Source organism: Pseudomonas sp. zfem001 (assembly GCF_032621725.1).
GTDB lineage: Bacteria > Pseudomonadota > Gammaproteobacteria > Pseudomonadales > Pseudomonadaceae > Aquipseudomonas > Aquipseudomonas sediminis.
Genome location: NZ_JAVYJI010000001.1, coordinates 1,120,884 through 1,178,346, shown reverse-complemented (window position 1 = coordinate 1,178,346; position 57,463 = coordinate 1,120,884). Strand labels below are relative to the sequence as shown.

The 57,463-nt window shown below is 62.7% G+C and carries 48 protein-coding genes, 1 pseudogene and 1 riboswitch (2 of these 50 only partly in view); of the genes and pseudogenes, 28 read left to right on the top strand and 21 right to left on the bottom strand.

What is annotated here, in order from left to right; translation table 11 throughout:
* Positions 1-1,161, bottom strand: partial view of an O-antigen ligase family protein gene (locus RTH74_RS05550; RefSeq protein WP_316914022.1) — the 5' portion only. 21 nt of this gene lie to the left of the window's left edge; only the first 1,161 of its 1,182 coding nucleotides appear in the window; its start codon is at positions 1,159-1,161; its stop codon lies off the left edge, out of view.
* Positions 1,162-1,287: 126 nt separating this feature from the next.
* Here RTH74_RS05550 and msbA point away from each other — a divergent pair, with 126 nt between their 5' ends.
* The 6 genes from msbA (at position 1,288) to RTH74_RS05520 (ending at position 9,553) form a co-directional block, all read left to right on the top strand.
* Positions 1,288-3,129, top strand: a complete 1,842-nt coding sequence (gene msbA / locus RTH74_RS05545) for a lipid A export permease/ATP-binding protein MsbA (protein ID WP_316914021.1) — start codon at positions 1,288-1,290, stop codon at positions 3,127-3,129.
* Positions 3,129-4,025, top strand: coding sequence for a GNAT family N-acetyltransferase (locus RTH74_RS05540; RefSeq protein WP_316914020.1), 897 nt, complete (start codon positions 3,129-3,131; stop codon positions 4,023-4,025). The genes msbA and RTH74_RS05540 overlap by 1 nt, the downstream gene beginning before the upstream one ends.
* A 4-nt stretch (positions 4,026-4,029) precedes the next feature.
* The gene (locus RTH74_RS05535) at positions 4,030-5,412 is read left to right on the top strand and encodes a PIG-L family deacetylase (RefSeq protein ID WP_316914019.1); all 1,383 of its coding nucleotides are present in this window, start codon (positions 4,030-4,032) and stop codon (positions 5,410-5,412) included.
* A gap of 61 nt (positions 5,413-5,473) precedes the next feature.
* Positions 5,474-6,895 (top strand): bifunctional D-glycero-beta-D-manno-heptose-7-phosphate kinase/D-glycero-beta-D-manno-heptose 1-phosphate adenylyltransferase HldE, encoded by a 1,422-nt coding sequence (gene hldE, locus RTH74_RS05530; protein ID WP_316914018.1) that lies wholly within the window; start codon positions 5,474-5,476, stop codon positions 6,893-6,895.
* Between the two features lie 151 nt (positions 6,896-7,046).
* Positions 7,047-8,327 (top strand): acyl-CoA dehydrogenase family protein, encoded by a 1,281-nt coding sequence (locus RTH74_RS05525; RefSeq protein ID WP_316914017.1) that lies wholly within the window; start codon positions 7,047-7,049, stop codon positions 8,325-8,327.
* Positions 8,328-8,341: 14 nt separating this feature from the next.
* A complete protein-coding gene (locus RTH74_RS05520) occupies positions 8,342-9,553 on the top strand; it encodes an acyl-CoA dehydrogenase family protein (RefSeq protein ID WP_316914016.1) in 1,212 nt (403 codons plus the stop codon).
* Positions 9,554-9,604: 51 nt separating this feature from the next.
* Here RTH74_RS05520 and RTH74_RS05515 read toward each other — a convergent pair whose 3' ends face one another.
* The 10 genes from RTH74_RS05515 to thiC form a co-directional block, all read right to left on the bottom strand.
* Positions 9,605-10,327, bottom strand: coding sequence for an ABC-type transport auxiliary lipoprotein family protein (locus RTH74_RS05515; protein ID WP_316914015.1), 723 nt, complete (start codon positions 10,325-10,327; stop codon positions 9,605-9,607).
* Between the two features lie 171 nt (positions 10,328-10,498).
* Positions 10,499-12,748, bottom strand: coding sequence for a DNA topoisomerase IV subunit A (parC, locus tag RTH74_RS05510; protein ID WP_296233884.1), 2,250 nt, complete (start codon positions 12,746-12,748; stop codon positions 10,499-10,501).
* A gap of 7 nt (positions 12,749-12,755) precedes the next feature.
* Complete coding sequence (locus RTH74_RS05505; RefSeq protein ID WP_420713139.1) at positions 12,756-13,241, bottom strand: retropepsin-like aspartic protease family protein; 486 nt, start codon at positions 13,239-13,241, stop codon at positions 12,756-12,758.
* Between the two features lie 35 nt (positions 13,242-13,276).
* The gene (locus RTH74_RS05500; RefSeq protein WP_316914013.1) at positions 13,277-14,260 is read right to left on the bottom strand and encodes an esterase-like activity of phytase family protein; all 984 of its coding nucleotides are present in this window, start codon (positions 14,258-14,260) and stop codon (positions 13,277-13,279) included.
* Positions 14,260-16,158: a DNA topoisomerase IV subunit B gene (parE, locus tag RTH74_RS05495; RefSeq protein WP_316914012.1), complete on the bottom strand. Its 1,899-nt coding sequence runs from the start codon at positions 16,156-16,158 to the stop codon at positions 14,260-14,262. The genes RTH74_RS05500 and parE overlap by 1 nt, the downstream gene beginning before the upstream one ends.
* 15 nt (positions 16,159-16,173) lie before the next feature.
* Positions 16,174-16,785 carry a YqiA/YcfP family alpha/beta fold hydrolase gene (locus tag RTH74_RS05490; RefSeq protein WP_316914011.1) on the bottom strand — a complete coding sequence of 204 codons (612 nt, stop codon included), beginning with the start codon at positions 16,783-16,785 and terminating at the stop codon, positions 16,174-16,176.
* A 61-nt stretch (positions 16,786-16,846) separates the two neighbouring features.
* Positions 16,847-17,668 (bottom strand): 3',5'-cyclic-AMP phosphodiesterase, encoded by an 822-nt coding sequence (cpdA, locus tag RTH74_RS05485; RefSeq protein WP_316914010.1) that lies wholly within the window; start codon positions 17,666-17,668, stop codon positions 16,847-16,849.
* Positions 17,669-17,860: 192 nt separating this feature from the next.
* The gene (locus RTH74_RS05480) at positions 17,861-18,313 is read right to left on the bottom strand and encodes a DUF1249 domain-containing protein (RefSeq protein ID WP_316914009.1); all 453 of its coding nucleotides are present in this window, start codon (positions 18,311-18,313) and stop codon (positions 17,861-17,863) included.
* Positions 18,304-18,903, bottom strand: coding sequence for an NUDIX domain-containing protein (locus RTH74_RS05475; RefSeq protein WP_316914008.1), 600 nt, complete (start codon positions 18,901-18,903; stop codon positions 18,304-18,306). The genes RTH74_RS05480 and RTH74_RS05475 overlap by 10 nt, the downstream gene beginning before the upstream one ends.
* Before the next feature lie 96 nt (positions 18,904-18,999).
* Entirely contained in the window at positions 19,000-20,883 is a 1,884-nt protein-coding gene (gene thiC / locus RTH74_RS05470) for a phosphomethylpyrimidine synthase ThiC (RefSeq protein WP_316914007.1), read from the bottom strand.
* 97 nt (positions 20,884-20,980) lie between these two features.
* A riboswitch (TPP riboswitch) is annotated at positions 20,981-21,087 on the bottom strand.
* Between the two features lie 223 nt (positions 21,088-21,310).
* Between thiC and RTH74_RS05465 the strand changes: the two genes are divergently transcribed.
* Positions 21,311-22,753, top strand: a complete 1,443-nt coding sequence (locus tag RTH74_RS05465; protein WP_279920869.1) for a TolC family outer membrane protein — start codon at positions 21,311-21,313, stop codon at positions 22,751-22,753.
* A gap of 196 nt (positions 22,754-22,949) precedes the next feature.
* On the opposite strand, the gene waaA is transcribed toward RTH74_RS05465, so the two are convergent.
* Together waaA and RTH74_RS05455 are read right to left on the bottom strand one after the other, a co-directional pair.
* Positions 22,950-24,215 (bottom strand): lipid IV(A) 3-deoxy-D-manno-octulosonic acid transferase, encoded by a 1,266-nt coding sequence (gene waaA, locus RTH74_RS05460; RefSeq protein WP_316914006.1) that lies wholly within the window; start codon positions 24,213-24,215, stop codon positions 22,950-22,952.
* Between the two features lie 204 nt (positions 24,216-24,419).
* The gene (locus RTH74_RS05455) at positions 24,420-25,307 is read right to left on the bottom strand and encodes a LysR family transcriptional regulator (protein WP_316914005.1); all 888 of its coding nucleotides are present in this window, start codon (positions 25,305-25,307) and stop codon (positions 24,420-24,422) included.
* 89 nt (positions 25,308-25,396) lie between these two features.
* On the opposite strand from RTH74_RS05455, the gene RTH74_RS05450 reads away from it, so the two are divergent.
* The 4 genes from RTH74_RS05450 to RTH74_RS05435 all read left to right on the top strand — a co-directional run bounded on the left by RTH74_RS05450 (position 25,397) and on the right by RTH74_RS05435 (position 28,829).
* Positions 25,397-25,729: a DMT family transporter gene (locus RTH74_RS05450; RefSeq protein ID WP_013713833.1), complete on the top strand. Its 333-nt coding sequence runs from the start codon at positions 25,397-25,399 to the stop codon at positions 25,727-25,729.
* Between the two features lie 63 nt (positions 25,730-25,792).
* Positions 25,793-26,968 (top strand): FAD-dependent oxidoreductase, encoded by a 1,176-nt coding sequence (locus RTH74_RS05445; RefSeq protein ID WP_316914004.1) that lies wholly within the window; start codon positions 25,793-25,795, stop codon positions 26,966-26,968.
* Positions 26,965-27,774, top strand: a complete 810-nt coding sequence (locus RTH74_RS05440; RefSeq protein ID WP_420713124.1) for an aldo/keto reductase — start codon at positions 26,965-26,967, stop codon at positions 27,772-27,774. The genes RTH74_RS05445 and RTH74_RS05440 overlap by 4 nt, the downstream gene beginning before the upstream one ends.
* 146 nt (positions 27,775-27,920) lie before the next feature.
* On the top strand, positions 27,921-28,829 hold the full coding sequence (locus RTH74_RS05435; protein WP_316914002.1) for a metal ABC transporter ATPase: 909 nt from the start codon (positions 27,921-27,923) through the stop codon (positions 28,827-28,829).
* 13 nt (positions 28,830-28,842) lie between these two features.
* On the opposite strand, the gene RTH74_RS05430 is transcribed toward RTH74_RS05435, so the two are convergent.
* Positions 28,843-30,375, bottom strand: coding sequence for an AhpA/YtjB family protein (locus RTH74_RS05430; RefSeq protein WP_316914001.1), 1,533 nt, complete (start codon positions 30,373-30,375; stop codon positions 28,843-28,845).
* A 174-nt stretch (positions 30,376-30,549) separates the two neighbouring features.
* On the opposite strand from RTH74_RS05430, the gene serB reads away from it, so the two are divergent.
* Positions 30,550-31,764, top strand: coding sequence for a phosphoserine phosphatase SerB (gene serB, locus RTH74_RS05425; RefSeq protein ID WP_316914000.1), 1,215 nt, complete (start codon positions 30,550-30,552; stop codon positions 31,762-31,764).
* Between the two features lie 63 nt (positions 31,765-31,827).
* Here the strand turns inward: serB and RTH74_RS05420 are convergent, their stop codons facing one another.
* The 5 genes from RTH74_RS05420 to RTH74_RS05400 form a co-directional block, all read right to left on the bottom strand.
* On the bottom strand, positions 31,828-33,897 hold the full coding sequence (locus tag RTH74_RS05420; protein WP_316913999.1) for an EAL domain-containing protein: 2,070 nt from the start codon (positions 33,895-33,897) through the stop codon (positions 31,828-31,830).
* 62 nt (positions 33,898-33,959) lie between these two features.
* Positions 33,960-35,762 (bottom strand): molecular chaperone, encoded by a 1,803-nt coding sequence (locus RTH74_RS05415; protein ID WP_316913998.1) that lies wholly within the window; start codon positions 35,760-35,762, stop codon positions 33,960-33,962.
* Between the two features lie 167 nt (positions 35,763-35,929).
* On the bottom strand, positions 35,930-36,790 hold the full coding sequence (asd, locus tag RTH74_RS05410) for an archaetidylserine decarboxylase (protein ID WP_316913997.1): 861 nt from the start codon (positions 36,788-36,790) through the stop codon (positions 35,930-35,932).
* A 69-nt stretch (positions 36,791-36,859) separates the two neighbouring features.
* Positions 36,860-37,675 carry a rhodanese-like domain-containing protein gene (locus RTH74_RS05405; protein WP_316913996.1) on the bottom strand — a complete coding sequence of 272 codons (816 nt, stop codon included), beginning with the start codon at positions 37,673-37,675 and terminating at the stop codon, positions 36,860-36,862.
* A 50-nt stretch (positions 37,676-37,725) separates the two neighbouring features.
* Positions 37,726-39,249, bottom strand: a complete 1,524-nt coding sequence (locus RTH74_RS05400; RefSeq protein ID WP_316913995.1) for an HDOD domain-containing protein — start codon at positions 39,247-39,249, stop codon at positions 37,726-37,728.
* A 120-nt stretch (positions 39,250-39,369) separates the two neighbouring features.
* Here RTH74_RS05400 and motA point away from each other — a divergent pair, with 120 nt between their 5' ends.
* Positions 39,370-40,221, top strand: a complete 852-nt coding sequence (gene motA, locus RTH74_RS05395; protein WP_099522721.1) for a flagellar motor stator protein MotA — start codon at positions 39,370-39,372, stop codon at positions 40,219-40,221.
* A gap of 3 nt (positions 40,222-40,224) precedes the next feature.
* Entirely contained in the window at positions 40,225-41,229 is a 1,005-nt protein-coding gene (gene motB / locus RTH74_RS05390) for a flagellar motor protein MotB (protein WP_316913994.1), read from the top strand.
* Here motB and rsgA read toward each other — a convergent pair.
* On the bottom strand, positions 41,223-42,254 hold the full coding sequence (gene rsgA / locus RTH74_RS05385) for a small ribosomal subunit biogenesis GTPase RsgA (protein ID WP_316913993.1): 1,032 nt from the start codon (positions 42,252-42,254) through the stop codon (positions 41,223-41,225). The two genes, motB and rsgA, sit on opposite strands and share 7 nt — an antisense overlap.
* 87 nt (positions 42,255-42,341) lie before the next feature.
* On the opposite strand from rsgA, the gene RTH74_RS05380 reads away from it, so the two are divergent.
* Both RTH74_RS05380 and orn read left to right on the top strand, forming a co-directional pair.
* Positions 42,342-43,136: a class I SAM-dependent methyltransferase gene (locus tag RTH74_RS05380; protein ID WP_316913992.1), complete on the top strand. Its 795-nt coding sequence runs from the start codon at positions 42,342-42,344 to the stop codon at positions 43,134-43,136.
* A gap of 29 nt (positions 43,137-43,165) precedes the next feature.
* Positions 43,166-43,708: an oligoribonuclease gene (orn, locus tag RTH74_RS05375; protein ID WP_099522717.1), complete on the top strand. Its 543-nt coding sequence runs from the start codon at positions 43,166-43,168 to the stop codon at positions 43,706-43,708.
* Between the two features lie 100 nt (positions 43,709-43,808).
* Here orn and queG read toward each other — a convergent pair whose 3' ends face one another.
* The gene (queG, locus tag RTH74_RS05370) at positions 43,809-44,873 is read right to left on the bottom strand and encodes a tRNA epoxyqueuosine(34) reductase QueG (protein WP_316913991.1); all 1,065 of its coding nucleotides are present in this window, start codon (positions 44,871-44,873) and stop codon (positions 43,809-43,811) included.
* Between the two features lie 60 nt (positions 44,874-44,933).
* Between queG and RTH74_RS05365 the strand changes: the two genes are divergently transcribed.
* The 12 genes and pseudogenes from RTH74_RS05365 to RTH74_RS05310 form a co-directional block, all read left to right on the top strand.
* Positions 44,934-46,430: an NAD(P)H-hydrate dehydratase gene (locus tag RTH74_RS05365; protein WP_316913990.1), complete on the top strand. Its 1,497-nt coding sequence runs from the start codon at positions 44,934-44,936 to the stop codon at positions 46,428-46,430.
* The gene (gene tsaE / locus RTH74_RS05360; protein WP_179545909.1) at positions 46,418-46,885 is read left to right on the top strand and encodes a tRNA (adenosine(37)-N6)-threonylcarbamoyltransferase complex ATPase subunit type 1 TsaE; all 468 of its coding nucleotides are present in this window, start codon (positions 46,418-46,420) and stop codon (positions 46,883-46,885) included. Before RTH74_RS05365 ends, tsaE begins: the two co-directional genes overlap by 13 nt.
* A gap of 10 nt (positions 46,886-46,895) precedes the next feature.
* On the top strand, positions 46,896-48,323 hold the full coding sequence (locus tag RTH74_RS05355) for an N-acetylmuramoyl-L-alanine amidase (protein WP_218238942.1): 1,428 nt from the start codon (positions 46,896-46,898) through the stop codon (positions 48,321-48,323).
* Positions 48,323-50,203, top strand: a complete 1,881-nt coding sequence (gene mutL, locus RTH74_RS05350; protein ID WP_316913989.1) for a DNA mismatch repair endonuclease MutL — start codon at positions 48,323-48,325, stop codon at positions 50,201-50,203. The genes RTH74_RS05355 and mutL overlap by 1 nt, the downstream gene beginning before the upstream one ends.
* 53 nt (positions 50,204-50,256) lie before the next feature.
* A complete protein-coding gene (miaA, locus tag RTH74_RS05345) occupies positions 50,257-51,228 on the top strand; it encodes a tRNA (adenosine(37)-N6)-dimethylallyltransferase MiaA (RefSeq protein WP_316913988.1) in 972 nt (323 codons plus the stop codon).
* 100 nt (positions 51,229-51,328) lie between these two features.
* Positions 51,329-51,589, top strand: a complete 261-nt coding sequence (gene hfq / locus RTH74_RS05340; protein ID WP_024306757.1) for an RNA chaperone Hfq — start codon at positions 51,329-51,331, stop codon at positions 51,587-51,589.
* A gap of 12 nt (positions 51,590-51,601) precedes the next feature.
* A complete protein-coding gene (gene hflX / locus RTH74_RS05335) occupies positions 51,602-52,903 on the top strand; it encodes a ribosome rescue GTPase HflX (protein WP_316913987.1) in 1,302 nt (433 codons plus the stop codon).
* 97 nt (positions 52,904-53,000) lie between these two features.
* Complete coding sequence (gene hflK / locus RTH74_RS05330; RefSeq protein ID WP_099522710.1) at positions 53,001-54,170, top strand: FtsH protease activity modulator HflK; 1,170 nt, start codon at positions 53,001-53,003, stop codon at positions 54,168-54,170.
* Entirely contained in the window at positions 54,170-55,039 is an 870-nt protein-coding gene (gene hflC, locus RTH74_RS05325) for a protease modulator HflC (protein ID WP_106732515.1), read from the top strand. Before hflK ends, hflC begins: the two co-directional genes overlap by 1 nt.
* A 105-nt stretch (positions 55,040-55,144) precedes the next feature.
* Positions 55,145-55,318, top strand: a pseudogene (locus tag RTH74_RS05320) (DUF2065 domain-containing protein); the annotation flags it as partial.
* 47 nt (positions 55,319-55,365) lie between these two features.
* A complete protein-coding gene (locus RTH74_RS05315; protein WP_316913986.1) occupies positions 55,366-56,553 on the top strand; it encodes an ATP phosphoribosyltransferase regulatory subunit in 1,188 nt (395 codons plus the stop codon).
* Positions 56,554-56,609: 56 nt separating this feature from the next.
* Positions 56,610-57,463, top strand: partial view of an adenylosuccinate synthase gene (locus RTH74_RS05310; protein ID WP_316913985.1) — the 5' portion only. The gene runs 442 nt beyond the window's last position; only the first 854 of its 1,296 coding nucleotides appear in the window; its start codon is at positions 56,610-56,612; its stop codon lies beyond the right edge, outside the window.

Below are 57,463 nucleotides of genomic sequence, written 5' to 3'. Positions count from 1 at the left end.
GCGGCCGATATTCAAGGCTGCCACCAGAGCCAGTGGAATCCAGGTCAGGAACCAATGCTCCTTGGGTCGTGAAAGAATGCCACCGCCTTCAGCCAGACCGGCCCCCAGCCCGTAAACGACCAAGGCGCCGGCGATAATGAAATACAGGTCACTACGTCGCTGCCAGCAGGTCCAGAGTGCTGCTCCATGCATAAGTAGCCACAAGAAGGCACCGATGATCCCCGTGTAATAGAGCACGCCGAGGAAGAAACTATGTGGTTCTCTGAATGTGTAGTTGGTTCCGGGGATGCTAATCGCAAGATGGGCATCGAAGCCATGCCCGATCCATGGCTGGAGGCGAATTTGCTCAAGTGCCAACTGCCATATTTCTAAACGATAGGATGTGCCTCGGTTCAGCAAACTCTCCGGGTAGATCAGCAGCAAGGCTAGTACGCCAGAGGCGCCAAGGACAGCCAGTACAAGGGCGCGCCTATTCCAGCAGCAGATCATCAACCAGCTCGAGGCGAGCGCTAGAGCGAGAATCGGAGTGCGCGAGCCTGTTGCCAGCAGGGTTATTGAGAGCACTACGAGTGGTATAAGTGCCAACTGGCTCTGTCTGCTGGAGGCTGTCATCCCCCAGCCAAGCCAGGCCACGCAAAACAGGCCGAATACATGCGAGCTAAGCAGTGGGTTGTCCAGAGCGCCGCTACCCACTAGGCGATCTTCAGGTTTGTAATGGAGAGCAAAGTCGATCAATGCATAAGCGGCTATTGGGATGATCACAAGTGAGGCCAGGCACACTACCTCAAGAAGTCGAGAGCAGTTGCGTTGCGCCATGAATGCGCAGGCCATGAACAGCATGAGGATATACAGCGGCCTCTTGGTTAGCGTTGCTACAGACTCGTCGGTGCCCGACCAGGAGATGCTCAGCAGTGCCCATGCAGAGAAGGCAATGAATGCAAGCGTGATGGGGTCGCGAAGCGGCGAGACAAGCTGTTTAGGTTGCATCACCATCGCAATGAGTGCCGGTGCTGCAATTAGCGCGTAGAAGAGCTTGTGATACTGGCTGCGATCATCTAGCCAAGTGAGGCCGGTCAACAAGCAAAAATAGCCGATCGGCAAAATCCATTGGCCAATGAAATCTGATGTGTTGCGCGGCCATGCGCCCAAGGCAAGCGACATTGATCCTGTACCCCTGATCCTGATTCGAGGCGCGATTCTACGGGATACCAGCGGATATTTCGCGCATCCATGGCGCAAGGGACGCTGTGATAGTATTCGCCCCTGTTCTGGCTGCGGCATATTTCCATGACCGATACCTCTGCGGACCTTCAATCCAGCTCTAGTTTGAAGATCTATTTTCGCTTGTTACGTTACGTCAGGCCTTACATCGGTTTGTTCCTGCTCAGCCTGGCTGGCTTTCTGATCTTTGCGTCCACCCAGCCGATGCTGGGTTATATCCTCAAGTACTTCGTCGACGGCCTGTCCAATCCCGATGCGAGTCTGTTCGCCGGCGTGCCCTGGTTGTTGGAGCATGCACCATGGCTTGCGCATCTGAAGCTGCTGCAGGCAGTGCCTTTGCTGATCGTGCTGATCGCATTGTGGCAGGGTATTGGTTCGTTCCTCGGCAATTACTACTTGGCCAAGGTATCGATGGGGCTGGTTCAGGACCTGCGCGTAGAGCTATTCAATAATCTGCTAACTCTGCCCAATCGCTACTTCGACAATCATAACTCCGGCCATCTGATCTCGCGCATTACCTACAACGTCACTATGGTCACCGGCGCTGCGACCGATGCGATCAAGGTAGTGGTGCGTGAGGGTATGACGGTTATCTTCCTGTTCGCCACCTTGCTGTGGATGAACTGGAAGTTGACCCTGGTGATGGTGGCGATCCTGCCGATCATCGGTCTGATGGTGACCAGTACCAGCAAGAAATTCCGCAAGCAGAGCAAGAAAATCCAGACCAGCATGGGCGATGTCACCCATGTCACCTCCGAGAGCATTCAAGGCTACCGGGTCGTGCGCAGCTTTGGCGGTGAGGATTATGAGAAGCAGCGCTTTTTGGGTGCCAGTGAGGAAAACAAGCTCAAGCAGCTGAAGATGGTCAAAACCAACGCCGTTTATACCCCTTCTCTGCAGTTGGTGATCTACAGCGCCATGGCGGTGTTGATGTTCCTCGTGCTGTGGCTGCGTGGTGATTCGTCGGCAGGTGACCTGGTGGCCTACATCACGTTGGCCGGTCTACTGCCCAAGCCGATCCGTCAGTTGTCCGAGGTCAGCTCGACGATTCAGAAGGGTGTCGCTGGTGCCGAAAGCATTTTCGAGCAACTCGACGAAGAGCCGGAGGTCGATCATGGCACCCAAGAGCGCGAGCGCATCAGTGGTCGCTTGGAAGTGAAAGACCTCAGCTTCAGCTACCCCGGCTCGGAAAAGCCTGTTCTGGACAACATTTCCTTCGTCGCCGAGCCTGGGCAGATGGTGGCGCTGGTCGGTCGCTCTGGTAGCGGCAAATCGACCCTGGCCAATCTGATTCCACGTTTCTATCACCACGAGCAGGGGCAGATCCTGCTCGATGGCCTGGATGTCGAAGACTACACCCTGCGCAACCTGCGCCGGCATATCGCGTTGGTGACCCAGCACGTCACCCTGTTCAACGACACCGTTCGCAACAACATCGCTTACGGCGATCTGGCTGGTGCGCCCCTTGAAGCGGTGCAGCAGGCAGCCGGCGACGCCTATGCCGCCGAGTTCATTGAGAAGATGCCGTTGGGCTACGACACCCTGGTCGGCGAGAACGGTGTCTTGCTGTCCGGTGGCCAGCGTCAGCGTCTGGCCATCGCCCGTGCGCTGCTCAAGGATGCGCCGTTGCTGATTCTCGACGAGGCCACCTCGGCGCTGGACACCGAGTCCGAGCGACATATTCAGGCCGCACTGGATCAGGTCATGCAAGGCCGTACTACCCTAGTCATCGCCCATCGCCTGACCACCATCGAGAAGGCCGACCTGATTCTGGTGATGGACCAGGGGCAGATCGTCGAGCGCGGCAGTCATGCCGAGTTGCTGGCGCAAAACGGTTACTACGCGCGCTTGCATGCCAAGCAGTTCGAGGACGGTGGCGAGTCGGTCGTGGCTGAGCACAGCGTGTGATGCTGAACCGTCTACGATTCTGGCGTGAACGCGGCTGGACGCCGATTACCGCCGCTGACTATGCCGGGGCCTGGACGCGTTTCGGCGGTAGTGTCGCGACTCATCCCGAGGTGGTAGCGCGGCTGGCCGATCTGGCCGGCCTTCCCGTGCGCTACCTGGGCTGGCAGGTCGACGGTCAGCTCCAGGCCGCCATCCCGACTTGGGGGCGGCATCTGGCCCTGTCCAAGGATGTGCTGAAGCAGCAAGGCAAGCGCGGTCTGTTCGACTTGGGCAATGCTGAAATCATCCTGCCGCTGGCTACCGATGTGCACGTACCGCTGCGCCATCGCGTGCGCTACTTGTCTGAGCTCAATGCGGCCCGACTCATCGGTGTCAGCGAGCAGCCCGAGGGGCTGGCGCTCGCCCGTGAGCCGGAGCAGTACAGCAAGAAGTTCCGCTACAACCAGCGCCGTGAGCAGCGTTTGCTGGAGGAGGCGGGCGGAGTCATCCGGCCGATGCTGGAGCTGACACCGGAGGAACAGGCGCGCATCTACGCAGACCTGTTCCAGCGCCGTTGGGGCTTCGAGGCCACCGGCAAGGATCATCTGGCGAAGGTTTTCGGCTTGTTGCGCGAGTTCATGACCGGCTCGCTGATCTACCTCAACGACGAACCGGTGGCGATCCAGGTGCTGTATCGCGTCGAGGCCCCCCAGTGGGTGAGCCTGGAATACATCAACGGCGGCGTCGACCCGCAACAACGCGAGTTCAGCCCCGGCAGCGTGCTCAGCTTCGTCAACACGCAAAGCGAGTGGGAGCAGGCTCGGGCGCTGGGCAAACCACTGCGTTATTCGTTCGGTCGCGCCGACCGCGAATATAAGGATCGCTGGTGCAACCGGGTCCCGGTCTATCAGGTGTGAGCGCATGAACGGACGCAAGCAACAGCTGCTCAAGCAGCATCGGCGCAACAAGCGTATCGCCCTATTGTTGGCGCTGCTGGCGTTGTTGGCGCTCGGTGTTTTCGTCGCCTGGTGGCTGCCGCCTCTGTTGCTGGTACTTGGCTGGGCCGCGCACGAGGCTTGGTTCGCCGATCACCTGTTTTATTCGCCGCGTGAAGATTACCGCTACGACTTCCCCGATGATTGCCTCAGCGTACCTGCACGTATCGAGCAGGGTGCACTGCAGGTCGAGGCGGACCTCGTCGGTTACGACACGCTGATTCTCGAGCTGAGCCTAGCCGCGACCTGGCTGGGACGTTGGGTCGATCCGTATGTGCGTCTGGGCGATGACCGCCAGGATTTCGAGCGTGGCGTGGCTGGGCGCCGCTACCTCAATGTCTCTGGGCAGTCGGTGCGAGGGCTGAGCATCGTCCCTCGCTTCTGCCGTATCGCGGGCGAGTTGCGCCTGCATGCCATGCGCAACCCCGACTTTGCCGCGCAACGCATGCTGATCATCGCGCCGCATGCCGACGATGCCGAGCTGGCGGCCTTTGGTCAGTACAGTCGCTCGTCCGAGACCGTCATCGTCACCCTGACCCAAGGTGAGATCGAGGCCGAAAACTATCAGCGCCTCGGCCTGGACAAGGCCGCTGCCGCCCGTCTGAAAGGCCGGCTGCGCTCCTGGGACAGCCTGGCCGCGCCGCTTTGGGGCGGCGTACCGCAGCAGCGCTGCGTGCAGCTCGGCTACTACTGCCTGCAACTGCCCGCCATGGCCAAGCAACCGCAAGTGCCCTTTGGCTCACGCGAATCGGGGGAAAGCGATGTGCGTCCTGTGCGCCGTCACAATTCGCTGCCCCTGCCGGCCGATGGCGACGGCCAACCGACCTGGAATAACCTGATCGCCGATCTAGTAGCTGTGATCGAGCATTACCGCCCCGAAGTGTTGCTGACGCCGCACCCGGAGTTGGACCCGCATCACGATCATGTCGCCAGCACCCGTGCCGTGCTCGAAGCCTGCGAGCGCAGCGGCTGGAAGCCGAAAACCCTGTTGCTCTACGCCAATCACCTGCATGACAACGACCGTTGGCCAATGGGCCCGGCGGGTAATGGCATCGCCTTGCCGCCGGCGATAAACGCGCTGCCGGCCGACCGCCTGTGGAGCCCGACGTTGGATGCTGAACGGCAGTTGGACAAGGCCATGGCGCTGGGCCTGCAGCATGACCTGCAAGGCCCGCTGCCGCTGAAAAGACGCCTGCGCCGCCTGATTCAGTGGGCGTTGGCCAGGCGCCGCTGGCCCGCCACGGGCGAGGACGAGTTCTTCCGTAAGGCCGTGCGCCGACATGAGCTGTTCTGGGTTCGCCCGCTCTGAGCTGCCCGCCGTATTCGCCATGCTATGATTTTTCCCGTTTTTCTCCCCTTCTGGAGCTGCCATGAAACTATCCATGCCCCGTTATGACCAAGCCACCGTTCTGGTGGTGGGCGATGTGATGCTCGATCGCTATTGGCATGGTGGCACCTCACGGATTTCTCCCGAAGCCCCGGTGCCCGTGGTGCGTGTCGACCAGATCGAGGACCGCCCAGGTGGTGCTGCCAACGTGGCACTGAATATCGCGGCACTTGGTGCGCGGGCGCTGCTGGTTGGCGTCACGGGTGAGGACGAAGCCGCCGACAGCCTCAGCTACAGCCTGCAGGGCGTGGGGGTGGAAACCCATTTCCAGCGTATCGATGACCAACCCACCATCGTCAAGCTGAGGGTGATGAGCCGCCACCAGCAGTTGCTGCGCATGGACTTCGAGGAACCGTTCAGAACCGACACCGCCGCTCTGGCGCGTGAGGTTGATGCACTGCTCGATGGGGTCAAGGTGCTGGTGCTGTCGGACTATGGTAAGGGTGCGCTGCAGAACCATCAGGTACTGATCCAGGCGGCGCGCAACAAGGGCATTGCGGTGCTGGCCGATCCCAAGGGCAAGGACTTTTCCATCTACCGTGGTGCGAGCCTGATCACGCCTAACCTGCACGAGTTCGAGCTGATCGTCGGCGGTTGTGCCGATGAGGCCGAGTTGGTCAGCAAAGGCGCCAAGCTGATGCGCGAATTGGAGCTGGGCGCTTTGCTGGTGACCCGTGGCGAGCACGGCATGACCCTGCTGCGCCCGGAGCATGCGCCACTGCATCTGCCGGCCCGTGCCCGTGAGGTGTTCGACGTCACCGGTGCTGGCGACACGGTGATTTCCACCCTGGCCGCCTCCATCGCGGCGGGCGAGGAGCTGCCGCTGGCAGTGGCCCTGGCCAACCTGGCCGCTGGCATCGTGGTCGGCAAGCTGGGCACTGCAGCCATCAGCGCGCCCGAGCTGCGTCGTGCGGTGCAGCGCGAAGAAGGTTCCGAGCGTGGCGTACTGAGTCTGGATCAATTGCTGATCGCCATCGAAGATGCCCGCGCCCATGGCGAGAAGATCGTCTTCACCAATGGCTGTTTCGATATCCTTCACGCCGGTCACGTGACCTACCTGGAGCAGGCGCGCGCGCAGGGCGATCGTCTGATCGTGGCGATCAACGACGACGCTTCGGTCAGCCGTCTGAAAGGCCCCGGCCGCCCCATCAACGCGGTCGACCGCCGTATGGCGGTGCTCGCCGGCCTGGGGGCGGTGGACTGGGTGGTGGGCTTCAGTGAAGACACGCCCGAGCGCCTGCTCAAGCAGGTGCAGCCAGATGTGCTGGTCAAGGGCGGTGACTATGGTGTCGACCAGGTGGTCGGTGCCGACATCGTCCAGGCCTATGGCGGCGAAGTGCGCGTGCTTGGTCTGGTGGAGAACAGCTCCACCACGGCAATCGTCGAGAAGATTCGCAGCAAGTGAACGCGGGCTGAGCAAAGCGCGAGTCTTGCTCCGTCCGTTAGTTTCCAGCCATGGCTTGACCCGATTGCCGCCCGGCGACGGCTTGAAGGTCATAGGCGCTCGCCGGTTCTGACTTCATCATCAATGGCATCCCTCTATGGAGTGAGATGCCATGATCGTCGATGTACAGGGCCAGGCCTTGAGCGTACTGAGCAAACTGGCCCAGGCCGAATGGCCGGATCGCCTCAAGGTACGCAAGTCCTTCGAAAAACTCGTCTACAGCGGTAGTCGCGTCCGTTTTCGTCTGGCTGCCGGGCGGGCGGAGAGCAAGCCGCGCGAGGCGCGCCCGGCGGCGGATGATCTGTTCGACCTGTCCCTGACCGATGAGCAGCAGATGCTGGTGGACATGCTGCAAGGCTTCGCCCTGGACGTGTTGCGTCCCGCGGCGCATGAGGCCGACGCTCAGGCTCGGGCGCCCGCTGCGTTGATCAACCAGGCCCATGAGCTGGGCCTGGCTCACTATGGCGTCGGTGAAGCGCAAGGTGGTCTGGCCGGTGAGCGTACGGTATTGAGCAATGCGCTGATCGCCGAGAGCCTGGCGCAGGGCGACTTTTCCCTGGCAGCCGCGTTGTTGGTGCCGCTGTCTGCCGCCAACTGCATTCGCCGCTGGGGCACTGCGGAGCAGCAGGCCGCCTGGCTGCCGGCGTTCGTCGCTGAGGAACGCGCGCCAGTCTTCGCCTTGGCTGTCAATGAGCCTGGTGTGCTGGCCGACCCAGCTCAGCCGGCGACGCGGGCGCGCAAGCGCGGCAAGCACTATCTGCTCGACGGTGAGAAGACATTGGTCATCGCGGGGCTGGAGGCAAGCCGGCTGGTGGTCAGCGCCCAGGCGGGCGATGGTCCGGCGCTGTTCGTCGTCGACGCGGCGAGCAAGGGTGTCAGTCGCCGTGCCGAGCCTGGAATGGGGCTCAAGGCCTGCGGGCTGGCGCGTATCCAGTTGAAGGGCGTCAGGGTGCCGAGTGACTGTCGCCTGGCCGGCAAGGGGTTCGACTTTAAGGCCTTTCTCGACCTCGGTGCGCTGGCGTTCTGCGCGCTGGCCGTGGGTACGGCGCAGGCTGCGCTGGACTATGTGACGACCTACTGCAACGAGCGCCAGGCGTTCGGTGAGCCGATCAGCCATCGCCAGGGGGTGGCCTTCATGGTCGCCGATATCGCCATCGAACTGGATGCCATGCGTCTATTGACCTGGCGTGCCTGCGCTCGCGCCGAGTCCGGCCTGTCGTTTCGCCGTGAGGCCTACCTGGCGCGTCTGCTCTGTGCCGAAAAGGCGATGAAGATCGGCTCCGATGCGGTGCAGCTGCTGGGCGGCCATGGTTTTACCCAGGAGCACCCGGTCGAACGCTGGTATCGCGATCTGCGTAGCGTGGCCATTCTGGCCGGTGGCCTACATCTCTGAACAGGCAGGCAACCATGAATCTGGAAACCCCGAAGAAATTCCGCGGTCTGCAGCATCAGGCCGGGCAAGTGGCCAAGCATTATTTCCGGCCGATTTCGCGCAAGTACGACAAGGCCGAGCACGCCTATCCCAAGGAGCTGGATCTGCTCGCAGCGCTGCTCGACGGCATGAACGAAGGCTCGCCCGATGCAGTCGGCGCCGGTTCTGCAAGCAAGCGCGGAGCATCCCGCGAGCAGCAGGAAGGCGTGCGCAACGGCGGCAATATGGCGGCGCTGCTCGGCGTGATGGAACTGTGTTGGGGCGACGTTGGCCTGCTGCTGGCCATGCCGCGCCAGGGGCTTGGTAACGCGGCGATCGCGGCGGTGGCCAATGATGAACAGCTCACTCGCTTCGGCAAGACCTGGGCCGCCATGGCCATCACCGAGCCGGGCTGTGGTTCGGACTCCGCTGCAATCCGCACCACGGCGGTGAAGGATGGTGATCATTACATCCTCAATGGCGAAAAGATCTTCGTTACCTCTGGCGAGCGAGCGGACTCGGTGGTGGTCTGGGCCAGCCTGGACAAGCGTCTGGGCCGAGCGGCGATCAAATCCTTCGTGGTCGAAAAGGGGACACCTGGGATGACGGTTACCCGTCTGGAGAAGAAGTTGGGGATCAAGGCGTCCGATACGGCCTCGATCAGCTTCAGCGACTGTCGGGTGCCGGCTGCCAACCTGCTGGGCAATGCCGAGATCGACGTGCAGAAAGGCTTCGCCGGGGTCATGGAGACTTTCGATAACACCCGCCCGCTGGTCGCCGGGATGGCCGTCGGCGTGGCTCGGGCCGCGTTGGAGCGTACTCATGAGCTGCTGAGCAAGGCCGGTTGCCGTTTCGACTACGCCAAGCCACTGCTCAGCGTCAGTCATGCCGAGGCTACGCTGTATCGCCTGGAGGCGGAATGGGAGGCTGCGCGTCTGCTGACGCTGAAAGCGGCGTGGATGGCCGACAACAAGCTACCCAACTCGAAAGAGGCCTCCATCGCCAAGGCCAAGGCCGGGCGGGTGACCAGCGAGGTAACGCTCAAGTGCGTCGAACTGGCCGGTGCGCTGGGTTACGGTGAGGATGAGCTGCTGGAGAAGTGGGCACGCGACTCGAAGATTCTCGACATCTTCGAAGGCACCCAGCAGATCCAGTTGCTGATCGTCGCTCGGCGGTTGTTGGGCAAGAGCTCCAGCGAACTCAAGTAGAACCTGCAACGCGCTCCGAAAACGAAAAAGCCCGCATTAGCGGGCTTTTGTCTAGAAACGGAATACTTCCGTATCGATCTTGATGGGTTCCGCCACCGGAATCTTCGGTCCGGCAGTAGCTGGCTCCTGCGGTTTGGCTTTGGCCACCGGCGGTTTCTTGCGTGGCGGCTCGGGAGTAGGCTCGGCTGCAGCGATGGGCTGAATGGCCACCGCCAGTTCCGCGGCCAGGCGCTGCAGCAGGGCACTCTGCGCCTTGACCTGTTCAGCCAGAGGCCCGTTGTGCGGCTCTTCCAGGCGAATCAGGCGGCTGTCGCGCAGTTGTCCTCGGCGGTCGAGCAGGCGCCATTGCGCTTCGAGTACGGCGGGTTGAGTTGGGCCGGAGTCCAGGCGTGTAATGGTCAGCATGACTTGCGCGTCGGCACTGAAGCCTGGCGCCGCCGGTGCCAGCACCAGGCGCTGGCTGTCCAGACGCCAGGCCAACTGGCGCAGCATCTGCTGGTCGATGTCATTGGCCAGGCCGCTGGCCCAGCGCGCATCCTGAGCCGCGACCAGGCTGCCGTCTGCCTGGCGTTGCAGCAGATTCTGCTGGCGCAGGTAATCGGCCACGCTGATCGGACCGACCAGCACGGTCACGCCGTTGTCCTTGGTCGGCGTTACGGCACTACCGCTATCGAGTTGGTAAAGAGGCACCGGCTTCTGCTGCAGCAGGCTGCAACCGCTCAATACGAGCAGTGTGGTCAAAAGCAGGGCCACAGGGCGTACTACAGTCATCATCAATCCCAGGCAGCCGCTTTTGGGGCAGCTGCACATCGAACCCATATCATTCAAGGGGTCATTCGCGCATGACCCGGGGCGCGTATCATCCGTCAAACCGAGCTACGACTCCAGCCTTGACTGCCGGCTGGTAGCGCGGATTTCCCGGAAGAACGGGGCGTGTTGCCGACGCTATTCCACCAGAAGCTGGTCGACGCGCTGGAAGCCGCGCGGCAGTTTGTTGCCACGTCGGCCGCGCTCGCCCTTGTAGTGCTCGAGATCGTCGGCTTTGAGTGTCAGGGTACGCTTCCCGGCCTGCAAAACCAAACTGGCGCCGCTAGGTAGCACGGCCAGATCGGTCAAATACTCCTCGCGTGACGCCACTCGCTCACCCGGAATGCCGATGATCTTGTTGCCCTTGCCTTTGCCCAGTTGCGGCAGATCGGTGACCTTGAACAGCAGCAGGCGGCCTTCGGTGGTCACCGCGGCCAGCCAGCCGTCTTCCAGATTGCTGACGGGCTTGGGAGCCACCACTTTGGCGCCGTTGGGCAGGGTCAGCAGCGCCTTGCCTGCCTTGTTCTTGGCCTGCAGATCCTCGCCCTTGACCACGAAGCCGTAGCCGGCATCGGAGGCGATTACGTACAGCGCGCTGTCCTCCGGCAGCATCACGCATTCGAAGGTTGCACCCGGTGGCGGGGTCAGACGGCCGGTCAGCGGTTCACCCTGGCCGCGCGCCGACGGCAGGCTGTGGGCGGCGAGCGAATAACTCCTGCCTGTCGAGTCGATAAACACCGCGTACTGGTTCGAGCGGCCTGGTGCGGCGGCCTTGAAGCCGTCGCCGGCTTTGTAGGACAAGCCCGTGGCGTCGATGTCATGACCCTTGGCGCAGCGCACCCAGCCTTTCTCCGAGAGCACCACGGTGACCGGTTCGGTCGGCATCAGCTCGGTTTCCGACAGGGCCTTGGCTTCGGCGCGGGCGACGATCGGCGAGCGGCGGTCATCGCCGTACTTTTCGGCGTCTTCGATGATCTCCTTGCGTACCAGCTTCTTCAGCTTGGCTTCGCTGCCGAGCAGAGCCAGTAGCTTCTCGCGCTCCTTGGCCAGCTCGTCCTGCTCGCCTCGGATCTTCATTTCTTCCAGGCGAGCCAATTGGCGCAGGCGAGTGTCGAGGATGTAGTCGGCCTGCACATCGGTGAGACCGAAGGTTTCCATCAGCACCGGCTTGGGGGAATCCTCGGTGCGGATGATGCGGATCACCTCGTCGAGGTTGAGGAAGGCAATCAACAAACCTTCCAACAGGTGCAGGCGCTTTTCCACCTTGTCCAGGCGGAACTGCAGGCGACGACGTACGGTACCTACGCGGTACACCAGCCACTCGCTGAGCAGGGTGCGCAGGTCCTTGACCTGCGGCTTGCCATCGAGGCCGATGACGTTGGTGTTGACCCGGTAGCTGGACTCCAGGTCGGTGGTGGCGAACAGGTGGGTCATCAGTTCGTCGGCATCGACGCGGTTGGAGCGCGGGATGATGACGATGCGGCACGGGTTCTCATGGTCCGACTCATCGCGCAGGTCAGCGACCATCGGCAGCTTCTTGGCCTGCATTTGTGCCGCGATCTGCTCCAGCACCTTGGACCCGGAGACCTGATGCGGCAGGGCGGTGACGACGATGTCGCCGTCCTCGACACTGTACACGGCGCGCATGCGCACCGAGCCGCGGCCGGTTTCGTAGATCTTCAGCAGGTCGGCCTTGGGCGTGATGACTTCGGCTTCGGTGGGGAAGTCAGGGCCCTGGATATGCTCGCAGAGCTGCTCGACCGTGGCGCTCGGTTCATCCAGCAGACGCACGCAGGCTGCGGCGACCTCGCGCAGGTTGTGCGGTGGCACGTCGGTGGCCATGCCCACGGCGATGCCGGTGGTGCCGTTGAGCAGCAGGTTGGGCAGGCGCGCCGGCAGGGTCGCCGGCTCGTTCATGGTGCCGTCGAAGTTCGGCACCCAGTCGACCGTGCCTTGGCCGAGCTCGGAGAGCAGCACTTCCGAGTAACGCGACAGGCGCGCCTCGGTGTAGCGCATGGCAGCGAAGGATTTGGGATCGTCCGGCGCGCCCCAGTTGCCCTGGCCGTCGACCAGCGTATAGCGGTAGCTGAACGGCTGCGCCATCAGCACCATGGCTTCGTAGCAAGCGCTGTCACCGTGCGGGTGGAACTTGCCGAGCACGTCACCGACGGTCCGCGCCGACTTCTTGTGCTTGGAGTCGGCGTCCAAGCCCAATTCGCTCATGGCATAGACGATGCGGCGCTGCACGGGTTTCAGGCCGTCGCCGATGTGCGGCAGGGCGCGGTCCATGATTACGTACATGGAGTAGTTGAGATAAGCCTGCTCGGTGAAGTCGGCGAGTGACCGGCGTTCAACGCCTTCCAGGCTCAAATCGAGGGATTCGCTCATGCGGGCCTCATTGCAAGGTTGATTGGCGCAGCACCAGGGTGCCGCCCTTCTGACTGAATTCGAGTTGTTTCAGGGCGCTCATGCCCAGCAGCACTTCGTCACCGTCCATGCCGGGAGCGATCAGTGCGGCGACGTCACGCAGTTCGATATCGCCAAGGCGCAGGCTGTCCAGCCGTGTGCGATGCCCGGTGGCACGGCCATTGGCAGTGCTGATGATGATCGGTGCGCCGCGTTGCAGGCCAAGCTGCTCGGCAACCGTGCTGGGGATCGCGACCTGGGTTGCGCCGGTATCGAGCAGGAAGGTCACGTCCTGCCCATCGATCTGGCCATTGACCACGTAATGTCCCTGACGGCTGCTGGCCAGGCTGACTTCGACGAAGCCATCGCCATGTACCGACTGCGGCGCCTGGTTGGGATTGCGCTGGCGATCTTCCCAGTTGCCGAAGAAATGCGTGGCCAGCAGCAGGCCGGCACCCCAGGCGAGCACCCACATCACGCGTCCGGCACGGCGGCCGGGCGTCTGCTCACTCACGGGCGCCGGCTCCAGCCGCCCTTGGGCGCTGCGAAACGCCAGACGATGGGGCGTTCTTCACCATCGGCGCGGGTCTGGCTGCCGTTGTCGACGCCGATCCAGGCGCCGTCCTTGTCGATCCACAGTGCTTCGGCCATGCCATAGTTGGGCGTGTAGCGGCGTGGCTCGGTCAGTGCCTCGGCGGCGAATGACCAGCAGATATCCGCAATACCGTCGCTCAGCGTACGGCGGCAGATACGATGAGCCTGGCGTTCCAGAGTGAAGATTTTTTCGCCGAAATAGGCCAGACCGGAGAAGTCGCGAGGGGCCGAATGGCCGCCGAGGGCTTCCGGGGAGGGTTCATCACCGCTTTCGCTGGTCAGCACGCAACCGCCCGTGCAGCGCCAGCTGCTGCCGCGCCGATGCAACACGGTCAGGCCGCGACGACGTTGTTCCGCTGCCAGCCACAAGCGCTCGCCTGCCGGGTCGATGGCGATGCCTTCGAAGCCCTGGTTGAAATGCAGCAGCATGCCGCTGGCGCGCGCCTGGCGTACCAGGCCGCTGGGCAAGTTGAGCCACTGTGCGTTGCCGTTGCTGCTGACCTGCAACACGGCGGCACGGGTTTCGCTGACCAGGTAACGGTTGCCCTGCGCATCGCACGACAAACCTTCGAAATCCAGCTTGCCGCCGCGTACCAGGCCAGCCGCCCAGTTGCGCATGCGCAGCCCCCAGGGCAGGGTGTTCTCGGGTGGTTCAGGGGCGACGAAGGTTTCTGCCTCGGCGCGCAGCAAGCCCTCCTCACGGTGCAGTTGGTAGATACGGTCGTCGTCGCGGTCGGACACCGCCCATATCGTGTCGCCACACATGGCCAAGCCGGACAGGTTGCCGCTGGGCATTTCCGTCACCGGGTATTCCGCCTGCAGCTTCAGCTCTTCCAGCACCACTGGCTCGGCGTGCGCGACGCCGGCCAACAGACCGAGTGCAAGGAGGTGGTTGCGCATCAGGCCAGTACCTCGGCCAGGTTGCCCTTGGTTTCCAGCCAGCTCTTGCGATCACCAGCGCGCTTCTTCGCCAGCAGCATGTCCATCACTTCGCGGGTGCCTTCGAAATCATCCAGGGTCAGCTGCACCAGGCGCCGGGTGTTCGGGTCCATGGTGGTTTCGCGCAGTTGCGGCGGGTTCATCTCGCCGAGGCCCTTGAAGCGGGTGACCTGCGGTTTGCCGCGGCGTTTCTCGGCCACCAGGCGGTCGAGGATGCCGTCACGCTCGGCGTCGTCCAGGGCGTAGAAGATCTCCTTGCCCAGGTCGATGCGGTACAGCGGCGGCATGGCCACGTAGACATGCCCGGCATCCACCAGCGGTCGGAAGTGACGAACGAACAGGGCGCAGAGCAGGGTGGCGATGTGCAGGCCATCTGAGTCGGCGTCAGCGAGGATGCAGATCTTGCCGTAGCGCAGCTGGCTCAGGTCGCTTGAACCCGGATCGATGCCGATGGCGACGGCGATATCGTGCACTTCCTGGCTGGCCAGCACTTCGCTGCCGTCCACTTCCCAGGTGTTCAGGATCTTGCCGCGCAGCGGCATGATGGCCTGGAATTCCTTGTCGCGCGCCTGCTTGGCGCTGCCGCCGGCGGAGTCACCCTCGACCAGGAACAGCTCGCAGCGCAGCGGGTTCTGCCCCGCGCAGTCGGCCAGCTTGCCGGGCAGCGCCGGGCCCTGAGTGATCTTCTTGCGTTCGACCTTCTTGCCCGCCTTGAGGCGGCGGCCGGCGTTGCTGATGGCCAGTTCGGCCAATGCCAGGCCGGTTTCCGGGTTGGCGTTGAGCCACAGGCTGAAAGCATCCTTAACCACGCCGGAGACGAAGGCGGCGGCCTCGCGGGAGGACAGGCGTTCCTTGGTCTGGCCAGAGAACTGCGCGTCCTGCATCTTCATCGACAAGACGAACGCGATACGCTCCCAGACGTCTTCCGGTGCCAGCTTGACGCCGCGCGGCAGCAGGTTGCGGAACTCGCAGAACTCACGCATGGCATCCAGCAGGCCCTGACGCAGGCCGTTGACGTGGGTGCCGCCCTGCGCAGTGGGAATCAGGTTGACGTAGCTTTCCTGTACCGCGTCGCCGCCTTCGGGCAGCCACAGCAGGGCCCAGTCCACCGCCTCCTTGTTGCCAGCCAGGGCGCCGCAGAAGGGGTCGACGGGCAGGCGTTCGAATTCGCTGACGGCGTCGACCAGGTAGGAGCGCAGGCCATCTTCGTAATGCCACTCGACTTTCTCGCCAGCGGCCTTGTCCTCGAAGGTCACCGACAGGCCCGGGCACAGCACGGCCTTGGCCTTGAGCACATGTTTGAGGCGGCTGACCGAGAACTTGAAGGAATCGAAATACTTGGCATCCGGCCAGAAATGCACGCTGGTGCCGGTGTTGCGCTTGCCGACCGTACCGATGACTTCCAGGTCGCTGGCCTTGAAGCCATCGGCGAAGCTCATCTGGTACTCGTTGCCATCACGCTTGACGGTGACCACCACGCGGGTCGACAGGGCGTTGACCACGCTGATACCGACGCCGTGCAGGCCGCCAGAGAACTGGTAGTTCTTGTTGCTGAACTTGCCGCCGGCGTGCAGCTTGGTGAGGATCAGTTCGACCCCCGGCACACCTTCTTCCGGGTGGATGTCTACCGGCATACCACGGCCGTCGTCGAGCACTTCCAGCGAGTTGTCCTCGTGGAGGATCACCTGGATCGACTTGGCGTGCCCGGCCAGGGCTTCGTCGACGCTGTTGTCGATGACTTCCTGAGCCAGGTGGTTGGGGCGCGTGGTGTCGGTGTACATGCCCGGGCGCTTGCGCACCGGGTCGAGGCCGGAAAGGACTTCGATGGCGTCTGCGTTATAGGCGTTCTGCTGGGCCATAGGGTCTCTTGTTCGTCAATTGAATGCGGAAAAGTCGGTATCACGCCAGAGTGTGGCGTTAATACCGGCAAAAGCGAAGAGGGTCGGCAGGCGTTCGGCGAAACCCTGGAAACTGTGGTCGCCACCGGCCTGGATGCGCAGGGCGCAGGCGCGGTAATAACGCTCGGCGTCGCGGTAGTCGAGGGTCTCGTCGCCGGTCTGCAGCCAGACCTGGTAGCGCGCAGGGTCATGCGGTGCCGGGGCTTCGAATTCGGCCAGGGCGTGGACGTGATCCTCGGTCAGGTCCCAGGTCTCGTCGCTGTAGTAGTTCTTTTGCGGGCCCAGGTAGCCGTCGAAGCGCAGGTGCGGCTGCACGGCCGGGTTGATCAGCAGGGCCTTGAGCCCGTGCTGCTCGGCCAGGTAAGTGGCGTAATAGCCGCCCAGGGAGCTGCCTACCAGCAGCGGCGCGCCGAGTTCGCTGATCAGCGCCTGCAACTGCGCCATGGCCTGGCGTGGATGATGGTGCAGGGCCGGTACGCGCAACTGATTTTCCAGGCCAAGATGGGCCATGGCGCGGCTCAACTGGCTGGCCTTGTGCGAGGCTGGCGAGCTGTTCAGGCCGTGTATATAGAGGATGGATGCGGTCATGGAGCGGGAGGCTACTCGTCCGGGGCCTCAAGCTGCAAGCTTCAAGCTGATTGGGGGTATGTCAGTAGCCCTTGACGCTGTAGTCCACTTCGAAATCAATGCCGGTGACGCGCGACACGCCGGTGTCCAGCCTGCCGTCGGCATGCAGGCACAGCCAGCGATAGCCGGGGGCGTCACTGCCCACCTGAAACTCCTCGCTGCCCGGTGCGAACTGTACGCAGGTCGAGGGCGAGGCGAGCAGGCGCAGGTTATCGCGCATCTGGTCGAACTCCTGGTGGATATGCCCCCAGAGCACGGCCCGCGCCTGCGGGTAACGTTCAAGGATGGCGAACAGCGCATCGGCGTTACGCAAGCCTATGGGCTCCATCCACTTGCAGCCGATGGATACCGGGTGGTGATGCAGGCAGATCAGGTGATGGCGCTGCGGTGCTTCGCTGAGGGCGCGTTCGAGCAGTTCGAGTTGGCTGTCGGCAAGAAAACCGGGCACGGCGCCCGGAATCGAGGAATCGAGCAGGGTAATGCGCCAAGCCCCGAGGTCGATCACCGGCTCCAGTAACTCACTGTCTTTGCAGGCGGCCTGCATCGGCGGGGTTTCATCGTGGTTGCCGGCCAACCAGCGAGCCGGGGCGGCAATGGCCGAGGTGAGTTGGCGAAAGCGCTGATACGACGCAACGCTGCCGTCCTGAGAAAGATCGCCCGTGGCCAGAATCAGGTCTATCTGCGGCTGCTCCAGCTGCACCCGCTCGATCACCCGTTGCAGGCTGTCGCACGTATCCATGCCCAGCAGCTTGCCGTCCGCTTCGGCGAACAGATGGCTGTCGGACAACTGCACCAGCAGGACCGAGGATTCAGTGGATGGGGCGGGCAGGCTCGGCAAGACCATCTCCTAAGGCATTATCGAGTGAATTATGGTGGTTGCTGCGGCAAAGGGAAAACCCGGGAAGCGGACGCAGATCACAGAAAAAACGCCGAGAGCGTTTTTGACGTGGCTTGCGCTAACCCCCGGCAATGAAAAACCACGCCAGCAGAACAGCTCCGCATATCGGCCAGGCAGTGCAAAGCTTGATTGCGGGGGCTACATCACCGGCTGTGGCTCGTGCCCGCACGCCAGGCAATGGCTCAGCCACTCGCCAAGGAACAGGTTGAGCTGACTCTTTTCATCCGGTTGATGCATCGCCGCGTTGGGGTAGGGGTAGCGTATGTGCAGGCGCCGCGCGTTCTCGGCGCTGACCACTTCGGCCATGCGCGCATCGTGATACACCCGCACCTCCAACTGTGGCACCGGTAGCCAGGGCAGGCTGTGTTCCTGGCGCACGCGCAGGGTGGTGGTATAGGGGCAGCTTTCCAGTACTTCCAGCGCCAGGATGCCGAGCAGGTGCTCGCCCTGGCTCAGGGCTACACGACGGCTTTGCGTGTGCTCGCGCATGTCTGGCAGTAGACGCATCAGGCGCGCGTAGTTAGCCTCGCAAGCCGCTTGCAGCTCGATCAGATCGACCCGATAGCGCTCGCGCAGCAGATTCACGACCACATCCCCCGCACTTCATCACGGTTCAGCGCCAGCCATTGCAGGGCGATGATGCTGGCAGCGTTGTCGATACGGCCGTCGCGCACGGCGGCCAGCGCATCTTCCAGCGGCATCACCTGTACCCGGATGTCCTCGCCTTCTTCGGGCAGACCATGCACACCGCCGGCACCTTCACTGCTACAGCGACCGACGAACAGATGCACGCGCTCGTCCGAGCCGCCGGGCGAGGGGTAGTACTGGGTGATCGGCCACAGCGACGTCAGGGGCAGGTCGGCTTCCTCGATGGCCTCGCGACGCGCGACCTCCTCGGGCTCTTCGTCCTTGTCGATCAGACCGGCGACCAGTTCCAGCAGCCAGGGGTTGTTGCTCTTGTCCATGGCGCCGACGCGAAACTGCTCGATCAGCACCACTTCATCGCGCTGCGGATCGTATGGCAGCACGCAAACGGCATCGTGACGCACGAACAGCTCGCGGGTCAGTTGCGGACCCATGTTGCCGGCGAACTGGCGATGGCGCAGCTTGATCCGGTCGAGGCGATAGAAACCGCGAAAGCAGTTCTCGCGCTCGATGATGTCGATGTCGTTCTTGTCCATGCTTACTCCAGATGGTCGTAACGGGCCAAACTGCGGCCCGTTACCTGTCACACTAGCGAGCATAGCGCTGTCAGATCAAGCTTCCATGACGGCCTGCTATACGCGTTGGTAGAGCTGGCTGCCCTGCGCCTTGAATTCCTCGGCCTTGGCCTGCATGCCCTGCTCGGCATCCAGATCGACGGCGTCGATGCGCTGCTCCTTGGCGTATTCACGCACTTCCTGGGTGATCTTCATCGAGCAGAACTTCGGCCCGCACATGGAGCAGAAGTGCGCCACCTTGGCCGAATCCTTCGGCAGCGTCTCGTCGTGGTAGGCGCGCGCGGTGTCCGGGTCGAGGCCGAGGTTGAACTGGTCTTCCCAGCGGAATTCGAAACGCGCCTTGGACAGGGCGTTGTCGCGGATCTGCGCGCCGGGGTGGCCCTTGGCAAGATCGGCCGCATGGGCGGCGATCTTGTAGGTGATGATGCCGGTCTTGACGTCATCCTTGTTCGGCAGGCCCAGGTGCTCCTTGGGCGTGACGTAGCAGAGCATGGCGCAGCCGAACCAGCCGATCATCGCCGCACCGATGCCGCTGGTGATGTGGTCGTAGCCCGGTGCGATGTCGGTGGTCAGCGGGCCGAGGGTGTAGAACGGCGCCTCGTCGCAGCATTCCAGCTGCTTGTCCATGTTCTCCTTGATCAGCTGCATCGGCACGTGGCCGGGGCCTTCGATCATGCACTGTACGTCGTGCTTCCAGGCGATTTTGGTCAGCTCGCCGAGGGTTTCCAGTTCACCGAACTGCGCTTCGTCGTTGGCGTCGGCAATCGAGCCCGGACGCAGGCCATCGCCCAGCGAGAAGCTGACGTCGTAGGCCTTCATGATTTCGCAGATGTCTTCGAAATGGGTGTAAAGGAAGTTTTCCTTGTGGTGCGCCAGGCACCATTTGGCCATGATCGAGCCGCCACGCGAAACGATACCAGTGACGCGCTTGGCGGTCAGCGGCACATAGCGCAGCAGCACGCCGGCGTGGATGGTGAAATAGTCGACACCTTGTTCGGCCTGCTCGATCAGGGTGTCGCGGAACAGCTCCCATGTCAGGTCTTCGGCGATGCCGCCGACCTTCTCCAGCGCCTGGTAGATTGGCACGGTGCCGATCGGTACCGGCGAGTTGCGGATGATCCACTCGCGGGTTTCGTGGATGTGCTTGCCGGTGGACAGATCCATCACGGTGTCCGAGCCCCAGCGGATGCCCCAGGTCAGCTTGGCCACTTCTTCTTCAATCGAAGAGCCGAGCGCCGAGTTGCCGATATTGCCGTTGATCTTCACCAGGAAGTTGCGGCCGATGATCATCGGCTCCAGCTCCACGTGGTTGATGTTGGCCGGGATGATGGCGCGGCCACGGGCGACTTCGCTGCGCACGAACTCGGGAGTGATTTCTTTCGGAATGCTGGCGCCGAAGCTATGGCCGGCGTGCTGCTCATTGAGCAGGCCGGCTTCACGCGCCTCGGCCAGCTTCATGTTCTCGCGGATGGCGATGTATTCCATCTCGGGGGTGATGATGCCCTTCTTGGCGTAGTGCATCTGGCTGACGTTATGCCCGGCCTTGGCCCGGCGCGGGTTACGCACATGGGCGAAGCGCATCTTGGTCAGCTCGGCATCGTTGAGGCGGCGCTGGCCGAACTCGGAGGACAGACCCGGCAGTTTCTCGGTGTCACCGCGGTCTTCGATCCAGGCGCTGCGCACATCGGCCAGGCCCTTGCGCACGTCGATGGTCACGTTCGGGTCGGTGTAGGGGCCGGAGGTGTCGTAGACGGTGACCGGCGCGTTGATCTCGCCACCGAAGTCGGTAGGGGTCACGTCCAGACTGATCTCACGCATCGGCACGCGAATGTCCGGGCGCGAGCCCTGAACATAGATTTTCTGCGAACGAGGGAAGGGCTTTACCGACTGTTGATCGACCTGTGCAGATTCACTCAGGTTCTTTTGTTGTTGTGCGCTCATCAAGGCTCTCTCCGGGATAGATGTCGGAGTTGGAACCTGAGCGGACGAAGGGCGTGAGATGCACCAAGGGCGGTGCCGAGAGGACTCGCCGATCTACTGGCGAGGACATCTTGTTCCCTACGCAGGCCTTAACCTGATCAGGTTCAACGGGATCCGGCAGCTGCCAATCTCAGCCCCGCATTTGGGGCACCCCGACAAGAACTCGGGCAGTCTAAACAAGCTGGTGGGAGAAAACCAACTCGACGGTCAATAAATATCGACCCGTGCGTCGGAAAACGACTGCTGGCGCGGCGAATGATGGATTGTTCCCGACGAGCAACATAGCTTGCCGCCAGCTAGACTGATGCTGCCCATGGCGCTCTTGACCCCCGCCTGCGGCGCCCCGTAGCCTTGCCGATTACCGCCTATTCAAGGATCGACAACCATCATGTTGCGCAGACTTTCCCTGGCAATCGCCGTGGCCGCCGCTTCGGTGGGCCTGGTTCAGGCCGCAGAGGCCCCGCTGTCGAGCAAGACCGACCTGGTCACCGTGTATCAGGAAGCGGCGCAGAACAATGCCGATATCGCCGCCGCACGCGCCGACTATCAGGCTCGCCGTGAAGTCGTGCCGCAGGCACGCGCTGGCTTGCTGCCCAACCTGTCTGCTGGCGCCAATTACGGCGACACGCGCACTGAAATCGATTCGCCGAGCGCGACGATCTCGCGCAGTGGCCTGGTGTACCAGGCCAACCTCAGTCAGCCGCTGTTTCGCGCTGACCGCTGGTTCCAGCTGCAGGCGGCCGAGGCCACCAGTGAGCAGGCCGCACTGGAGTTGTCCGCCACCGAGCAGAACCTGATCCTGCAAAGTGCTGAAACCTACTTCGCCGTGCTGCGTGCCCAAGACAACCTGGCCTCGACCCGTGCCGAAGAGGCGGCCTTCAAGCGCCAACTGGACCAGGCCAACGAACGTTTCGATGTCGGTCTGTCGGACAAGACTGACGTACTCGAAGCTCAGGCCGGCTTCGATACGGCCCGTGCCAATCGCCTGCTCGCTGAGCGCGCGGTGGATGATGCCTTCGAAGCGCTGGTGACCTTGACCAACCGCGACTACGTGGCTGTCGAAGGGATCGTCCACACCCTGCCGGTGCTGGCGCCGACGCCTAACGACGCGAAGTCCTGGGTCGATACCGCCGCCGCACAGAACCTCAACCTGCAAGCCAGCCTGTACGCGGTGAACGCTGCCGAAGAAAACCTGCGTCAGCGCAAGGCCGGCCACGCGCCGACCCTGGATGCGGTGGCCAGCTATCAGCAGGGCGATAACGACAGCCTGGGTTTCACCAACTCCGGTTCGCCGCTGTCTCCGAGTTACAGCGGTGACGTATCGCAGCGCACCATCGGCCTGCAACTGAACATCCCGCTATACAGCGGCGGCCTGACCAGCTCGCAGGTACGTGAGGCTTATCAGCGTCTCGGCCAGACCGAGCAACTGCGCGAAAGTCTGCGCCGCCAGGTGGTGCAGAACACCCGTAACCTGTTTCGCGCGGTGAACACCGACGTGGAAACCGTACAGGCGCGTCGCCAGTCGATCATCTCCAACCAGAGCGCGCTGGAAGCCACCGAGATCGGCTATCAGGTCGGTACTCGCAACATTGTCGACGTGCTCGACGCCCAGCGTCAGCTGTACAGCGCCGTGCGCAACTACAACGATGCCCGTTATGACTACATCCTCAACAACCTGCGCCTGAAGCAGGCTGCCGGCACCCTCAGCCCGGCCGACTTGGAGGCACTGGGTAGCTTCCTCAAGCCGGACTACAACCCGGACAAGGACTTCCTGCCACCGGATCTGGCCTCTGCCGCCGAGGAGCGCCTGAAGAACAATCAGGATTTCTGAGCCGTTCGCAGCAAACGAAAAGCCCGACGCGAGTCGGGCTTTTCATTTCGGCGATATGGCACGTAGGGTGCGCTGCGCGCGCCGATCTGGCTGATGCTGCGCTACCTGTGTTTGAACCGGGCTAAATCCGTCGTGGCCCGGATGTAATACAGGGGGATACATGCCGGCATGATGCGTGTCCCGGATTGCATCCGGGCTACAGAAGACGCTGCAAGCCCTTCAGCAAACGCTCCAGCGCACCTTGGTTGGCCTTGAGCACGCTAAGGCCGGCCTGAGTCATGCTTTGCATCTCGCTCGGCTCGTTGAGCAATGTTGCAACCCTGTCCGCCAACTGCGCGGCGTTTTCCACCTCGCTCAGGGCGCCGGCCTCACGCAACTGCGCGGCGATTTCCAGGAAGTTGAACAGGTGCGGGCCGCTCAATACCGGTTTGCCCAGAGCTGCCGGTTCCAGCAGGTTATGCCCGCCATTGGCCACCAGGCTGCCGCCGACGAAGGCGATATCCGCCAGCGCGTAGAGAAACAGCAGCTCACCCATGGTGTCGCCCAGCAGCACCTGGTCGCCGGCCTGCACGGATTCACCCGTGGAGCGGCGGCGTGTGGTCAGCCCTTGGCTGATGCAGAGTTCATGGACCGAGTTGAAGCGTTCGGGGTGGCGTGGCACCAGGATCAGTAGCGCGTCCGGCCGCGTCGCCAGTAACTGGCGATGGGCGGCGAGGACGATCTCGTCTTCGCCCGCATGGGTGCTGGCGGCGATCCAAACCGGGCGCTGTTCGGCCTGCCACTGACGGCGCAGCTCGACGGCGCGTTGCAGCAGCTCGGCGTCGATCTTCAGGTCGAACTTGATCGAGCCGGTCACTTCCACGCATTCAGGGCGTGCGCCCAAGGTCAGAAAACGCTGCGCCTCGGCCTGGGTCTGCACGGCGATCAGCGACAGCTCGGCGAGCATCGGCGCGGTGAGCTGGGCGAAACGCGCATAGCCGCGTGCCGAGCGCTCTGACAGGCGTGCGTTGGCCAGCGCCACCGGAATACTGCGCTTGGCGCATTGGTGGATGTGGTTCGGCCATAGCTCGGTTTCCATCACCACGGCCAGGCACGGCTGTACGCGGTCGAGAAAACGCGCGGCGGCCCACGGCAGATCGTAGGGCAGGTAGCAGTGCTGTACGCTGTTGCCGAACATGGCCTGGATGCGCTCGGAGCCGGTCGGTGTCATGCAGGTGACGGTGATCGGCAACTCGGGATAGTGCGACTGCAGCGCGCGGATCATCGGCGCGGCGGCGATGCTCTCACCGACCGATACCGCGTGCACCCAGATGCCGCCGGGCTGCATCGTTGGCAGGCCAAGGGAGAATCGTTCGTTGATACGCCGCGCGTAAGCCGGCGCCTTGCGCGCGCGCAGGGCCAGGCGCAGGGCAATCAGCGGCAGGGCCAGGTGCAGCAGCAAGGTGTATAGGAGTCTGTTCATGGGGGCGCAGCTTAGCGTTGCCAGCCATGCGCTGGAAGGGCGCCTCTAAAAACTACCTGCGTTGTCATCACTGCGTTAAAAACAATCTGGAACGCCAGCCCGGTCAAATGCTCATTTACAACTCGTAAACTGCGCTTTTTCGCTTGTTTTTGCCTTGTGCTGACCGCCTCGCCTACGTTTTTAGAGAGGTGCCCTGGCGGGCAGTCATGCCTGTGGGCGCAGCAGTTCGCGCGTCAGGCAGTCGGCCAGCCAGTTGGCCGCCGGGCCGAGCGCGCCGTCGCGCCGGGTGACGAGCTCCACCACCAGCGGCAGCGGCGCCCAGTCGCTGCGCAGTTCCTGCAGGTGGCCTTGGTAGGTCGGGTACTGCGCCACATGGCGCGGCAGCCAGGCCCAGCCAACGCCGCGTATCACCAGTTCGGCCATCACATAGAAGCTGTCGGCGCGCCATACCAGCGGACTGATCTGCTCGCCGCCGGGATAGTGGCTGTCCTGCGGGGTCATCAGCAACTGGCGATGTTCGGCCAGGTCACGCCGCTCCACGCTGTCGAGTGCAGCCAGCGGATGGTTAGGGCTGCATACCGTGACCATCTCGATGGTGCCCAGACGCTGGCTCTCCAGTTCTCGCGGCATCTGTTCATGATGAAACAGCAGGCCCAGGTCGGCCTGGCGCTGCAGCAGCTTGCGCGCCACGTCACCCTGCGCACCGCTGGAAAGCTGCACCTCAAGTAAAGGAAAGGCATCAGCCAGCGCTTCCAGGCTGGCCAGCACCGGTTGGTAGGGCATGGCTTCGTCCTGTGCCAGACGCAGGCGCGCTTCCTCGCCGCGTGCCAGGCCGAGCGCGCGGCCGTCCAGTCGTTCACATTGCTGCAACACGCTGCGAGCCTGCTCCAGCAGCGCGACGCCTGCTTCGGTCAGGCGCGGCTGGCGCCCACTGCTGCGTTCGAAGAGGGTCACGCCGAGGTCGCTCTCGAGCAGGGCGATGGCGGTGCTGACCGCCGATTGCGCGCGGCCGGTTTGCCTAGCAGCGGCGGAGAAGGATCGACTCTCGGCGGTCAAGACGAACAGTTGCAGCTGATCGAGATTCCAGTTCATGGTCAACCTATCTTTATAGCTGATAGGTAATGACTTTATCCCATCATGGAAGAACTTAGAATCGTGGCCATCTTTTAGGAGTCGCCACCATGCCCGGATACCTCTATCTCGCTATCGCCATCGCGGCCGAGGTGATCGCCACCACCTCGATGAAGGCTATCGACGGCTTCAACAAACCCTTGCCGCTGTTGCTGGTGATCGGCGGTTACGCGATCGCCTTCTGGATGCTGATTCTGGTGGTGCGCACCATCCCTGTGGGCATCGCCTACGCCATCTGGGCGGGATTGGGTATCGTCCTGGTCAGCATCGCGGCGATGTTCATCTATCAGCAAAAGCTCGATCTGCCGGCCGTGCTCGGCATGGGACTGATCGTCAGTGGCGTGGTGGTGATCCAGCTGTTCTCGCAATCGACCGGGCACTGATCGACCGCGGGCGAGGAAGTTGACGGGTTATACTGCGCGCCTGTTTTTCGCCGAGGCCCGTTCATGTCCCAGTCTCTCAGCACCGATGTCCTGATCGTCGGCGGCGGTATCGCCGGCCTCTGGCTCAATGCGCGCCTGCGTCAGCAGGGCTTCGCCACCGTTCTGGTGGAGCGCGGCAGCCTGGGCGGCGGGCAGAGCCTGAAGTCGCAGGGCATCATTCATGGCGGTGCCAAATATGCCCTGCATGGCGCGCTGACCGGTGCTTCCGAAGCTATCGCCGATATGCCGCGCCGCTGGCGCGAAGCGCTGGCCGGCAATGGCGAGCTGGACCTCTCCGGTGTGCGCATCCTGTCCGACGCCCATTACCTGTGGTCGCCCGGTACCCTGGCGGGCAACCTCACCAGCTTCTTTGCCAGCAAGGCGGTGCGCGGTCGGGTCGATCAGGTCAAGGGTGAGCAATTGCCGCCGGCGCTGCAGCACCCGAAGTTCAAGGGCAAGGTCTATCGACTCGCCGAGCTGGTGCTCGATGTGCCTAGCCTGATCGCACGTCTGGCCGAACTGGCCGGTGATGGCCTGCTTGCCGCCGAGCGTATCGAACCGCTGCAGGAAAACGGTGAGCTGTGCGGGTTGATCGTCGACGGTCGCGAGATTCGTGCGCAGCGCGTGGTGCTCAGTGCTGGGGGCGGCAATGCCGAGTTGCTCGCCACGCTGGGCATCGAGCAGCCCGCGCAGCAGTTGCGCCCGCTGCATATGGTGTTGGCCAAGGGCCCGGCACTGAAGCCGCTGTACGCGCACTGTCTCGGCGGTGGGCCGAAGCCGCGGGTCACCGTCACCACCCATCCGGCCGCCGATGGCCAGTGGGTCTGGTACCTCGGCGGCGATCTGGCCGAGGCTGACGGCGTTGCGCGCGACGAAGGCGCTCAGATTCAGGCGGCGCAAAAGGAAGTGGCCTCGCTGCTGCCCTGGGTCGACCAGAGCCAGACGCGCTGGGCTACATTGCGCGTTGATCGAGCCGAGCCCGCGCAGTCGGGCCTGGTGCGCCCGGACAACGCCTTCCTCGCCGAGCAGCAGCGCCTGTTGGTGGGCTGGCCGACCAAGCTGGCGCTGGCGCCGGATTTCGCCGACCGCGTACTGGCCGCCCTGCAGCGGGACAAGATACAGCCGGCTGGCCATGCGCCGTTGCCTGAGCTGCCGCGCCCTGCGCTGGGGCAGCCGGTATGGGAGGCACTGTTGCCATGAGCACCCTGCACGATCTGCATCGCCCGCTGGGCTCCACCGGCTTGCGCGTTTCGCCGCTGGGCCTGGGTACGGTCAAGCTCGGCCGTGATCAGGGCGTGAAGTACCCCAACGGTTTCACCATCCCTGACGATATGCAGGCCCTGGCCTTGCTGCGGCAGGCTCGCGAGCTGGGCATCAATCTGATCGATACCGCGCCGGCTTACGGCGTCAGCGAGCAACGCCTCGGTCCACTGCTGCGTGGCCAGCGCGATGAGTGGGTGATCGTCAGCAAGACCGGTGAGGAGTTCGAGCAGGGCCAGTCGCACTTCGATTTTTCCGCCGCGCATACCCGCCTGTCGGTCGAGCGCAGCCTCAAGCGCCTGGAGACCGACCGTATCGACCTGCTGTTGGTGCACTCCGATGGCAACGATCTGGCAGTACTGCGTGAAACGGGTGTGTACGAGACGCTGGCAGCGCTCAAGCGCGAGGGCAAAATCCTCGGTTATGGGATTTCCGGCAAGACCGTCGAGGGCGGGCTGCTGGCGCTGGAACAAGGCGACTGCGCCATGGTCACTTATAACCTGAGTGAGCAGGGCGAGAAGCCGGTGTTGGACTACGCTGCCAGTCACGCCAAGGGCATTCTGATCAAGAAGGCGTTGGCCAGTGGGCATGCCTGCCTGGCCGAGGGTGTCGATCCGGTGCGGGCCAGCTTCGAGCTGATCTTCGCTCATCCGGGCGTCAGCAGCGCCATCGTTGGCACCATCACGCCCGCGCACCTGGCGGCCAATGTCGCGACGGTCGCGGCGGTTTTGCAGGGTATCCGCTGAGGTCCCCGGTCACGTCCTCTTACAGCCTTGGGTTGTGCTGAGTGGTCGGCTTGGGGCAGCCTTGAGCGGTTTTCGCTTCAACCTGATCCTCGCGTGAAGGCCGCTCGTCGAGCTGGATTCACGCCCAGCCGGAACAAGGAGTCGAGATGCCGCGTACGCTGATCCGCAAGGACCCGAGTAACTTCAAGACCCTGCCACTGCTCGTCGACGCCAGCCCCGATGGTCTGAGATACCAGAGCCTGGGGCAGCCGCTGAATTTCCAGCAGATGCTCGAACGCCGCCGTCCGGTCGAGGTGGCGGACAGCTCGCGCTTTTCCATCGAACTGGCCAACCTTGGCGTATCGGTACGCATGACTCTGCGCCTGCATGGCCGTGACTACTGGTTGCTGGTGCGCCAGCGCCGCCCGGATCGCGGTGACACAGTCCTCAAGCTGATTTCCGGCTACGTGCCGGCGCACGAGCTGAATCTGCCACTGCTTACTGCGGTTCAGGAAGTGGCCGAGGAATGCCTGCTGGAGAGTGCCGATGGCTGGCTGGGCGGGCGTTTTGCCGATACCTGGCTGCCCACGCCCTATCAGGGTGCGCTGCGTTATCGCGAGTCGAGTCACTTTCGCCTCAGCCCGCTGTCCGGCGCTGCGCGGCCAGTGCAGTGCGGCAACCTGACCTTGCTCGAGCGCCCGCGCGCCTATGTGCATCTGCCTACGGCATCCTTGCAACTGGTCTACGACCTGAGCCTGGAGTTGCCACGCGATGCCCGTCAGTTGAGCCTGTTCCACGTCGACGAATGCCTGGAAGACGGTCGCCTGGTGGCGCGTCTGGAGCGTCGGCGGCCGGACATCTATCTGCTGGCGTTGCAGCGTGGTGTGCCCAGCGGTGGGCTCTTCACCCTGCGCAAGGGCGAGTTGCTGCCCGCCAGCGCCCGAGGGGTATGGCTGTCGGAGAGTTTTGCCGAACAGGATGGCTGGCTGGTACGTGACGAGCGGATTCGCTGGAAGGACTGGCTGCAGCGCTACGGTGTGAAGACGCCGCAGCGGCGCGCATTGGCCAGTGCTTGAGTGACGCCGGGCGTCAGTGCGCCCGGCTGTCGCGCATGCGTGTCAGCTGCCGCTCCAGCAGTGCCGGATAAGGGTCGAGCAGGCGCTCCACGCAGCTGGCCCCTTCCGGGCTGGCAATCGGGCGGATGCGGGCGCGCTGGCGGGCCAGGGCATCCTGCGCGACTCGTTGCTCGACCAGCAGCAGGTTGCGGCTGTGCTGCGACAAGGCCAGGGCGTCCAGGGCACTGTCGCTGAGCAGCAGGTCAGCCTGGCCCAGCTCTTCCAGATCACGGCCCAGGGTCAGCCCCAACTGCAGTTGCAAGGTGATGCCGCTGTCGGCGACCTCGATCTGCAGGGCATGGCCCAGAGCGCGCATCAGCTCGCCACAGCAGATCGCGTGGGTCAGGTAGTCTTCGCCGCATTCGCGCTCATGGAACAGCATCAGGCTGCTGCCGTCCTTGAGGGTATGCAGTTGCCCCTGGTAGAGCGCGGCAGCTTGTTCCAGGCAACCCCGATAGCGATCCAGCAGGTCCAGTAGTCGCGTGCGTGGTAGGCGACGAAGCTGCTCCTGAGCACCGAGTTGAATGGCCAGCACGGCGCTGGCTTGCGAGGGGCGCGGAGCCTTGGCGACCGGCGCAGGCGCTTCGGAGTCGTCACGCAGGTCGGCAAAGGGATCATCCGGTTCTATGGCGTCGGGCCAGGGCTTGAGCTGCTCGTCATCGCGATCTTCATCGCTGATGTGCGTTTCATCGAAGGCATGCTCGGACTCGATCTCCTCCCGCTCGTCGAAGTGCTCGTCGTCTTCTTCGGGGAGATAGTCCTCGCTGTCATCGAGCAGCTGTTCATCATCCAGCTCCTGCTCGGGCTCCGGTTTTTCCGGTACCAGGCGCGCCTGCAGTTGACGCGCCAGATCACCGATCTCGTCGTTGCGCCCCGCCCCTGGCGCAGGGTCGTCCGGGTCACGCAGCCACAGGCGCATTTGCAGCAGGGGTGTGGAAATGTAGCGGCCCAGGCGCATGCTCAGGGACAGGGTCAGGGCCAGCAGGATCAGGCTGAGAATGCCCATGCTCTGCAGGCTGATGGTCATCGGCTGCTGGAACTGGCTCATGTCCAGGCTGATGCGCAACTGTCCGGCCATCACCTCCTGGAACGTGATGGGGGTGGTGTACAGACCCTCGGTTTCGCCCAGAACGCTGCGCGTCGGGCGCGAGCCAGCTTCGGCGAGGATGCGGTTATCCACGCTGTAGATGGCCGCATGGGCAACCAGCGGGTTCTTCGCCAGGTTGTTCAACAGCACGTTGAGGCTGAGGATGTCGTTGGACACCAGCAGCTCGGTGGACGACGCCGCCGTCTGGGTGATCAACGCCTGACCCAGTGCATCGGCCTGCTGCTGCATGGCCTGCTTGAACTGCATGCCCATGACCCAGGCATAGATGACCATCGCCAGGGCTACCAGCAGCACGCTGTGGCTGGCAATACGCAGCACCAGAGGCACCCGCCGCTGACGCAGCGCGTGGAAGATCAGGATGAAGAAGTTATCGGGTTTGACGGGCGCAGGCCGGTTCACAGAGCACGGCTCTTGTCGACTGAAGTTGCCGCGCAGTATAGCGAGCGGTCTGGGGCGGGCAAAGCGCATGGCTGCCCGGATCGACGGGAAACTGGGTAGAATGTGCGCCTTTTCGTCGGTCGGTGGCCAATTCGCCGCTTGCCTGCCTCAATCGTTTGCCTTGGAGGGTGCGTCTTGCGCGAAATCGTCCTGATCAATATCACCGGCGAAGATCGCCCCGGACTCACCGCTGCCATCACCGGGGTGCTGGCTCAAGGCGGGGTGAATATCCTCGACATCGGTCAGGCGGTGATCCACGACACCCTGTCGTTCGGCATCCTTATCGAAATTCCTGACAACGGCCGCTCCCAGTCGGTGCTCAAGGACTTGCTGTTCACTGCCTACGAGCTCGACCAACAGGTGCGTTTCACCCCGGTTTCCGAAGACGACTACCGTCAGTGGGTTGGTGGCCAGGGCAAGGCGCGCCATATCGTGACTCTGCTGACGCGCAAGGTCAGCGCCGAGCAGTTGCAGCGCGTCAGTGCGATCACCGCCAAGTACGGCCTGAACATCGATCATATCGACCGTCTTTCCGGGCGCATGCCGCTGGACATGCCGGCCGAACAGGGCAAGGGCTGCATCGAGTTTTCCGTGCGTGGCGAGCCTGCCGATCCAGTTGCCCTGCGCGCCGAATTCCTCAGCGTGGCGCAGGAACTCAACGTCGACATCGCCTTCCAGCGCGACTCGGTGTTCCGTCGCAATCGCCGTCTGGCCGTGTTCGACATGGACTCGACGCTGATCGAGGCCGAGGTCATCGACGAGTTGGCCAAGGCTGCCGGCGTAGGTGAGCAGGTGGCCGAAATCACCGAGCGCGCCATGCGCGGCGAGCTGGATTTCCGCGCCAGCTTCAAGGAGCGCCTGGGCTTGCTGCAGGGGCTGTCGGAGGACGTGCTGGAAGAGATCGGCGCGTCCCTGCGCCTGACCGAGGGCGCCGAGGTGTTGTTCGCCGAACTCAAACGCCTGGGCTACAAGACTGCGATTCTCTCCGGCGGCTTCACTTACTTCGCCAAGCAACTGCAGGCCAAGCTAGGCATCGACTACGTGTTCGCCAACGAACTGCAGATCGAGAACGGCAAGGTCACTGGCGTGGCCGTCGAGCCCATTGTCGACGCACAGCGCAAAGCGGATCTGTTGCGTGAGCTGGCGCAGAGGGAAGGTTTGCAGCTGGAGCAGACCATCGCTGTCGGCGATGGCGCCAATGACTTGCCGATGCTCGGGCTGGCCGGTCTCGGCGTGGCTTTCCGCGCCAAGCCGCTGGTCAAACAATCGGCCAAGCAGGCGATCTCCACCCTTGGGCTGGACGGCATTCTTTATCTGCTGGGCTTCCGTGATCGTGAGGGGCAGGAATAAGCGCCGCGTTCTTTCGGAAACGAAAAAGCCGCCTGAATAGGCGGCTTTCTATTGGGCGAGGGTTTATTCGTCGCCAGCCGAGAAGTCGTAGTCCATCGACTGACTCGGGCCTTGCAGGTAGTAGCCCTGAATGAAGTTGACCCCGGCCTGCCACAGCGTGGCCAGCACGCTGGCGCTCTCGACGAAGGGCACGATAGTCAGTTTGGCTTGGGCATGCAGGCTGCTGAGCAGCGTCTTCAGCGCTTCCTGGTTGTCGGCGTTGGTCAGGTCCTGGGAGAACGAACCGTCGACTTTGACGAAGTCCACTTGCAGGTGCTTGAGCGTGTTGAACGGGTTCAGCGCACAGCCGAACTGGCTCAGGGCTGCCTTGCAGTGCAGCTCCGCCAGGCCTTGGGTCAGCGCCTTGGCCTGTTTCAGGTAGGCGATGGCGTCCGGTTCGCTGAACTGGAATACCAGCGAGTCCGACGGCAAGCGCGCCGCCTTGAGTGCCACGCTGAGCCAGGGCAGCAGTGTCTGATCCTGCAGGCTGGCGCTGGACAGGTGTACGAACAGGCGGGTGTTGTGGCCTCTGGAGCGGTGGTCCGCCAGTAGCTTGATCGAGTTGAGAATTACCCAGCGGTCGATCTTCTCACCTAGGCCGGCATCCCTGGCGGCGGCGAGGAATTCCATCGGCGGCACCTCTGCACCCTGAGGGTTGAGCAGGCGCAGCAGCACTTCGTAGTGTTCGTGGGCATCGCCACGCAGGCTGATGATCGGCTGGAACAGCAGGCGGAAGCTGTTGTTCTCCAGCGCCTGCTGCACCATCGCCAGCAGGTTGCCGCGGTTGGCCGCTGCTGCGAGCTCATCGGCCGGGTTGAACACTTTGATGGCATTGCCGTCGCTGAGCTCGTCGGCGCAGCGGTGCGCGCGGTCGATGACTTCCTGCGCCTTGGCGGTTTTCTCGCTGAGGCCAGCAACGCCGACCGACAGCGTGGTCTGGGCGGTGCGGCCGCTGACGTCGAACAGGTGGCCTTCGACCTTTTTCAGCAGGGTCGCCAGGCTGGCTTCGCATTGCTCGGGCGTCTGCCCTGGAAGCAGGGCGGCGAATACGTCGTCACCAAAGCGGGCCAGCTGGGTTTCTGCTGGGAAATGCGCACGCAGCAGGCCAGCCAGATCGGTCAGCAGCAGGTCGATGCCGGCCAGGCCGATCTCGCCCTGCATACTGGCGTAGCGGTCGACACGGATGTACGCCAGGGTCGAGGGCTGGCCGCTGTTGACGGCGCGCTCGGCGGCGTTGTCCATCAGCTCGAGGAAGTGGTTGCGGTTGAACAGGCCGGTGACCAGGTCCTGGCTGCTGATCTCACGCAGTTTCTCTTCCAGTTCGGCATTGGACGTTTCCGCGCGGATCACCACCTGAATGCACGGCTCGCCGTCATAGGTGGCGGGGGAAAAGGTCATTTGCGCGGCGAAGCTGCTGCCATCGGCGCGCACGCCCTGGCAGTTGAGCTCGGCGTGGCCTTCAGCGCTCTGGTAGTTCTTCAGGAAGTCCTTGAAGGCCCCGTGATCGGCACTGGCGATCAGGTCGATCATCGGCATGCCTTCGAGCTCATCACCGTCCTCGTAGCTGAACAGCTCGAGATAGGCACGGTTGGCATAGATGTGCATGCCGTCGTGGACGTAGGTGATGGCGTCGACCGAGCTTTCCAGTAGCAGCTGGCAGCGTTTCTCGGCTTCGCGTAATGCCACTTCGGCGGCACGACGGGCGCGGCGCTCTTCGAGATTGGCCAGCTCGCGCTTGGCGACCAGCACCAGGCGTTCATCCTCGCCTTGCGGCAGGGCGTCTTGTGCGCCGAACAGCAGGGCTTCGGTAATGATCTCGGAGTCATTCTCCTCGACCAACTGGATGACGGGGATGTCCTTGGCCTGACGGCGGATGGCACTGATCGCCTCACCGGGGTCGAGATGCTCGCTGCTTGCTGCGCAGATCAGCAGGTCCCAGGTCTGTTGCAGCGTCTCTGCGAGGTCATCGCTGGATGTCAGGCGATGCACGCGAGTGGCATGCCCGGCATTGCGGAACAGACTGACTAGGCGCTCTGCTTCGTTCTGCGAGTCTTCGAGAATCAGCAGGCGGATGGTTTTTTTTTCGATGGCCATAGAGGGGTCATTACCGCGCCGAACGGACGCGAAAAGGCGACAAATGGTGGATTCGCCGGAGCCTACAGCGACTTCCAGAGCGAGTCAAAATCTTCCTCCCCAGCAGGCTTCTGGCTTTGCGAGGCTGTGACAGGTGTCCCGGGCGCACCTTCTTCTTCGCCGACGCGGCGATATTCGAACTGGCTGAAACTACCGGTGCTGACCTGTCTGCGGGTGAGCAGCGCGCGGTGTTCTTCACCGTGGTCGTTGATCAGTACCTTGCTGCCTTCCTGGAACGGCAAGCGCGGTGTGATCAGGCTGGCGGGACGAGAAATGGCACTGATTTCTGGTAGCAGAAGGGCGCGCAGGTATTGGCTGTTCTGCTCGGCTTTGCGCAGTAGTTGCAGGCCGCAGGGGCGAGCATGTGGCGCGATCAGCTCGATACCCATCTGCGTGCCGCCGCCACGGACCTGGCGAATCCAGCGCACGATTGCCACGCTCCAGCCCTGGCTGGGATTGTCTTGTACGCCTAACAGTTCGCCGGCCTGCAGTTGGCTGGGGACGTCCTTTGGCCAGGAAAGGCAATAGCCACCGGGGCTGTGATTGACGATGGGCAGAGGAAAGGTCGGGTAACTTTCGCCATTGCTCTCGGGTTGAGCCTGCTCGCCGGGGGTTACCTTGGTGTACTGAATCTCTTCGAAGTGGATTTCGTCAGCCGCACTGCGTTGGGCATCGAAGGCGTTCGACCAGACATCAGGCTCGCCAGTGGAAGGCTTGAATACCGCAGCACCGAGATCGGCAGGGCGCTTGAGTACTTCGGCGAACGAGCTGCGTCCGGCGAGGAAGAAGTGCAGCGCGGTCATGCCGATGCACAGGGTCAGGCTGCCGTGGCCCGCAGTGCGCTGGAAGGTGCGTTCGGCGATGTCGCCCCAGGCCGCCGCGACGTGTTGCAGCAGGTCGAGGCTGATGCCCTCCGGAATCATCAGGCGCGATTTGCTGCGCTCTTCTTCCGGCAGATCGAGGTATTCCTTGATGGCGTCGACCAGCGGCTGTGTATCGATGCCCAGCAGGTTGTGCAGTTCGCTGCTCTGGTACAGCGACTTGTAGCGTGGTGGGCCGTCGATCTGCGGCGCCAGCACGAACAGGCTGTCCGGATGATCGCCCGGCTGCAGCTTGACCAGCGTGCTCCAGGGCTCCAGCGCTTCTGCCAGGCGTGCAATGCCGTTCTGGCGCATCTGGTTGGTACGCGCGCAGCCCAGCAGCAGTGCGGTCACGTAGGTCTGCTCGGTGCTCTGGCCCTGAGTATGGCGTGCCAACGGGTCACGGATGACCTGACGCTGCAGGCGCTGCTCGCAGGCGATCTGATAGAGCTGGTGCAGCTCCAGCCAGAGCCCTTCGGGCACCGGGCAGTAAAGCTGACTGGCACGAATCAAGGGGCTGCACAGGCTGTGGCTGGCACGCTGCAGGGAGACAGCGAGCAGTTGGTCGCGATCCTTGCCGCTGCGGGTGATCACGCGGGAAATGATCAGCTTGTAGCCAACGGCCAGGTGGTTCTGTAGCGCCTGGCACAGGTTGGCCACCTTGCGCGGGCGTTCGTCGAGCACGATGGCCTGGTTGAGAAAGTGGCGCTCCAGGTGTTGGCAGACGAAGCTGACTTCCGGGCGCAGCAACTCCAGCAACTGCAGGCGGTTTTCCGAGGGAGTGAGGAATTGATTGAGTTCCACCAGGCTCTGATACAGCTGGCGTGCAGTTTCACCGATGTTCGCCTTGGGCAGGCCAGCGATCCAACGTTTGAGATCGCGGGGGCTGCCGTCGCAGAAGCTGAGGCTCTGCTTGCTCGGCGTGGGAACGCGCAATAGCTGAAGGTGGGTACTCTGTTTATCCATCAAACTCGGAGGCTCCGGCCACGCACTAGCAAGCGGCTCTAGTAATAGTCTTTCGAACTCTAGCAGTATCTGCCTGCGCTGGCAGCCCGTCTGTGTGGACGGTCTACCTCGCCAGAGTACGGATCTATGACCGAACGGTCGAGATGCGGGTGCTTTTTCTCAGCGGCTCAGTCCTGAGTTGTGCCCATCAGTTGGCCCATGCGCACTGCGCTTCCAGCGTCCAGCTCTTGCGCCCATTGCACCTGATTCGGGCCGAACAGGACGATGGCGGTGGAGCCCAGCTTGAAACGGCCCATTTCGGCGCCTTTGACCAGCTCGATTGGCCCGCGTGCTTGTGTGTCATAGCGTGTGCTCTTGAGCTCGCGCTTGGGTGGGGTGACCAGGCCAGCCCATACCGTCTCGACGCTGGCGACGATCATCGCGCCCACCAGCACCACCGCCATCGGACCGCGCTCGGTATCGAACAGGCAGACGACGCGCTCGTTACGGGCAAACAGCTCCGGCACATTTTCCGCAGTGGTCTGGTTGACCGAGAACAGGCGGCCCGGCACGTAAACCATTTCTTTCAACGTGCCGCCCAGCGGCATATGGACGCGGTGGTAATCCTTCGGCGAGAGGTAGACGGTGGCGAACTGGCCGCCCATGAAGGGCGCTGCGCGTTCGGCGTCGCCGCCAAGCAGTTCGACAGCGCTGAAGCTGTGGCCCTTGGCCTGGAAGATGCGGCCGTGCTCGATGGCGCCGAGTTGGCTGATCGCGCCGTCGGCCGGGCTGAGAATGGCACCGGGAGTTTCATCCAGCGGGCGCGCGCCGTCTTTCAGGGCGCGGGTGAAGAACGCGTTGAAGTGTTCGTAAGTGCGCAGGTCTTCGACTTGCGCTTCGCTCATGTTGACCTGGTACTGCTTGGCGAACCACGAGATCAGCGGATTCTTCAGCCAGCCGATGCGGCATTCGGCAGCGCAGCCGATCAGGCGCGACAGCAGGTGATGAGGCAGCAGGTACTGGCTGAGGATAAAAAGACGTTGTTTCATCGTGTTTCCTTGAAGGTTCTGAACCGGCACTGGCGTGGCCAGGTCGGGGATATCTGATCGTCGGCGCGTTCAGCGTTCGATGGGGGTGTCGGGCAGATTACCCCACTCGGACCAGGAGCCTGCGTAGGCCTTCACGCGTGGGTAGCCGAGCGCCTTGGCCACCACATAGCTGAAGCCGGAGCGGCGGTGCGTCTGGCAGTGAGTGATCACTTCCTTGTCGGGCGTGATGCCCAGGCTTTGCAGGACATCGGCGATGTCCGTACGGATGCGCATGCCGCGTTGCGGGTCCATGCCGGCGGTCCACTCGAAATGGGTGGCGCCGGGGATATGCCCGCCACGCGCTGAACTCAGTTTTTCGCCGCGGTATTCGTCTGCGCCACGCACGTCCCAGATGGCCAGGTCGGCAGCATCCAAGCGCGACTGCAGATAATCGCGAGTAGCGGTGGGGGCATCGCTCAGCGTCAGTGATACCTCGGTGCGGGTCACGGCAGGCTCCTCCTGGCTCAGCTCGAGGCCATCGCCAACCCAGGCCTGCAAACCGCCGTTGAGGAAGTGGTAGCGCGAATGGCCGATCACGTCGAGCAGCCAGATGAAACGACCGGCCCAGGGGCCGCCCTCATCGTCGTAGACCACATAAGTGGCATCGGCATGGTGGCCAATCTCGGCGAACAGCGCTTCGAGTTGGGCTTGCTCGGGTAGCAGGCCGGGAGCGGGCGGTACACCTAGTTGCGTGCGCTTGGCATCGACCCAGCGTGCGCCGGGGATATGGCCGGCTGCATAGCGCGCAGCACTGCTCAGGTCGAGCAGGATCAGATCGGGGGCGTCCAGGCGCTCAGCCAGTTCAGCCGGCTCGATCACCAGTGGCAAGTTGTCGAAGGCGGACATGACGGCCTCCTTGAATGAAAAGAGGTCGATTGTAGCGGAAACAGAGCGCTTCAGCGCCCGCGCCTGGAAAAGCTGCCCAGTGCGCGTTCGATGCACTGCACGGTCTTGCCGAATGCCTGTAGGCAGACGTCGTTGAGTGGTTGGCCGCCCTGGTCCGCTATAACCAGCATCACCACGCGGCCATTGTTGGCCACAGAGCGCAGCAGCAGGTGTTCGCTAGGGAAAAGTGCCTTGAGGTTGCCGGGCAGCAAGGCAGAAAACTGCGCGATGTTGCTCGGTGTAAGGCGCAGTTGCCCGGGCGCGCTGAGCAGGCGCTTCAACACCTGGCTCTGTGCCGGATCGAGGCTGAGGCTCGCTGCGCTTGCGTCGAGGCCGGCATGTTGCTGGCTCTGCAGGCGAGTGTGATTACGATCGGCAAGTAGCAGCAGCATGCGTTTCAGGCCGCAGGCCTGCAAGGCGTCACGGGCACAGGCCGTCAGCTGTGGCACGTTGGCAAAGGTGCTGGGGGCGGAGAGCAGGCGTGCGCAGTGCTGGCGCCAGGCTGCGAGGTCATCGCGCTTGGGTGGCGCTGCTGCGCTCACGGCTGGTTTGAGGCGATGAGCGTCCCAGGGCCAGATCAGTGCCTGAGCCGGGTGCCACAGTTCGTGATCGTGGATCAAGCGTGCGCTGCTCACGGCATGCTGGTGCACTTCCTGCTGCAGTTCGTTGAGGGGAATCTGCAGGTACAGGCCGGTTAGTCTTTGCCAGCGCAGGCAGTGCGCGGTATCCCAGGCCTGGTGCGCTGATACCGCCAGACCGTTGGCCAACAGCACGCAATTACTCGGGTGAGTGAGCCAGTGGCGCAGGGGGACGTCAGCGTCGAGCATCTGCTGTTGAAGCAGGGGATGCTCGTTGTCGCGGGCGATATGCAGCGCCTTGACCAACTGACGCCGATCTCGCTCCAGCAAGCGGTAGCCGCGAACGATCCACTCGGGTAGGCGCCAGCGCTCGGCCAGTTTGTCGCACAGCTGGATCAAGGTGACCCCGAGCAATTCCTTCTCGACGACGGCAGGGCGCTCGCCTTTGAGCAGTACGCGCTGTTCCCACGCTTCGAAGAGTTGAGGGTGGGCGCATAGCAGCGGCCAGATGGGGGAGAGAAACAGCAGGCTGCAGCCGTGCAGTTCGTTCCACAGACGTGCCAGGCGTGCGCCGAACAGGCCGCGTGCCTGTTGGCTTGCATGCTGACTAATCAGCAATATCTGCTTGAATGGCAGAGGGATGTCACTTTCTGACAGGGCAGGTGCCTGGTTGAGAAGGGCTTCGCAGCGGCTCAGTCCCAGGCGTGAAAGTGCCGTTTCGACACTCTCGGCGGGATCGCTGAGGCTGTTGCCCGACTGGTTGGCTTCGCGCAGTACTTGCAGGGCAAAGGATGGGCTGGCTTCTATCGCCTCGGCAATTTCGCGCCAGGTGCGGCGGCTGTCGGCGAGGATGCGACGCAGGCGCAAATGCTGCTGCTGCTCGATTGGCAGTGGCAATTTGCCCAGTTGTTGTAACCAGGCATCCAGCGTGCGTGGCAGGGACTTTGACGTCGACATATTGGCTCGAGTCGAAACTGGCTTTTGACCATAACTGGCTATAGTCTGGCGTATAAGTTCCGATAATTAGAAGGGTTGTTTTCAATAACCCATCCACTAGGCTCTTCAAGCGTTTATTTCATGGTAAGAATCATAGGCATCATTGTTGTCTTTGGCTGTGTGCTCGGTGGGTTCATACTCTCGGGCGGCAAGTTTATGGCCTTGGTCCATCCCTTCGAGGTTCTGATTATTGGCGGCGCGGCGCTGGGGGCATTCCTACAGGCCAACCCCGGCAGCATGTTCATGACGGTGTTCAAGAAGTCGTTGAGCATGTTTGGCAGTCGCTTCACTCACGCCTATTACCTCGAAGTGCTCAAGCTGCTGTACGAGATACTCAACAAGAGCCGCCGCGAGGGCATGATGGCCATCGAGGCCGACGTCGAAGATCCCAATGCCAGTCCGATTTTCAGCAAGTATCCCGGTGTGCTCAAGGATGCGCGGATGACGGCATTCATCTGCGATTACCTGCGCATCATGTCTTCCGGCAACATGGCTCCACACGAACTGGAAGGCCTGTTCGACATGGAGCTGGCCAGCCTCAAAGAGGAAGTAGAGCACCCGGCGCACGCCGTGGCCAAGGTCGCCGATGGCATGCCAGCCATGGGTATCGTTGCTGCGGTGCTGGGCATCGTGATCACCATGTCGATCCTGGCCGAGGCGGACAACGCGCAGATCGGTGAGAAGGTGGGGACGGCTCTGGTCGGTACCTTCCTCGGCATTCTCGCTTCGTACGGTTTCTTCGGCCCGTTGTCGAACGCGCTGGAACATGACGCCAAGGAAGAGCTGAACCTGTACGAAGCGATCAAGGCGACCCTGGTCGCTTCCGCCTCGGGCATGCCGCCGACCCTGGCCGTAGAGTTCGGGCGCAAGGTGTTGTACCCGGCGCATCGCCCGAGCTTCAGCGAGCTCGAACAGGCCATGCGCGGCAGCTAAGCCATGGAAAATAACCAACCCATCATCGTCAAGCGGGTCAAGAAGACCGCTGGCGGACACCATGGCGGTGCCTGGAAGATCGCGTTTGCCGACTTCGCAACCGCCATGATGGCGTTCTTCCTGGTCATGTGGCTGATGACATCGGCCACTCCGGAACAGAAGAAAGCCATTTCCGGCTATTTCCAAGACCCGATCGGTTTCACCGAGAGTGCCAGTCCATACGCCATCGATCTGGGGGGGACGCCCACGCCAGCGCCCGAGCGCACCCTCAACCCGGACATCTCCGAGACGCCGGAGAGTCAGCCGGATGAGACCGGAGTCAGTACCGATCAGATCGAAACCCTGGCCGAAAAGATGGAGCAGGAGCGTCTGGAGCTGCTATTGCAGGAGTTGCAGAACAAGGTCGAGGAGAATCCCGAGCTGCAGCGCTTCAAGGACCAGATACTGTTCGAAATCACCCAGGATGGCCTGCGCATCCAGATCATGGACGCCGAGAACCGACCGATGTTCGCCCTCGGCAGTGCCAACCTTCAGCCCTATTTCGAAGACATCCTGCTGGCCATGGCCGACACCATTCGCGCGGTGCCGAACAAGATCAGCGTCAGCGGCCATACCGATGCCAAACCGTTCATTGGCCGTGGTGATTTCGGTAACTGGGAATTGTCATCCAACCGCGCCAATGCCGCGAGGCGCACGCTGGTGGCCGGCGGGTATCCGGACGAGCAGGTAGCGCGTGTCGTCGGGTACGCTTCGTCGGCGTTGTTCGATCGTGAGGATCCGTTCAATCCGGTCAATCGGCGCATCGATATCGTTGTGCTGACCAAGAAGGCGCAGCGCGCTATCGAGGGCGAACAGGGCGCAGGCACAGAGGCACCTGCGCAAGAGGTGGCTCCCGCCGGCAGCCCGCCAGTGCCGCCTGCCGACGCGCTACCAGCCGATCAACTGCGTGAGCGGTTGAATATCTTCGAAAATGGCAACAGCCCGCTCGACCAACTGAACAATCAGTAATCGTCTTCCGGCAAGCTGGCGATGATGTGTCGATAGCTGGCCATGCGCTGTGGCTGTAAGCGGCCGTCTTCCAGCGCCTGCAGCAGTGCGCAGCCAGGCTCGCGATCATGCTTGCAGTCACGAAAACGGCAGCGCCCGAGCAGGTCGTGGAATTCGATGAAGCCCGCTTCCACGTCGTCCCGACTGACATGGCCAAGGCCGAACTCGCGAATGCCGGGGGAGTCGATCAGTTGGCCGCCACCGGGAAAGTGGAAAAGTCGAGCGGTGGTGGTGGTGTGCGTGCCCTTGCCGGTCAGCTCCGACAACGCGCCGACACGCGTATCGACGCCGGGCAACAGGCTGTTGACCAGCGATGACTTGCCCACGCCAGATTGGCCCACGAATACGCTGACGTTGCCGTTCAAACGCTGTTTCAGCTGCTCCATGCCGTCGCCCTGATGGGCCGAAACCTCCAGTAGCGGATACTCAAGCTCACGATAGACCTTGAGCAGAGCGTCCAGCGCGACCTGGTTCTGTTCGTCGATCAGGTCGGCCTTGTTCAGCAGCAGCAACGGACGAATACCCGCGTGCTCGGCGGCCACCAGATAACGGTCGATCAGGTTGGCGTGCGGCTCGGGCAGCGGTGCGAAAACGATGACGATCTGGTCGACGTTGGCCGCCACCGGTTTGAGTTGGCCGCGCATGTCGGGGCGGCACAGCTCACTGTTTCGCGGCAATTGCGCGACGATGACGCCATCACCCTGATTGCCCGGACGCCAGACCACCTGGTCGCCAGTGACCAGCGCCGGCAGGTTGGCGCGCAGGTGGCAGCGAAACACCTGGCCGGCCATCTCACCCTGCAAGCCCTCGATTTCCACCTGCACGCCGAAGTGAGCTATTACCAGGCCGGTCTGTTCCGGGCCGAGGTCACCGCCTTCCAGTGCTTCCACTGCCTTCGATTCACGCTTGGCTGCGCGGGCCGCGCGCTCACCTTGAATCTTTTCGATCCGCCAGTTCTGGCGGCGGTTGAGTTGGCGTTTGGCCATGGAGCTTCCGGGTAGTGGAGTGTTGATCGCGGCGAGTTTAGCATGAGCGCTCGGCGGCCATTCGGCTGTCAGGAATAGAGGTCGGGAATGACGATAGGCGAGGAAAGAACGGTGCTGCGGCTACCGTTGTTGCGCGCTCTTTTAGCGCAGGGCCTGGCCCTGGCGTTGGTGGTGGTGCTGGTCTATCTGCTGGCGTTACTGCCTTGGCGCATGTCGTTGTTTTCAGTGGCGCTGCTACAAGGTGTCGTGGCCGCCGGGATCGGCTGGCGCTTGGGGCTGTCACGCTGGTGGTTGTGGATCAATCTGGCGTTTCTACCCGCACTGCTGGTGATGCAGCGCGCTGAATTACCGGCCTGGCTTTTCTTGCTGGGATTCGTGCTGTTGCTGCTGGTCAACTGGAACAGTTTGCGTGAACAGGTGCCGCTCTACCTGAGTGGGCGCAAGGCGCAGCAACGGCTGCAGCAGTTCATGAGCGAGCGTGAGCCGCCGCTGCGCTTCGTCGACCTGGGGTGTGGTACGGCAGGTACGGTACTGCAACTGGCCAGGCAGTTTCCACGCGGACAGTTCGTGGGTGTCGAGACGGCGCCCCTGCTCTTCGCTTTCGCCTGGCTGCGCTGTTTGCTGCAGGAGAACTGCAGCATTCGTTATCGGAGCTTGTGGCAGGTCGAGCTTGGCGAGTTCGATGTCGTCTACTGCTTCCTCTCGCCTGTGCCGATGCCGCGCCTGTGGGCCAAGGCGCAAGCCGAGATGCGTACTGGCAGCTGGCTGATCAGCAATACCTTCGAGATTCCGGGTGTGCCAGCTGATCGCGAGCTCGACGTCAGCGAAGGGCGGCAAACCTCTCTGTTTCTCTGGCAGATGAAGGGCGCTGAGATCCGCTAGACTTGGCGCCTGAGCCAAGGAGCCTAATCATGCAAAACCCCAACAACCTGATCTGGATCGACCTGGAAATGACCGGGCTGGAGCCAGAGCGTGATGTGATCATCGAGATGGCCACTATCGTCACCGATAGCGAGCTGAACGTGCTGGCTGAGGGACCGGTGATCGCCGTTCACCAGAGCGACGAGGCTCTGGCCGGCATGGACGAATGGAACACCCGCACCCATGGCCAGAGTGGCCTGACCCAGCGCGTGCGTGAGAGCAAGATCGACAGCGCCGCTGCCGAGGCGCAGACCATCGCCTTTCTCGAACAGTGGGTGCCGAAGGGTAAGTCGCCAATCTGCGGCAACAGCATTGGCCAGGATCGCCGCTTTCTCTACAAGTACATGCCGGCGCTGGAAGCCTACTTCCATTACCGCTACCTGGACGTATCGACGCTGAAGATCCTGGCCGGCATGTGGGCGCCAGAGGTCAAGGACAGCTTCCAGAAAACCGCCACTCACCAGGCACTGGACGACATTCGCGAATCCATCGCCGAGCTGCGTCACTACCGCAAGCATTTCCTCAAGGTGTAAATGAGCCCGCTCGTAGGGTGCGCCGCGCGCACCGAGCGGTTGTCGCGGTGCTGGCGTTCACTCGTGTAGCGCGGATGAAATCCGGGAAAATTCATCCGGGCTACAGCGCGTTGTGCCGCTCCAGCGCCCATTCCACGTGTTCGCGCACAAGTTCCGACGGGTGTTCGCGACGGGCATTGAGCGCCTGCAGCACTGGGATGGTCGAGGGTGCATTGCCAAGACCGACTGCCAGGTTACGTAGCCAGCGCTCGTAGCCGGCGCGGCGTAGCGGTGAACCTTCGGTACGACTGAGAAATTCTTCTTCCGTCCACAGGAACAGCTCGGCCAGGCCGCTGTTGTCCAGGCCGTGGCGCGGCTGGAAGTCGCCCTGCTCGGTGGGGCGAGCGAAGCGATTCCAGGGGCAAACGATCTGGCAGTCGTCGCAGCCGAACACCCGGTTGCCGATCGGCGCACGCAACTCTGTCGGGATCGAGCCTTTCAGTTCGATGGTCAGGTAGGAGATGCAGCGTCGGGCGTCCAGCATGTAGGGGCCGGCGAAGGCCGCTGTGGGGCAGATATCCATGCACGCGCTGCAGCGTCCGCAATGCTCGCTGCCATGCGGTGTGTCCACCGGCAGTGGCAGGTCGACGAACAGTTCGCCGAGAAAGAAGTAGCTGCCGGCCTTGCGATTGAGCACCAGGGTGTTCTTGCCTATCCAGCCGAGGCCGGCCTTTTCGGCGATGGCCTTTTCCAGCACTGGGGCGCTGTCGACGAAGGCGCGGTAGCCGAACGGGCCTATCTGCTGCTGGATGCGTTCGGCCAGTTGTTGCAGGCGCTTGCGGATCAGCTTGTGGTAGTCGCGGCCCAGGGCGTAGCGCGACACGTAGGCCTGCTCCGGTTCCTGCAGGCGCTGGGCCATCTGCGTATCGCCGGGCAGATAGTCCATGCGCAGGGACACCACGCGCAGGGTGCCGGGCACCAGCTCATCCGGGTGCGAGCGTTTGCTGCCGTGGGCGGCCATGTAGTCCATCTCGCCCTGGTAGCCAGCATCGAGCCAGCGTTGCAGGTGCGCCTCGTGCTCGCCCAGCTCGACATCGGTGATGCCGACTTGCTGAAAGCCCAGCTCACGTCCCCAATCCTTGATGGACAGGGCCAGAGCATTGAGGTCGAGGGTTTGATCGGACATGGGCGGGCGCAGGCGATGGACGTGGGTATAATTCTGCCAGACATCCGCTGCGAGCGAGCCATGCATCTACCCGCCTCTTTACCGTTGAGCCTGCACAGCGCCGAACAGGTGCGTGCGCTGGATGCGCAACTGATCGCCGCCGGCACCCCCGGCTTCGAATTGATGCAACGCGCGGCACATGCGGCCTGGCGCGCCTTGCGCAGGCGCTGGCCGGATGCCGACGAAATCACCGTACTGGCTGGGCGCGGCAATAATGCGGGTGATGGCTACCTGATTGCCGCTCTGGCTCGGCGTGCTGGGTGGCGTGTGCGAGTGCTGGCGGTGGGGGATGCTGCGGCTCTGAATGGTGATGCTGCTCAGGCTTGTGCCGAGGCCAGGCGTGCAGGCGTGGATATCCTGCCCTGGAGCGAATGCGCGCCACTGGCTGGCATCCTGGTCGATGCGTTGCTTGGCACGGGCCTGGCTGGGGCGGTGCGTGAGCCTTATGGCCAGGCGATACGCATGCTCAACCAGAGTGGCTTGCCGGTGCTGGCGGTGGATATTCCTTCTGGCTTGAATGCTGACAGCGGCGCGTGTCTCGGTGTGGCAGTGTGCGCCGATCTGACCGTGACCTTCATCGCCCTCAAGCTCGGCCTGCTGACGGGAGTTGGTCCGGAGCTATGCGGCGAGCTGAAGTTCGATAATCTGCAGGGCGACGCTCAACTTTCGGCCCAGGCGCCCAGCGTGGCGCAGCGCCTCGATCCCGCCAATCTTCCACGTTTGAGCGCGCGTTCGCCTGTGGCGCACAAGGGGCAGTTCGGTCATCTGCTGGTGGTCGGGGGTGATCTGGGCATGGGCGGCGCCGCGCTGCTCTGTGCTGACAGCGCATTGCGCGCCGGTGCCGGCCTGGTATCACTGGCGACGCGCCCCGAGCATGTTGCAGCGTCTCTGGTGCGACGGCCTGAGGTCATGTGCGCTGCAATCGCTTCCGCCAATCAGTTATTGGCACTGAGCGAGCGCGCCGATGTCTGTGTGGTAGGGCCTGGTCTGGGGCAGGGCGCCTGGTCGCGCAGTTTGCTGTCTGCTGTCTGTGGTCTCGATGTGCCCCAGGTCTGGGATGCCGATGCGCTGAATCTTCTGGCCGTCGGCCAGGTCACTGCGCCTGGTCAGGGTGTGCTCACGCCGCACCCGGGCGAGGCGGCGCGCTTGCTGGGCTCCGATACCGCAAGCGTGCAGGCGGATCGGCCGGCTGCGGCGCGAGCGTTAGCGCAACGTTTCGGGCTGGTAGTGGTGCTCAAGGGCGCAGGCAGCTTGATCGCTGAGCCAGGCGGGCGCCTGGCGTTGTGTGATCGTGGCCATCCGGCAATGGCGGGTGCGGGATTGGGAGATGTGCTGGCGGGATTGATTGGCGCACTGCTGGCGCAAGGCATGGCCGCGTATGATGCGGCCTGCCTGGCGGTGTGGCTGCATGCGCGTGCCGGTGAGGTGCTGGCTGCGCAGGGTCGTGGGCTGGCTGCTGGTGATCTGCCTTGCACCATTCGTCAGTTATTGGAGGAGTTGTGTCCTTGTGTGAAGTGAAACTCGAAGCAGCTGACGAAGCTGCGATGCTGACTTTGGGTGCGCGGATTGCCGAGATCAGCGGTGGCCTGGGCATCATCTATCTGCATGGTGATCTGGGCGCCGGCAAAACCACCCTGTCACGTGGCATTTTGCGCGGCCTGGGCCATGCTGGTGCGGTCAAAAGCCCGACCTTTACCCTGGTCGAACCCTACGAAATTGGCGACGTGCGCGCCTTTCATTTCGATCTTTACCGTCTGGTCGATCCTGAAGAGCTGGAGTTTCTCGGCATCCGTGATTACTTCGAGGGGGATGCCCTGTGCCTGATCGAATGGCCGCAGCGTGGCGCAGGCGTTTTGCCAAAGCCCGACCTGGACATTACCATTGACACCCAAGCGAGCGGCCGTTCGCTGTTGCTGCAGGGGCATGGGGCTCGAGGGGAGGCCTGGTGCAAGGCCCTGAGCAGCAAGCAATGAATAAGAATCGATGGGGTTGGTTATGCGCATAGGCGCGCTGGTTACCGCTGTGGGAGTGTTGTTGGCGGCCCTGGCTGCCGAGGCCCTGGCTGCCTCCGATATACGGAGCGTGCGTCTCTGGCGTGCCCCGGACAATACCCGCCTGGTCTTCGATCTGTCTGGGCCGGTACAGCACAGTGTGTTCACCTTGGCCGCACCTGATCGCATCGTCATCGATGTCACGGGTGCCAAGCTGGCCACCAATCTCGAGCAGCTTTCGCTGGCCAACACCCCGATCACCGGTGTGCGCTCGGCCCAGCGTAGCGCTGACGACCTGCGCGTGGTCATCGATTTGTCGGCACCGGTGTCGCCGAAGAGTTTTACTCTGGCGCCTAATCAGCAATATGGTCATCGCCTGGTCGTCGATTTGTTCGACCAGGGCAGTGCGCCACCCGCCACGCAAACGCCCAGTATTGCTACTAGTGAACCTCCTGTGCCGGTCACGCCGACCCAGCCGCCACCCAAGTTGACCCCCGTGCCCAATGGCAAGCGCGATATCGTCGTCGCCATCGATGCCGGCCATGGTGGCGAGGACCCGGGTGCACTGTCGCCGGTCAAGGGACAGTACGAAAAGAACGTGACGCTGGCCATTTCCAAAGAGTTGCAGCGGCAGATCAATGCCGAAAAGGGTTTCCGAGCCGAACTGGTCCGCACGGGGGATTATTTCATCCCGTTGCGTAAGCGCACCGAGATCGCGCGCAAGAAAGGCGCTGACCTGTTCGTCTCCATTCATGCCGACGCGGCGCCGCGTTCCTCGGCGTTCGGCGCTTCGGTCTATGCCTTGTCCGAACGGGGTGCTACGTCCGAGACCGCGCGCTGGCTGGCCGACGCCGAGAACCAGTCCGACCTGATCGGTGGCGCCGGCAACGTCAGCCTCGATGACAAGGACAAGATGCTTGCTGGTGTGTTGCTGGACCTGTCGATGACCGCGTCACTGTCCTCCAGCCTCAATGTCGGGCAGAAGGTGCTGTCGAACATGGGCGGCATCACCCCGCTGCACAAGCGCCGTGTCGAACAGGCGGGTTTCATGGTGCTGAAATCACCGGATATTCCCTCAATCCTGGTGGAAACTGGCTTCATCTCCAATCCCAACGAGGCGAGAAAGCTGCACACCGCCAGCCATCAGCAGGCGCTGGCGCGTTCGATCACGTCCGGGGTCAAGCAGTTCTTCCACGAAAACCCACCACCCGGCACCTACGTCGCCTGGTTGCGCGACGAGGGCAAGATCGCCGCTGGCCCGCGTGAGCACGTGGTAGCGCGTGGCGAGAGCCTGGCGTTGATCGCCCAGCGTTACCAGATCAGCCTGGCGTCCCTGCGTAGTGCCAACAAGCTCAATGGTGACGTGATCAAGGTCGGCCAGACATTGCAGATACCCGCCACAGCGCTGGCAGCCCAGTAGTGAGTGTCATGTCCCGTATTCATTTGCTCAGCCCGCGCCTGGCCAACCAGATCGCTGCGGGCGAGGTGGTCGAACGCCCGGCGTCGGTCGCCAAGGAATTGCTGGAAAACAGCCTGGATTCCGGTGCGCGGCGTATCGATGTCGAAGTCGAACAAGGTGGCGTCAAGCTGCTCAAGGTGCGTGACGACGGTGGTGGTATTGCTCCGGACGACCTGCCGCTGGCGTTGGCGCGCCATGCCACCAGCAAGATTCGTGAGCTGGAAGACCTGGAAGCCGTGCTCAGCATGGGCTTTCGTGGCGAGGCGTTGGCCTCGATCAGTTCGGTGTCGCGCCTGACCCTGACTTCGCGCACCGCCGATGCCGAGCAGGCCTGGCAGGTGGAAACCGAAGGCCGTGACATGGAGCCGCGGGTGCAGCCTGCCGCGCATCCAGTCGGCACCTCGGTGGAAGTGCGTGACCTGTTCTTCAATACCCCGGCGCGGCGCAAGTTCCTGCGTGCCGAGAAGACCGAGTTCGACCATCTGCAGGAAGTGATCAAGCGTCTGGCGCTGGCCCGCTTCGATGTCGGTTTCCACCTGCGTCACAACGGCAAGACCGTGTTTGCTCTGCACGAGGCGGGCGACGAGATCAGTCGTGCGCGCCGCGTCGCTTCAGTCTGTGGGCCGGCATTTCTCGAACAGGCGTTGCCGATCGAGATCGAGCGCAGTGGTCTGCGTTTGTGGGGGTGGGTTGGGTTGCCGACCTTCTCCCGTAGTCAGGCGGACCTGCAGTATTTCTACGTCAATGGACGCATGGTGCGCGACAAGCTGGTGGCCCATGCGGTGCGCCAGGCCTATCGCGACGTACTGTTCAATGGTCGCCACCCGACCTTCGTGCTGTTCCTGGAAATCGATCCGTCGACGGTGGACGTCAACGTTCACCCGACCAAGCATGAAGTGCGTTTCCGCGATAGTCGCATGGTTCATGACTTCCTTTACGGCACATTGCATCGTGCCCTGGCCGATGTGCGCCCGGAGGATCAGGTGGCGGCCCCGGCGGCCATATCGCCCGTGGTGCGCCCGACCGGCCTGGCCGCCGGGGAGTTCGGCCCGCAAGGCGAGATGGGCCTGGCCGCCAGCATTCTTGAAACCTCGCCGGCCACTGCACAGCCGGCCTGGCGCGGCAGTGGTGCTGGTTACCAGCAGCCTGCCGGTAACCCCGGCGTATCCGCTGGTGAAGCCCAGGCTGCATATCGCGAGTATTTTTCGCCACTGCCGAGTGCCCAGGTTCAGCCCATGCCGCAGGAGCAGGGCGACATTCCACCACTCGGTTACGCCGTGGCGCAGCTCAAAGGCGTTTACATCCTTGCCGAAAACGCTCAGGGCCTGGTGGTGGTGGATATGCACGCCGCCCACGAGCGCATCACCTACGAACGCCTGAAACATGCCATGGCCAGCGAAGGTTTGCGTGGCCAGCCGTTGCTGGTGCCTGAGTCAATCGCTCTCAGTCAGCGCGAGGCCGATTGTGCCGAGGAGCATGGCGAATGGTTCCAGCGTCTGGGCTTCGAGCTGCAGCGTCTGGGTGAGGAAACCGTGGCGATTCGCCAGATTCCGGCCCTGCTCAAGCAGGCCGAGGCCACCCAGTTGGTGCGTGATGTGCTGGCCGATCTACTGGAATACGGCACCAGCGACCGCATCCAGGCGCATCTCAACGAGCTTTTGGCGACCATGGCTTGTCATGGCGCGGTGCGCGCCAACCGGCGCCTGACCCTTCCCGAGATGAATGGCTTGCTGCGTGATATGGAGCAGACCGAGCGTAGCGGCCAGTGCAACCACGGGCGTCCGACCTGGACGCAACTCAGCATGGATCAGCTCGACAAGCTGTTCATGCGCGGTCAGTAATTGAATGAAGCCCTGAGTCAGGGGCGCCCGTCTTCGTGTTTCGAGTCATATCGATGTCTTCGCTTCCTCCTGCAATCTTCCTGATGGGGCCGACCGCTGCCGGCAAGACCGACCTGGCCCTGGAACTCGCTCGTGTGTTGCCGTGCGACCTGATCAGCGTCGACTCGGCGCTGGTCTATCGCGGCATGGACATCGGCACGGCCAAGCCGGAGCGCGACGTTCTGGACGCGTTCCCCCATGCATTGATCGACATTCGTGACCCGGCCGAGAGCTATTCGGCGGCGGAATTTCGCACCGATGCGCTGGCAGCGATGGCTGAGAGTGCGGCGCGCGGGCGTATCCCGCTGTTGGTCGGCGGCACCATGCTCTACTACAAGGCCTTGCTGGAAGGGCTGGCTGATATGCCCAGTGCTGACCCGGCGATCCGCGCCGAGCTGGAGGCGCGTGCGGCGGCCGAAGGTTGGGAGGCGCTGCATCGGGAGCTGGCAGTGGTCGATCCGGAGTCCGCTGCGCGTATCCATCCCAATGATCCGCAGCGTCTGACTCGGGCGCTCGAGGTCTATCGCCTGAGCGGCATGAGCATGACCGAACATCGCCAGCGCCAGGCTGCAGGAAATCCCGATGCGGGCACATCAGGCGCCGGGCAATTACCCTATACTGTTGCTCAGCTTGCTATCGCACCAGCGCAGCGTCAGGTTTTGCATGACCGCATCGCTCAACGATTTCGGGTGATGTTGGAACAGGGTTTCGTGGAAGAGGTCCAAGCCCTGCGTAGACGAAGTGACTTGCACGCGGGATTGCCGTCTATACGGGCGGTGGGTTATCGCCAGGTATGGGAATACCTCGATGGCGAGCTGTCCCGGGACGAAATGGTCGAGCGGGGCATCATCGCCACTCGGCAATTGGCCAAGCGTCAGTTCACCTGGTTACGCGGTTGGGAGAACGTGCATTGGCTCGATAGCCTGGCCTGCGACAATCTGTCTCGCGTCTTGAAATACCTGGGAAGCGTCTCCATATTGAAATGAGACCTTGCCGCTGGTCGTCTATCCTTGGGGGTGGGACGGCCTGAAGCCATTGTTTACCTACTAAAATTATTGAAATTGATCCTCGAAAGGAGTGCGGCACATGTCAAAAGGGCATTCGCTACAAGACCCTTACCTGAATACCCTGCGTAAGGAACGCGTCCCTGTTTCCATCTATCTGGTCAACGGCATCAAACTGCAGGGCCAGATCGAGTCCTTCGACCAGTTCGTCATCCTGCTGAAGAACACTGTCAGCCAGATGGTCTACAAGCATGCTATCTCCACCGTCGTGCCAAGCCGTCCGGTACGCCTGCCAAGCGCTGGCGACTCCGAGCAGGGCGATAGCGAGCCGGGTAACGCCTGATAGGGGGCTGCATTGTTCTTCGAGCGTCATGAGGGCGGTGAGCGGGCCATCCTGGTTCATCTGGAAGGCCAAGACTCCGAGGCGAGCGAAGATCCCCAGGAGTTCCAAGAATTGGCCATGTCGGCGGGTGCTGACATGGTCGCTTTCTTTAGCGTGCCCAGCAGTCGCCTGACTGCCAAGTTTCTTATCGGCAGCGGCAAGGTCGAGGAGTTGCGCGACCAGGTCAAGGCTGTTGAGGCCGATCTGGTCATCTTCAATCACACCCTGACACCGAGCCAAGAGCGCAACCTCGAGCGCGCTTTCGAGTGTCGTGTGCTCGATCGTACGGGGTTGATCCTCGATATCTTCGCGCAGCGTGCGCGCACCCACGAAGGCAAGTTGCAGGTCGAGCTGGCTCAGCTCGATCACATGAGCACGCGCCTGGTGCGTGGTTGGACTCACCTCGAGCGGCAGAAGGGCGGTATCGGTCTGCGTGGTCCGGGTGAAACCCAGCTGGAAACCGACCGCCGCTTGCTGCGCGTGCGCATTCGCCAGATCAAGCAGAAGCTCGAGAAGGTGCGCAGTCAGCGCGAGCAGGCGCGCCGTGGGCGCAGGCGTGCGGATATTCCTTCGGTTTCCCTGGTGGGTTACACCAACGCTGGTAAGTCCACGCTGTTCAATGCCCTGACCACTTCCGAGGTTTATGCGGCTGATCAGTTGTTCGCCACGCTCGACCCGACCTTGCGGCGTCTCGAACTCGACGACCTGGGGCCGATCGTGCTGGCCGATACCGTGGGTTTCATTCGTCACCTGCCGCACAAACTGGTCGAAGCCTTCCGTGCTACGTTGGAAGAGTCGAGCAACTCCGATCTGCTGCTGCACGTTATCGATGCCCATGAGCCCGAGCGTATGGCGCAGATCGAGCAGGTGCAGAACGTGCTCAAGGAGATCGGCGCACACGAATTGCCGATGCTCGAGGTATACAACAAGCTGGATTTGTTGGATGGTGTCGAGCCGCAGATCCAGCGCGATGCTGATGGCAAACCGCTACGCGTCTGGTTGTCGGCCCGCGAGGGACGTGGCCTTGAACTGTTGCGTCAAGCAGTGGCGGAGCTGCTGGGTGAAGATTTGTTCGTCGCTACGCTGCAATTGCCGCAACGCTTGGGGCGACTGCGTGCGCAGTTCTTCGCGCTGGGGGCAGTGCAGAGCGAGGAGCATGACGAGTTGGGGCATAGCTTGCTGGCGGTACGTTTGCCGCGAGTCGAGCTCAATCGCCTGGTGAGTCGCGAAGGTTTGGAGCCTCATACCTTCATCGAGCAACATACTTTGCAATAAAGCCTGGGACAGTGGCTTTGCTGTCACCATAGGGCTTTGGGTAGCATTGGCCGGCGCGCCGTGGGCGCGCCTTCGCTTTATCAGTACGGAGAACGCTATGGCTTGGAATGAGCCGGGTGGCAACTCGAACAATCAAGACCCTTGGGGCGGCCGCAAAGGCGGTGGTCGGCAGGGGCCGCCGGATCTCGACGAAGCGTTCCGCAAGCTGCAAGAAAGCCTCAACGGGCTGTTTGGCGGTGGCAAGAAACGTGGTGACGACGAATCTGGTCGCAGTGGCGGCGGCGGTGGTTTCGGCCTGCTGTTCGTCGGCCTTGGCCTGTTGGCGGTGGTATGGCTGTACAGCGCGATCTATGTGGTGGATGAGCAGGAGCAGGCTGTGGTGCTGCGTTTCGGCAAGTACCACGAGACCGTTGGTCCTGGCCTGAATATCTATTTCCCGCCAATCGACCGCAAGTTCCAGGAAAACGTCACGCGTGAGCGCGCTTACAGTAAGCAGGGCGCCATGCTGACCGAGGACGAGAACATCATCGAAGTACCGCTGACCGTGCAGTACCGGGTGAGCAACCTGCAGGACTTCGTGCTCAACGTCGACCAGCCGGAAGTCAGTCTGCAGCACGCCACCGACAGTGCCGTGCGCCATGTGGTGGGTTCCACCGAGATGGACCAGGTGCTGACCGAAGGTCGTGAGCTGATGGCCAGTGAGGTGCGTGAGCGCCTGCAGCGTTTCCTCGACAACTACCGGACCGGTATCACCATCACTCAGGTGAACATCCAGAGCGCTGCGGCGCCGCGTGAAGTTCAGGAAGCCTTCGATGACGTGATCCGTGCCCGTGAAGACGAGCAGCGTGAGAAGAACCAGGCCGAGTCGTACGCCAACGGCGTCATTCCGGAAGCGCGTGGTCAGGCCCAGCGTCTGCTGGAAGAGGCCAACGGTTACCGTGATGAAATCATCGCCCGCGCTCAAGGTGAGGCGGATCGTTTCACCAAGTTGGTCACCGAGTACCGCAAGGCGCCTGAGATCACTCGTGAGCGTCTGTACATCGACACCATGCAGGAAGTGATGAGCAACACCAGCAAGGTTCTGGTCACCGGTGACAAGGGGCAGAACAACCTGCTCTATCTGCCGCTGGACAAGATGATCGACAGCCGTGGTGGTGCTTCTTCCTCCAGCTCCGCCAACAGCAGCAATTCGACAACGCGTGATCCGGCCGTGCCGCTGAGCAGCGATCTGTCGCAGCGTAATCTGCGTACCCGGGAGGGCCGTTGATGAACAACAAGTCCCTGATCGGCCTGATCGTGGCCGTGGTTGTGGCCCTGGTGGCATGGAACAGCTTCTATATCGTGGCGCAGACCGAGCGCGCGGTATTGCTGCAGTTCGGTCGCGTGGTTCAGCCTGATGTGCAGCCTGGTCTGCATGTGAAGATTCCTTACGTCAACCAGGTACGCATCTTCGATGGTCGTCTGCTGACGCTGGATTCAACTTCCTCGCGCTTCCTGACCCTGGAGAAGAAAGCGCTGATGGTCGATGCATACGCCAAATGGCGGGTGAAGGATGCCGAGCGTTTCTATCAGGCGACGTCTGGTATGAAACAAGTGGCAGACGAGCGTCTGGCGCGTCGTCTGGAGGCATCGCTGCGTGACCAGTTCGGTAAGCGCACTCTGCACGAGTCGGTATCTGGTGAGCGTGATGCGCTGATGGCCGATGTGACCGCGACCCTCAATCGCGCTGCCGAGCGTGAGCTGGGTATCGAAGTGGTCGACGTGCGAGTCAAGGCTATCGACCTGCCACGCGAAGTGAACCGCAGCGTGTTCGAGCGTATGAGCACCGAGCGTGAGCGTGAGGCTCGCGAGCATCGCGCCAAGGGTCGCGAGCTGGCCGAAGGTATTCGCGCCGACGCCGACCGTCAGCGCCGCGTGCTGCTGGCTGAAGCCTATCGTGAAGCTGAAGAGCTGCGCGGTGACGGTGATGCTCAGGCTGCTTCCATTTACGCCCGCGCCTACGGTCAGGATCAGGAGTTCTACTCCTTCTACCGTAGTCTGCAGGCTTACCGCGAAAGCTTCGCTGACAAGCGTGATGTGCTGGTGCTGGACCCAGGCAGCGATTTCTTCCGCTACCTGGAAAAATCCAGGCCTTGATTGGCAGCCCTGGCGGCGCGATGCGTCGCCAGGGTGACCGCAAGGTAAAACGTGGTATCATGCGGCAGCCGGGAAAATCCCGGCTTTTTTGCGTCTGTGGGAATCATGTGGCAGGAACTCGGCATCGCGTTGTGTCTGGTATTGGTGCTGGAAGGCATCCTGCCCTTCCTCTATCCGCGCCATTGGCGCGGAGCGGTCATGCAGGCAGCTCGTCTGCCCGACCGTCGACTGCGCCTTATGGGGCTGGCCAGCATGCTGCTGGGTACTGCCCTTCTATATCCTTCACTGAAGGCTTGTGCCGCCCGGATCGAGAGGGGAATGGCGAAATGGCAACGGTAGACCGCTGGCTGCTGCCAGATGGCATCGAAGAAGTACTGCCGCCGGAAGCGGCACGCATCGAGGCGGCACGCCGTCAGGTGCTGGATCTGTTCCAACGTTGGGGTTACGAGTTCGTCGTCACCCCCCATATCGAGTACCTGGAATCCCTGCTGACTGGCGCCGGCCAGGATCTTGACCTGCGCACCTTCAAGGTCACCGATCCTCTGTCCGGTCGGCAGATGGGCTTTCGTGCAGACATCACCCCGCAGGTGGCGCGCATCGACGCCCACACCTTGCGCCGTGAAGGGCCGAGCCGTCTTTGCTATGCCGGCAGCGTGCTGCATGCGCAGCCGCGTGCGTTGACCACGTCGCGTAGCCCGATTCAGTTGGGCGCCGAGCTCTATGGCGACGCCAGCCCGGCCAGCGATATCGAAGTGATCAGCCTGCTGGTGGAGACCCTCGAGCTGGCTGCGGTGCCGGACGTGCACATGGATCTCGGCCATGTCGGCATCTATCGTGGTCTGGCGCATGCCGCTGGGCTGTCCGGCGAAGCTGAGCAGCAGTTGTTCGATGCGCTGCAGCGCAAGGCGATGGATGAAATCGAAAGCCTGACCGCGGCATTGCCGGCAGGGCTGGGCAGCATGCTGCGCTCGCTCGCCGAGCTATGCGGTGGCCGCGAGGTTCTGGACCTGGCTCAGGCGGTGTTGGTCGAGGCGCCGGATGCGGTGCACGCTGCGCTCGATGAGCTGGTGGCCATCGCCGATGCGCTGGAGCTGCGCTATCCGGAGCTGCCGCTGTACTTCGACCTGGGCGAGTTGCGCGGCTACAACTACCACACCGGTGTGGTGTTCGCGGCGTTCGTGCCGGGCGAGGGCGGAGCCATCGCTCAGGGTGGTCGTTACGACGATACCGGCGCGGTATTCGGTCGTGCACGCCCAGCTACTGGCTTCTCTACCGACCTCAAGACCTTGGTCACCCTGGGTGACATGCATGTGGATGAGACGGTCAGCGGTGTCTGGGCGCCGGACAATCATGATCTCTATCTGTGGCAGGCCGTTCGTCGTCTGCGTGGTGAGGGTGAGCGCGTGGTACAGGCGTTGCCCGGGCAGAGCGAGGCTGATGCGCGCGAGGCGGGTTGTGATCGTCTGCTGGCGCTGCGTGATGGACGTTGGCAGGTGGCGCCCCTGGCGTCCTGAATTTATTTTCGCCGGCCCGCGGCCGGCATCGAAGCTTGCGCGAAGAGGACAAGTTTATGGGTAAGAATGTCGTCGTCCTGGGCACCCAATGGGGTGATGAGGGCAAGGGCAAGATCGTCGACCTGCTCACCGAGCAGGCCGCTGCAGTCGTGCGTTATCAGGGTGGCCACAACGCTGGCCATACTCTGGTGATCAACGGTGAGAAGACCGTGCTGCACCTGATTCCGTCCGGCATCCTGCGTGAAGGTGTCGAGTGCCTGATCGGCAACGGCGTGGTTGTCGCGCCCGATGCCCTGATGCGCGAAATCACCAAGCTGGAAGAGAAGGGTGTACCGGTGCGTGAGCGCCTGCGTATCAGCCCGGCCTGCCCGCTGATCCTGTCTTACCACGTAGCGCTGGATCAGGCGCGCGAAAAGGCCCGTGGCGACGCCAAGATCGGTACCACCGGTCGTGGTATCGGCCCGGCATACGAAGACAAGGTCGCGCGTCGCGGCCTGCGTGTCGGTGATCTGTTCCACCGCGAGCGTTTCGCTGCCAAGCTGGGCGAACTGCTGGATTACCACAATTTCCAGCTGGTCAATTTCTACAAAGAGCCGGCCATCGACTTCCAGAAAACCTTGGATGAGTGCATGGAATACGCCGAGCTGCTCAAGCCGATGATGGCTGATGTCACTGCCGTGCTGCATGACCTGCGTCGTGGCGGCAAGGACATCATGTTCGAAGGCGCCCAGGGCTCCCTGCTGGACATTGACCACGGTACTTACCCCTACGTCACCAGCTCCAACACCACTGCTGGTGGTATTGCTACCGGTTCCGGTTTCGGCCCGCTGTACCTGGATTACATCCTCGGCATCACCAAGGCCTACACCACTCGTGTTGGTTCCGGTCCGTTCCCGACCGAACTGTTCGA

Bases quoted from the DNA above. Each gene is read 5' to 3' on its own strand.
- parE (WP_316914012.1), bottom strand. From the start codon at position 16,158: ATGGCCCAGCAGAACGCCTATAACGCAGACGCCATCGAAGTCCTTTCC.
- RTH74_RS05455 (WP_316914005.1), bottom strand. From the start codon at position 25,307: ATGAACTGGAATCTCGATCAGCTGCAACTGTTCGTCTTGACCGCCGAG.
- thiC (WP_316914007.1), bottom strand. From the start codon at position 20,883: ATGAGCGCACAACAACAAAAGAACCTGAGTGAATCTGCACAGGTCGAT.
- motA (WP_099522721.1), top strand. From the start codon at position 39,370: ATGGTAAGAATCATAGGCATCATTGTTGTCTTTGGCTGTGTGCTCGGT.
- miaA (WP_316913988.1), top strand. From the start codon at position 50,257: ATGTCTTCGCTTCCTCCTGCAATCTTCCTGATGGGGCCGACCGCTGCC.
- RTH74_RS05405 (WP_316913996.1), bottom strand. From the start codon at position 37,675: ATGTCCGCCTTCGACAACTTGCCACTGGTGATCGAGCCGGCTGAACTG.
- RTH74_RS05365 (WP_316913990.1), top strand. From the start codon at position 44,934: ATGCATCTACCCGCCTCTTTACCGTTGAGCCTGCACAGCGCCGAACAG.
- RTH74_RS05520 (WP_316914016.1), top strand. From the start codon at position 8,342: ATGAATCTGGAAACCCCGAAGAAATTCCGCGGTCTGCAGCATCAGGCC.
- RTH74_RS05440 (WP_420713124.1), top strand. From the start codon at position 26,965: ATGAGCACCCTGCACGATCTGCATCGCCCGCTGGGCTCCACCGGCTTG.
- RTH74_RS05450 (WP_013713833.1), top strand. From the start codon at position 25,397: ATGCCCGGATACCTCTATCTCGCTATCGCCATCGCGGCCGAGGTGATC.
- RTH74_RS05540 (WP_316914020.1), top strand. From the start codon at position 3,129: ATGCTGAACCGTCTACGATTCTGGCGTGAACGCGGCTGGACGCCGATT.
- hfq (WP_024306757.1), top strand. From the start codon at position 51,329: ATGTCAAAAGGGCATTCGCTACAAGACCCTTACCTGAATACCCTGCGT.
- parC (WP_296233884.1), bottom strand. From the start codon at position 12,748: ATGAGCGAATCCCTCGATTTGAGCCTGGAAGGCGTTGAACGCCGGTCA.
- RTH74_RS05420 (WP_316913999.1), bottom strand. From the start codon at position 33,897: ATGGCCATCGAAAAAAAAACCATCCGCCTGCTGATTCTCGAAGACTCG.
- RTH74_RS05475 (WP_316914008.1), bottom strand. From the start codon at position 18,903: ATGGACAAGAACGACATCGACATCATCGAGCGCGAGAACTGCTTTCGC.
- RTH74_RS05490 (WP_316914011.1), bottom strand. From the start codon at position 16,785: ATGACCGCATCCATCCTCTATATACACGGCCTGAACAGCTCGCCAGCC.
- RTH74_RS05355 (WP_218238942.1), top strand. From the start codon at position 46,896: ATGGGGTTGGTTATGCGCATAGGCGCGCTGGTTACCGCTGTGGGAGTG.
- RTH74_RS05515 (WP_316914015.1), bottom strand. From the start codon at position 10,327: ATGATGACTGTAGTACGCCCTGTGGCCCTGCTTTTGACCACACTGCTC.
- rsgA (WP_316913993.1), bottom strand. From the start codon at position 42,254: ATGGCCAAACGCCAACTCAACCGCCGCCAGAACTGGCGGATCGAAAAG.
- waaA (WP_316914006.1), bottom strand. From the start codon at position 24,215: ATGAACAGACTCCTATACACCTTGCTGCTGCACCTGGCCCTGCCGCTG.
- RTH74_RS05415 (WP_316913998.1), bottom strand. From the start codon at position 35,762: ATGGATAAACAGAGTACCCACCTTCAGCTATTGCGCGTTCCCACGCCG.
- asd (WP_316913997.1), bottom strand. From the start codon at position 36,790: ATGAAACAACGTCTTTTTATCCTCAGCCAGTACCTGCTGCCTCATCAC.
- hflC (WP_106732515.1), top strand. From the start codon at position 54,170: ATGAACAACAAGTCCCTGATCGGCCTGATCGTGGCCGTGGTTGTGGCC.
- RTH74_RS05380 (WP_316913992.1), top strand. From the start codon at position 42,342: ATGACGATAGGCGAGGAAAGAACGGTGCTGCGGCTACCGTTGTTGCGC.
- motB (WP_316913994.1), top strand. From the start codon at position 40,225: ATGGAAAATAACCAACCCATCATCGTCAAGCGGGTCAAGAAGACCGCT.
- RTH74_RS05525 (WP_316914017.1), top strand. From the start codon at position 7,047: ATGATCGTCGATGTACAGGGCCAGGCCTTGAGCGTACTGAGCAAACTG.
- RTH74_RS05315 (WP_316913986.1), top strand. From the start codon at position 55,366: ATGGCAACGGTAGACCGCTGGCTGCTGCCAGATGGCATCGAAGAAGTA.
- RTH74_RS05400 (WP_316913995.1), bottom strand. From the start codon at position 39,249: ATGTCGACGTCAAAGTCCCTGCCACGCACGCTGGATGCCTGGTTACAA.
- queG (WP_316913991.1), bottom strand. From the start codon at position 44,873: ATGTCCGATCAAACCCTCGACCTCAATGCTCTGGCCCTGTCCATCAAG.
- RTH74_RS05500 (WP_316914013.1), bottom strand. From the start codon at position 14,260: ATGCGCAACCACCTCCTTGCACTCGGTCTGTTGGCCGGCGTCGCGCAC.
- cpdA (WP_316914010.1), bottom strand. From the start codon at position 17,668: ATGGTCTTGCCGAGCCTGCCCGCCCCATCCACTGAATCCTCGGTCCTG.
- RTH74_RS05505 (WP_420713139.1), bottom strand. From the start codon at position 13,241: ATGTGGGTGCTCGCCTGGGGTGCCGGCCTGCTGCTGGCCACGCATTTC.
- hflK (WP_099522710.1), top strand. From the start codon at position 53,001: ATGGCTTGGAATGAGCCGGGTGGCAACTCGAACAATCAAGACCCTTGG.
- RTH74_RS05465 (WP_279920869.1), top strand. From the start codon at position 21,311: ATGTTGCGCAGACTTTCCCTGGCAATCGCCGTGGCCGCCGCTTCGGTG.
- hldE (WP_316914018.1), top strand. From the start codon at position 5,474: ATGAAACTATCCATGCCCCGTTATGACCAAGCCACCGTTCTGGTGGTG.
- msbA (WP_316914021.1), top strand. From the start codon at position 1,288: ATGACCGATACCTCTGCGGACCTTCAATCCAGCTCTAGTTTGAAGATC.
- RTH74_RS05535 (WP_316914019.1), top strand. From the start codon at position 4,030: ATGAACGGACGCAAGCAACAGCTGCTCAAGCAGCATCGGCGCAACAAG.
- RTH74_RS05435 (WP_316914002.1), top strand. From the start codon at position 27,921: ATGCCGCGTACGCTGATCCGCAAGGACCCGAGTAACTTCAAGACCCTG.
- orn (WP_099522717.1), top strand. From the start codon at position 43,166: ATGCAAAACCCCAACAACCTGATCTGGATCGACCTGGAAATGACCGGG.
- RTH74_RS05445 (WP_316914004.1), top strand. From the start codon at position 25,793: ATGTCCCAGTCTCTCAGCACCGATGTCCTGATCGTCGGCGGCGGTATC.